Source organism: Actinomadura rubteroloni (genome assembly GCF_002911665.1).
Classification (GTDB): Bacteria; Actinomycetota; Actinomycetes; order Streptosporangiales; family Streptosporangiaceae; genus Spirillospora; species Spirillospora rubteroloni.
The window spans coordinates 1,022,912-1,080,447 of the sequence record NZ_MTBP01000002.1 but is presented as its reverse complement, the minus strand read 5'-3'; the positions used below and the strand labels follow the sequence as shown (position 1 = coordinate 1,080,447).

The 57,536-nt window shown below is 74.0% G+C and carries 48 protein-coding genes (2 of these 48 running past the window's edge); 37 read left to right on the top strand and 11 right to left on the bottom strand.

The window, feature by feature from the left end:
- Nucleotides 1-419, bottom strand: the 5' portion of a protein-coding gene (locus tag BTM25_RS16490) for a DoxX family protein (RefSeq protein ID WP_103563758.1). The gene continues 10 nt to the left of window position 1, outside the view; the window shows 419 of its 429 coding nt (coding positions 1-419); its start codon is at nt 417-419; its stop codon lies beyond the left edge, outside the window.
- 135 nt (nt 420-554) lie between these two features.
- Between BTM25_RS16490 and BTM25_RS16485 the strand changes: the two genes are divergently transcribed.
- Nucleotides 555-1,442: an NUDIX hydrolase gene (locus tag BTM25_RS16485; protein WP_103563757.1), complete on the top strand. Its 888-nt coding sequence runs from the start codon at nt 555-557 to the stop codon at nt 1,440-1,442.
- 43 nt (nt 1,443-1,485) lie between these two features.
- Here BTM25_RS16485 and BTM25_RS16480 read toward each other — a convergent pair whose 3' ends face one another.
- Nucleotides 1,486-1,866: an ACT domain-containing protein gene (locus BTM25_RS16480; protein ID WP_103563756.1), complete on the bottom strand. Its 381-nt coding sequence runs from the start codon at nt 1,864-1,866 to the stop codon at nt 1,486-1,488.
- Nucleotides 1,867-2,124: 258 nt separating this feature from the next.
- On the bottom strand, nt 2,125-2,325 hold the full coding sequence (locus tag BTM25_RS16475) for a hypothetical protein (RefSeq protein ID WP_103563755.1): 201 nt from the start codon (nt 2,323-2,325) through the stop codon (nt 2,125-2,127).
- Between the two features lie 159 nt (nt 2,326-2,484).
- On the opposite strand from BTM25_RS16475, the gene BTM25_RS16470 reads away from it, so the two are divergent.
- From BTM25_RS16470 to BTM25_RS16450, 5 genes are all read left to right on the top strand, one after another.
- A complete protein-coding gene (locus tag BTM25_RS16470) occupies nt 2,485-3,255 on the top strand; it encodes a GntR family transcriptional regulator (RefSeq protein ID WP_168212128.1) in 771 nt (256 codons plus the stop codon).
- A gap of 256 nt (nt 3,256-3,511) precedes the next feature.
- Nucleotides 3,512-4,078 (top strand): nucleotide exchange factor GrpE, encoded by a 567-nt coding sequence (locus BTM25_RS16465; protein WP_103563753.1) that lies wholly within the window; start codon nt 3,512-3,514, stop codon nt 4,076-4,078.
- Nucleotides 4,075-6,567: an Hsp70 family protein gene (locus BTM25_RS16460; RefSeq protein WP_103563752.1), complete on the top strand. Its 2,493-nt coding sequence runs from the start codon at nt 4,075-4,077 to the stop codon at nt 6,565-6,567. Before BTM25_RS16465 ends, BTM25_RS16460 begins: the two co-directional genes overlap by 4 nt.
- Entirely contained in the window at nt 6,564-7,439 is an 876-nt protein-coding gene (locus BTM25_RS16455; RefSeq protein ID WP_103563751.1) for an OmpA family protein, read from the top strand. The genes BTM25_RS16460 and BTM25_RS16455 overlap by 4 nt, the downstream gene beginning before the upstream one ends.
- Entirely contained in the window at nt 7,436-8,980 is a 1,545-nt protein-coding gene (locus BTM25_RS16450; RefSeq protein ID WP_103563750.1) for a hypothetical protein, read from the top strand. Before BTM25_RS16455 ends, BTM25_RS16450 begins: the two co-directional genes overlap by 4 nt.
- A 1-nt stretch (nt 8,981) precedes the next feature.
- On the opposite strand, the gene BTM25_RS16445 is transcribed toward BTM25_RS16450, so the two are convergent.
- Nucleotides 8,982-9,659 carry an SWIM zinc finger family protein gene (locus tag BTM25_RS16445; RefSeq protein WP_103563749.1) on the bottom strand — a complete coding sequence of 226 codons (678 nt, stop codon included), beginning with the start codon at nt 9,657-9,659 and terminating at the stop codon, nt 8,982-8,984.
- Nucleotides 9,659-12,625, bottom strand: coding sequence for a DEAD/DEAH box helicase (locus tag BTM25_RS16440; protein ID WP_103563748.1), 2,967 nt, complete (start codon nt 12,623-12,625; stop codon nt 9,659-9,661). The genes BTM25_RS16445 and BTM25_RS16440 overlap by 1 nt, the downstream gene beginning before the upstream one ends.
- A 127-nt stretch (nt 12,626-12,752) precedes the next feature.
- Between BTM25_RS16440 and BTM25_RS16435 the strand changes: the two genes are divergently transcribed.
- The 7 genes from BTM25_RS16435 to BTM25_RS16405 all read left to right on the top strand — a co-directional run bounded on the left by BTM25_RS16435 (nt 12,753) and on the right by BTM25_RS16405 (nt 21,006).
- A complete protein-coding gene (locus tag BTM25_RS16435; protein WP_103564673.1) occupies nt 12,753-13,529 on the top strand; it encodes an enoyl-CoA hydratase/isomerase family protein in 777 nt (258 codons plus the stop codon).
- A gap of 138 nt (nt 13,530-13,667) precedes the next feature.
- Nucleotides 13,668-14,447 (top strand): SDR family NAD(P)-dependent oxidoreductase, encoded by a 780-nt coding sequence (locus BTM25_RS16430; protein ID WP_103563747.1) that lies wholly within the window; start codon nt 13,668-13,670, stop codon nt 14,445-14,447.
- A 218-nt stretch (nt 14,448-14,665) separates the two neighbouring features.
- Nucleotides 14,666-15,613, top strand: a complete 948-nt coding sequence (locus tag BTM25_RS16425; protein WP_103563746.1) for an acyl-ACP desaturase — start codon at nt 14,666-14,668, stop codon at nt 15,611-15,613.
- Between the two features lie 179 nt (nt 15,614-15,792).
- Nucleotides 15,793-17,640 carry a serine/threonine-protein kinase gene (locus tag BTM25_RS16420; RefSeq protein WP_168212127.1) on the top strand — a complete coding sequence of 616 codons (1,848 nt, stop codon included), beginning with the start codon at nt 15,793-15,795 and terminating at the stop codon, nt 17,638-17,640.
- Between the two features lie 38 nt (nt 17,641-17,678).
- Entirely contained in the window at nt 17,679-18,953 is a 1,275-nt protein-coding gene (locus BTM25_RS16415; RefSeq protein WP_103563744.1) for a hypothetical protein, read from the top strand.
- A 299-nt stretch (nt 18,954-19,252) separates the two neighbouring features.
- On the top strand, nt 19,253-20,032 hold the full coding sequence (locus BTM25_RS16410) for an electron transfer flavoprotein subunit beta/FixA family protein (RefSeq protein WP_103563743.1): 780 nt from the start codon (nt 19,253-19,255) through the stop codon (nt 20,030-20,032).
- Between the two features lie 23 nt (nt 20,033-20,055).
- Nucleotides 20,056-21,006, top strand: a complete 951-nt coding sequence (locus BTM25_RS16405; protein ID WP_103563742.1) for an electron transfer flavoprotein subunit alpha/FixB family protein — start codon at nt 20,056-20,058, stop codon at nt 21,004-21,006.
- Between the two features lie 55 nt (nt 21,007-21,061).
- Here BTM25_RS16405 and BTM25_RS16400 read toward each other — a convergent pair whose 3' ends face one another.
- The 3 genes from BTM25_RS16400 to BTM25_RS16390 all read right to left on the bottom strand — a co-directional run bounded on the left by BTM25_RS16400 (nt 21,062) and on the right by BTM25_RS16390 (nt 24,650).
- The gene (locus BTM25_RS16400) at nt 21,062-22,780 is read right to left on the bottom strand and encodes a serine/threonine-protein kinase (RefSeq protein ID WP_103563741.1); all 1,719 of its coding nucleotides are present in this window, start codon (nt 22,778-22,780) and stop codon (nt 21,062-21,064) included.
- A 60-nt stretch (nt 22,781-22,840) separates the two neighbouring features.
- Nucleotides 22,841-24,037 carry an MFS transporter gene (locus BTM25_RS16395; RefSeq protein ID WP_103563740.1) on the bottom strand — a complete coding sequence of 399 codons (1,197 nt, stop codon included), beginning with the start codon at nt 24,035-24,037 and terminating at the stop codon, nt 22,841-22,843.
- A gap of 91 nt (nt 24,038-24,128) precedes the next feature.
- Nucleotides 24,129-24,650 (bottom strand): TetR/AcrR family transcriptional regulator, encoded by a 522-nt coding sequence (locus tag BTM25_RS16390; protein WP_103563739.1) that lies wholly within the window; start codon nt 24,648-24,650, stop codon nt 24,129-24,131.
- Between the two features lie 108 nt (nt 24,651-24,758).
- On the opposite strand from BTM25_RS16390, the gene BTM25_RS16385 reads away from it, so the two are divergent.
- Complete coding sequence (locus BTM25_RS16385) at nt 24,759-25,934, top strand: cysteine desulfurase family protein (protein ID WP_103564672.1); 1,176 nt, start codon at nt 24,759-24,761, stop codon at nt 25,932-25,934.
- A 61-nt stretch (nt 25,935-25,995) separates the two neighbouring features.
- Nucleotides 25,996-26,835, top strand: a complete 840-nt coding sequence (locus BTM25_RS16380) for a DUF1206 domain-containing protein (RefSeq protein WP_103563738.1) — start codon at nt 25,996-25,998, stop codon at nt 26,833-26,835.
- 4 nt (nt 26,836-26,839) lie between these two features.
- Here the strand turns inward: BTM25_RS16380 and BTM25_RS16375 are convergent, their stop codons facing one another.
- On the bottom strand, nt 26,840-27,901 hold the full coding sequence (locus BTM25_RS16375) for a DUF695 domain-containing protein (RefSeq protein WP_235828444.1): 1,062 nt from the start codon (nt 27,899-27,901) through the stop codon (nt 26,840-26,842).
- A gap of 77 nt (nt 27,902-27,978) precedes the next feature.
- Here BTM25_RS16375 and mnmA point away from each other — a divergent pair, with 77 nt between their 5' ends.
- The 4 genes from mnmA (at nt 27,979) to BTM25_RS16355 (ending at nt 34,543) form a co-directional block, all read left to right on the top strand.
- Nucleotides 27,979-29,049 (top strand): tRNA 2-thiouridine(34) synthase MnmA, encoded by a 1,071-nt coding sequence (gene mnmA, locus BTM25_RS16370; RefSeq protein ID WP_103563736.1) that lies wholly within the window; start codon nt 27,979-27,981, stop codon nt 29,047-29,049.
- Nucleotides 29,046-30,050, top strand: coding sequence for a methionine synthase (locus BTM25_RS16365; protein ID WP_103563735.1), 1,005 nt, complete (start codon nt 29,046-29,048; stop codon nt 30,048-30,050). Before mnmA ends, BTM25_RS16365 begins: the two co-directional genes overlap by 4 nt.
- A 52-nt stretch (nt 30,051-30,102) precedes the next feature.
- The gene (gene ligA, locus BTM25_RS16360; protein ID WP_103563734.1) at nt 30,103-32,271 is read left to right on the top strand and encodes an NAD-dependent DNA ligase LigA; all 2,169 of its coding nucleotides are present in this window, start codon (nt 30,103-30,105) and stop codon (nt 32,269-32,271) included.
- A gap of 172 nt (nt 32,272-32,443) precedes the next feature.
- Entirely contained in the window at nt 32,444-34,543 is a 2,100-nt protein-coding gene (locus BTM25_RS16355; protein ID WP_103563733.1) for a putative bifunctional diguanylate cyclase/phosphodiesterase, read from the top strand.
- A gap of 17 nt (nt 34,544-34,560) precedes the next feature.
- Here BTM25_RS16355 and BTM25_RS16350 read toward each other — a convergent pair whose 3' ends face one another.
- On the bottom strand, nt 34,561-34,812 hold the full coding sequence (locus BTM25_RS16350; RefSeq protein WP_103563732.1) for a DUF6458 family protein: 252 nt from the start codon (nt 34,810-34,812) through the stop codon (nt 34,561-34,563).
- Nucleotides 34,813-35,016: 204 nt separating this feature from the next.
- Here BTM25_RS16350 and gatC point away from each other — a divergent pair, with 204 nt between their 5' ends.
- The 16 genes from gatC to BTM25_RS16270 all read left to right on the top strand — a co-directional run bounded on the left by gatC (nt 35,017) and on the right by BTM25_RS16270 (nt 55,803).
- Nucleotides 35,017-35,316 carry an Asp-tRNA(Asn)/Glu-tRNA(Gln) amidotransferase subunit GatC gene (gene gatC / locus BTM25_RS16345; RefSeq protein ID WP_103563731.1) on the top strand — a complete coding sequence of 100 codons (300 nt, stop codon included), beginning with the start codon at nt 35,017-35,019 and terminating at the stop codon, nt 35,314-35,316.
- On the top strand, nt 35,313-36,824 hold the full coding sequence (gene gatA / locus BTM25_RS16340; RefSeq protein ID WP_103563730.1) for an Asp-tRNA(Asn)/Glu-tRNA(Gln) amidotransferase subunit GatA: 1,512 nt from the start codon (nt 35,313-35,315) through the stop codon (nt 36,822-36,824). Before gatC ends, gatA begins: the two co-directional genes overlap by 4 nt.
- The gene (gene gatB / locus BTM25_RS16335; RefSeq protein WP_103563729.1) at nt 36,821-38,323 is read left to right on the top strand and encodes an Asp-tRNA(Asn)/Glu-tRNA(Gln) amidotransferase subunit GatB; all 1,503 of its coding nucleotides are present in this window, start codon (nt 36,821-36,823) and stop codon (nt 38,321-38,323) included. Before gatA ends, gatB begins: the two co-directional genes overlap by 4 nt.
- A gap of 91 nt (nt 38,324-38,414) precedes the next feature.
- Nucleotides 38,415-39,185: a DUF4253 domain-containing protein gene (locus BTM25_RS16330; protein ID WP_103563728.1), complete on the top strand. Its 771-nt coding sequence runs from the start codon at nt 38,415-38,417 to the stop codon at nt 39,183-39,185.
- A gap of 398 nt (nt 39,186-39,583) precedes the next feature.
- A complete protein-coding gene (locus BTM25_RS16325) occupies nt 39,584-42,613 on the top strand; it encodes a putative bifunctional diguanylate cyclase/phosphodiesterase (RefSeq protein WP_103563727.1) in 3,030 nt (1,009 codons plus the stop codon).
- A gap of 51 nt (nt 42,614-42,664) precedes the next feature.
- Nucleotides 42,665-44,644 carry an acetolactate synthase large subunit gene (locus BTM25_RS16320; RefSeq protein ID WP_328589658.1) on the top strand — a complete coding sequence of 660 codons (1,980 nt, stop codon included), beginning with the start codon at nt 42,665-42,667 and terminating at the stop codon, nt 44,642-44,644.
- A gap of 5 nt (nt 44,645-44,649) precedes the next feature.
- The gene (gene ilvN / locus BTM25_RS16315; RefSeq protein ID WP_103563725.1) at nt 44,650-45,174 is read left to right on the top strand and encodes an acetolactate synthase small subunit; all 525 of its coding nucleotides are present in this window, start codon (nt 44,650-44,652) and stop codon (nt 45,172-45,174) included.
- A 68-nt stretch (nt 45,175-45,242) separates the two neighbouring features.
- Complete coding sequence (ilvC, locus tag BTM25_RS16310) at nt 45,243-46,226, top strand: ketol-acid reductoisomerase (protein ID WP_103563724.1); 984 nt, start codon at nt 45,243-45,245, stop codon at nt 46,224-46,226.
- A gap of 131 nt (nt 46,227-46,357) precedes the next feature.
- Nucleotides 46,358-46,909 (top strand): PadR family transcriptional regulator, encoded by a 552-nt coding sequence (locus BTM25_RS16305; RefSeq protein WP_103563723.1) that lies wholly within the window; start codon nt 46,358-46,360, stop codon nt 46,907-46,909.
- 52 nt (nt 46,910-46,961) lie between these two features.
- The gene (locus BTM25_RS16300) at nt 46,962-48,491 is read left to right on the top strand and encodes a DUF2079 domain-containing protein (protein ID WP_168212126.1); all 1,530 of its coding nucleotides are present in this window, start codon (nt 46,962-46,964) and stop codon (nt 48,489-48,491) included.
- A 124-nt stretch (nt 48,492-48,615) separates the two neighbouring features.
- Nucleotides 48,616-49,227 (top strand): thymidylate synthase family protein, encoded by a 612-nt coding sequence (locus BTM25_RS16295; protein WP_235828443.1) that lies wholly within the window; start codon nt 48,616-48,618, stop codon nt 49,225-49,227.
- A 167-nt stretch (nt 49,228-49,394) separates the two neighbouring features.
- The gene (gene serA, locus BTM25_RS16290) at nt 49,395-50,984 is read left to right on the top strand and encodes a phosphoglycerate dehydrogenase (protein WP_103563721.1); all 1,590 of its coding nucleotides are present in this window, start codon (nt 49,395-49,397) and stop codon (nt 50,982-50,984) included.
- 381 nt (nt 50,985-51,365) lie between these two features.
- Nucleotides 51,366-52,421, top strand: a complete 1,056-nt coding sequence (locus BTM25_RS16285; RefSeq protein WP_103563720.1) for a 3-isopropylmalate dehydrogenase — start codon at nt 51,366-51,368, stop codon at nt 52,419-52,421.
- A gap of 168 nt (nt 52,422-52,589) precedes the next feature.
- Complete coding sequence (locus BTM25_RS16280; RefSeq protein ID WP_103563719.1) at nt 52,590-53,690, top strand: branched-chain amino acid aminotransferase; 1,101 nt, start codon at nt 52,590-52,592, stop codon at nt 53,688-53,690.
- Nucleotides 53,691-53,923: 233 nt separating this feature from the next.
- Nucleotides 53,924-55,501, top strand: a complete 1,578-nt coding sequence (gene cimA, locus BTM25_RS16275; protein WP_103563718.1) for a citramalate synthase — start codon at nt 53,924-53,926, stop codon at nt 55,499-55,501.
- A gap of 20 nt (nt 55,502-55,521) precedes the next feature.
- Nucleotides 55,522-55,803, top strand: coding sequence for a GNAT family N-acetyltransferase (locus BTM25_RS16270; protein ID WP_103563717.1), 282 nt, complete (start codon nt 55,522-55,524; stop codon nt 55,801-55,803).
- Nucleotides 55,804-55,806: 3 nt separating this feature from the next.
- Here the strand turns inward: BTM25_RS16270 and BTM25_RS16265 are convergent, their stop codons facing one another.
- Complete coding sequence (locus tag BTM25_RS16265; RefSeq protein ID WP_103563716.1) at nt 55,807-56,148, bottom strand: antibiotic biosynthesis monooxygenase family protein; 342 nt, start codon at nt 56,146-56,148, stop codon at nt 55,807-55,809.
- Nucleotides 56,149-56,366: 218 nt separating this feature from the next.
- On the opposite strand from BTM25_RS16265, the gene BTM25_RS16260 reads away from it, so the two are divergent.
- Nucleotides 56,367-56,753, top strand: coding sequence for a hypothetical protein (locus BTM25_RS16260; protein WP_103564670.1), 387 nt, complete (start codon nt 56,367-56,369; stop codon nt 56,751-56,753).
- Between the two features lie 66 nt (nt 56,754-56,819).
- Nucleotides 56,820-57,536 carry the 5' portion of a cellulose binding domain-containing protein gene (locus BTM25_RS16255; RefSeq protein WP_103563715.1) on the top strand. It continues 342 nt past the right edge of the window, so only the first 717 of its 1,059 coding nucleotides appear in the window; its start codon is at nt 56,820-56,822; the stop codon falls past the right edge of the window.

Genomic DNA, 57,536 nt, shown 5'->3' with positions numbered 1-57,536 from the left:
GCGGGGGCCGGCTGCGGGACGCGCCGGGCCAGCAGCCCGTCCAGCGCGAACGCCCCGGGGCCGGTGAAGACGAGCAGGAACAGCGTCCAGCAGAACATCGCGGCGGGCTCGCCGTGGTTCTGGATCGGCCAGAACGCGTCGGGCTGGTGGACCTTGAAGTAGGCGTAGGCCATCGAGCCCGAGGCGACGAGCGCGGCGGGGCGCGTCCCGAGGCCGAGCAGGACGAGGCCGCCGCCGACGAGCTGGATCACGGCGGCGTACCAGCCGGGCCACGTCCAGGCGTCGATGCTGCCGCCGCCCTGGGCGCCGCCGAGGACGCCGAACAGCGACGCGGCGCCGTGGCAGGCGAACAGCAGCCCGACGACGATGCGGAACAGGCCGAGAACATAAGGCTGGGCTTGGTTGAGACGTGCGTTCATGGTGGGGGGAACTCCTTCGGTCGGCAATCCGTCGGCGGAAGTGAGCGCCCTAAGATTAGGTAGACCTAATCATTGTTGAAAAGTACATGGACATGTGACCCCGGTCTCCCTGACTCGGATGGTTAGGGTCGGGGCATGGCGGACGGCGACGGGGACGGATGGTCCCGATGCGGGCAGGGGCACACCCACTGGGGACGGTTCGGGGCCTCGGGCCTGCTCGTCTTCCACCGGGACGGCGACGGCGTCGTCCGCGTCCTGCTCCAGCAGCGCGCCTGGTGGGGGATCGGCGGCGGCACCTGGGGCATGTTCGGCGGCGCGCTGCACAGCCATGAGGACCCGGTGGCCGGCGCGCTGCGCGAGACGTCCGAGGAGTGCACGCTGGATGTCGCGTCGGTGCGGCTGCACGGCGCGTCCGCCGAGGACCACGGCGGCTGGTCGTTCACGTCGGTGATCGGGTCCGTCGCCGAGCGCGGGGACGTGCGGGCCGCGTCGCGCGAGACGCGGCGCGCCAAGTGGATCCGCGCGGACGCCGTGGACGGCCACCGGCTGTTCCCGCCGTTCCGCCGCTCCTGGCCGCCGTTCCGGGACGCGCTCGTCCGCGTCGAACTCGTCGTGGACGCCGCCAACGTCGTCGGCGCCCGCGCGGACGGCTGGTGGAAGGACCGCGCCGGGGCCAACGCGCGGCTCCGCGACGACCTCGCCGCGCTGGCCTCCGGGGTGCGCGGGCTGCCCGCCGGGCTCGTCCCTTACACGACCGTCATGCCGGACGTGGTGCTCGTCGTGGAGGGTCAGGCGCGGACGGTCGCGGGCGAGCCGTCCCCCGGCGTCCACGTGACGGCCGCGCCGGGCAGCGGCGACGACCACATCGTGGATCTGGTCTCGTCCCCGGACCCGGGCGCACGCCGCGTCGTCGTGACCGCCGACCGCGAGCTGCGGGCGCGCTGCGAGGCGGCGGGCGCGGCCGTCGTCGGCCCGCGCTGGCTCATCGACCGCCTCCCGCACCGCACCCGCCCCGCCCGCTGACCGCGCCGGGCGGGCGTCCGGCGGTGTCGGGCTGGCCGGACGGTCAGGCGGGGCGGACGACCAGGCGGTGGCCGGCGTCGGCGAGGACGCGCGCGGCCTCGTCGGCGCGGTGCTCGGGGACCAGTACCAGGTCGGCGTGGTAGGTGGACGCGACGAACACCGGGACGGCCGCGGCGGCGAGCGGGCCGACCAGCGCGGCGAGCATGCCCGGCACGTCCGTCCCGTGCGGGGAGTCGCCGTAGAAGCCCGTCCAGTGCTCGGCCTCCGACCACGGCGGCGCCTCCCGGACGACCGTCAGGCCCTCCGGGGCGCGCACCAGCGCGATCCACTCGTCGTCCTCGGGCAGCGTCACGTGCGCCAGGTGCTCGACCACGAACCGGCCGGGAACGCGGTGCAGGCGCTGCGCGGAGACGTCGGGGACCATGCCGCGCAGCCTAGTGCGCGGCGGCCGGCCGGGTGCGACCGCACGGACCCTCCCACGCGGGGGTCGCGCCGATGCGGGGTCCGTGCGGTCACGTTCTCCTGTCCCGCGCGGTGAGGACCACCCCGCCGACCGGGACTCCACTCCTTGCTCACCGGGACGCCAGACGTCGCTGCCGTCCCGGCCGACCGCGCCGGGGCGCGGTCCGGTCCGGTCCGCCCCCGCTCGCGGACCGGGCCGGCCGCCGTCCACCCCCACCGGTCAGCCTTCCTCGGCGGCGAGCCGGGACCGCAGGCCCGCCGCGTCGTCGGCGGACAGCGTGGTCGCGGCGCCGGACCGCAACCGCTCCTCGGTGAGATCCCCGCCGCGCGTGGCGTACCAGCGCCCGGCGTCGCTGCGCCAGACGAGCCAGCCGGGGAACTCGCGTTCGATGGCCGCCTTCTGTTCCGCGAAGTCGCCCATCAAGGCCGTCCTTTCCCCGAGGAGGTTCTTCTGTATACAAAAGTCGTACTCGGTCAAAGGAGTGTCAAGCTATCCGTAAGCGGACCGTCTCCCTCGGGATAGCGCCCGGAGCGCTCGCGCCCGCGGGGCGTGCCTGCCGGGACGAAGGAGGTGACGCCGGTGGCAGAGCGTCCGGCCTACCAACGCATTGCCGACACGCTGCGCGAGGGGATCCGCGACGGCCTGCATCCGCCCGGCGCGCGGCTGCCGACGCTGGCGCAGCTCGTCGCGCTGCACGGCGTGTCGGAGATCGTCGTCCGGCAGGCCGTCGCGCTGCTGCGCGGCGAGGGCCTGGTGGAGACGCGGCGCGGCGGCGGGACGGTCGTGCGGGCGGCGCCGCCCGTCCGGCGCGTCGCGATGGACCGGTACCGGCGGTTCGCCGGCGCCGCGCCCGAACCCGCCCCCGAGCCCGCGACGACGTTCACCCACGACCAGCGCATCGCGTGGAACGAGTACCGGCTCGACCGCGAGTTCACGCGCGTCCGCGCCGAGCCCGACCTCGCCGCGCTGTTCGAGCTGCCGGTGCGGACGGAGCTGCTGCGGCGCCGGTTCGTGTTCTATTCGCGCGGCAGGCCGCACCAGATCTCGGTGAACTACCTGCCGTGGTCGCTCGTCGGCGGGACGCCCGTCGCCGACCCCGCGCGCGAGCCCTGGCCCGGCGGGACGCTCGCCCAGCTCGGCTTCCTCGGCCGCGCGGTCACCCGCGTCGAGGAGTCGGTCGGCGCGCGGATGCCGACGCCGGAGGAGGCCGAGACCCTGCGCATGGCCGCCGGGACGCCGGTCGTCACGATCACGCGGCGGCTGATCTCCGAGGGACACGTCATGGAGGTGTGCCGGGACATCGTCATCCCCGCCGACCGCGTCGTGCTGGACTACGCGATCGACCTGTGACGGGCCGCCGGGCAGAGTGCACCTCCCTTTTGATCGCGGCGGGAGCGCGGAAAGTTCGCGTCACCGGGGGAACTGGCCGAGTCCGGTCGTTTCCCCTCGGTGCGTCGGGGCCGACGCCTAGGCTTTCGGCGTTGGCCGCCCCGCCATGCAGAGAACGGCCACCCGTGGTGACAGGGGAACGTCGCTCGGGCGTCCCCGTGGTGGACGGCGGCGTCGACCCCCCTTTCATCACCGGCGATCAGGAGGACCGGGCGCCATGCGGACCGGACCGGGGCGGCTGAGGGCCGCCGCGCGGCAGTGGGCGCGACCGCGGGAGTTCCGCATCAGGCCCGCGCCGTGGCCCGACGACGCGCTCGCGGTCCTCGCCGACCTCGTCCGCGCGATCGAGGCCGAGGCGGCGGCGCAGCGGACGGCGGTGGACGCGCCCGAACCCGCCCCCGACACCGCGCCGACCGGGGACGGCCTGACCGGCTCCTCGGCCGCCGACCTCGCGACGAGCGTGTGGCGGCTGCGGGCGAAGCTGGCGGCCACCCCCGACCCGCCCCGCGCGCTCGTCCGCCATGTGGACACCGCCTGGGACACGCTCGCCGACGCCGGGATCGTGATCAGGGACCACCTGCACGAGCCCTTCGACCCCGGACTGTCGATCTCCGTCGCCGCCTACGAGGCCACGCCGGGGCTGCGCCGGGAGGAGGTCATCGAGACCCTCCGCCCGAGCGTGTTCCTGCACGGGCGGACCCTCCAGATGGGCGAGGTGATCGTGGGGACGCCGGAGAAGTCCGAGGAGCAGGCAGCCGGAGCGGAGGAAACGCACACCCGATGACCAGGACCACGATCGACTTCGGTATCGATCTCGGCACCACCAACAGCGCCATCGCCAAGATCCAGGGCGTCGGCGCCGAGATCATCAAGAACAACGCGGGCTCGGACACGACGCCGTCGGCCGTCATGGTCGACCGGCGCGGACGGCTGTCGGTCGGCCGCGCCGCCAAGGAGCGCAGCGAGGTCGACACCGAGAACACCTGTGTCGAGTTCAAGCTGCGGATGGGCACGACCGGCCAGCCCAAGCTGTTCAGCGCCGCCAACCGGACGATGGAGCCGGAGGAGCTGTCGGCGGAGGTGCTGAAGTCGCTGCGCCGCGACGTGGCGATGGCCACCGGCGAGGACATCACCTCGGCCGTGATCACCGTGCCCGCCGCGTTCGAGCTGAGCGCCTGCGACGCCACGCGCCGCGCCGCCGAACTCGCCGGGCTCACCTACGCGCCGCTGCTCCAGGAGCCGACGGCCGCCGCGCTCGCCTACGGGTTCCAGTCCGAGGAGGACGCGTTCTGGCTCGTCTACGACTTCGGCGGCGGGACGTTCGACGCCGCCGTGGTCAACGTGCGCGACGGCGAGTTCACGGTCGTCAACCACCGGGGCGACAACTTCCTCGGCGGCAAGCTCATCGACTGGGCGATCGTGGAGAAGCTGCTGATCCCGGCGCTGACCCAGGACCACCGCGTCGGCGACCTGCGGCGCGGCAACGAGCGCCGCACCGGCATGATCGCCAAGCTGAAGGGCGCGGCCGAGTCCGCCAAGATCGAGCTGTCGCGCGCCGAGTCCGCCGCGATCGTCCTGGAGGACCTCCTGGACGACGCGGGCCGCGAGTTCGACTTCGAGTACGACCTGCGCCGCGCCGACGTGGAGCGGCTGATCGAGCCGTTCATCGTCCGGTCGGTGAACCTGTGCCGCAAGGCGCTCACCGAGAGCCGTCTCGGGCCCGGCGACCTCCAGAAGGTGCTGCTGGTCGGCGGCCCGACGCTCACCCCGTACCTGCGCGAGCGCCTCGCCGACCCCAAGGACGGCCTCGGCATCCCGCTCGACCACAGCCAGGACCCGATGACGGTCGTGGCGCGCGGCGCGGCGATCTTCGCGGCGGGCCAGCGGCTGGACGCGGCGGCGTCGTCGGCGCCGCCCGTCCCGATCGCGCCCGGCGCGTACGCGGTCGAGCTGGAGTACAAGCCGATGGGGCCCGACACCGAGCCGTTCGTCGGCGGGAAGGTGACCGGCGGGCCGGTGGCGGGCTGCGCCGTCGAGTTCGTCAGCGACGCGCTCCCGCCGTGGCGCAGCGGCCGGATCCCGCTGACCGGCGACGGCGCGTTCACCACGACGCTGTGGGCCGAGCGGGGCCGCGCGAACACGTTCACGATCGAGTTCTCCGACGCGACCGGCGGGCTGCGCGACATCACGCCGAACACGCTGACCTACACCGTCGGCGTCGTGGACACCCAGCCGCCGCTGACCCACTCGATCGGCGTCGGCCTCGCGGGCAACGAGGTCGAGTGGCTGATCCGGCGCGGCACGCCGCTGCCCGCGCGCCGCCGCGTCCTGCTGCGCACGGCGGTCGGGCTCAGCCGGGGCGCGTCGGAGGGCATGATCCGGATCCCGGTGCTGGAGGGCGAGCACCACCGCGCCGACCGCAACCGGCGCATCGGACGGCTGGAGGTCGACCCGCAGCAGGTCCGCCGGGACGTCCCCGAGGGCAGCGAGGTCGACCTGACGCTCGTCATCGACGAGTCGCGGCTCGTCGTCGCCCGCGCGTACGTGCCGATCCTGGACGAGGAGTTCGAGCACGCGATCAACCTCCAGACCGAGAGCGTCCCGACTCACGAGGAACTGGCGCGCGACGCGGCGGCCGAGAAGCAGCGGCTCGCGGCGGTCCGGCGGCAGGCCGACGAGTACCGCGACGAGCGGGCCCGCGAGGTCCTCGCCCGGATCGACGCCGAGAACATCGTCGCCGACATCGACGCGATGGTGGACGCCGCCCGCGTCGACCCCGACGCCGCCACGACCTGTGGGAAGCGGCTGCTCGACCTCAAGGCCGCCATCGACGAGGCCGAGGACGAGCTGGAGTGGCCGCGCCTGGTCCAGGAGGTCCGCGAGATCACCGAGGCCGTCCGGCAGGTCGTCCGCAACAGCGGCGGGCCGAACCACGCGCGGATGCTCGCGTCCGCCGAGGAGGCCGTCGAGGCGGCGATCACCGCGCACGACGCCGACCTGCTGCGCCAGCGCGCCGAGGAGATGCGGCAGCTCGCGCTGCGGGTCATGGACGAGACCGGCGAGCTGGCGCTGCTGGCGTTCGACGAACTCCAGTCCCTCACCGGCGAGATGAACGACCCGCAGGAGGCGCAGCAGCTCGTGGAGACCGGACGGCGCGCCGCCGCCGGCCGCGACATCGCGACGCTGCGGCACGTCAACGCGATGCTCAGCCGCCAGCTCCCGACGCCGCCGCCCGCGCCCGACCCGTTCAGCACCGTGCGGCGGGGCCGATGACCGAAATCTCCGAGCTGCACGCGACCGCCCGGCTCGCCGCCCGGGAGGTCGCGCTCGCGCAGGCGACGCGGCTCGCGCGGGCCGGCCGGCTCGCCGAGGCGCGCGACCTGCTGGAGCAGGCGTTCCCCGACGGCGAGCGGACGGCGCCGGTGCTGGACCTGCTCGCCCGCGTCCGCGCCCAGCAGGGCGACCTGGACGCGGCCGACCGGCACTGGGCCGAGGCCGAGCGCCTCGCCCCCGGCGACCCGGACGTCATCGCGGCCCGCGCCCGCGTCGCGGCGCTGCGCGGCCGGCGCGTCTCCCGGTTCGGGTGGCCGGCGGCCGTGGCGGCGATCGTGGTGGCGCTCGTCGCGGGCGGCGGGGCGTTCGCCGTCACCCGCGCGTCCGACTCCGACCCGGTCGCGGTGGCGCCCGCCGCGCCGCCGCCTCCGCCCTCGCTCGCCGGGCCCGCTCCCGCCGCGCCGCTGGACGGCCTGGACCTGCGCGTTCCCGGCGTCCGCGTCGTCCGGCAGGCCGGGGAACTGTCGGTCACGTTCCGGCGCGGGTTGTTCGATGAGGGCGCGACGCTGTCGCCGCGCGGCCGGGCCGTGCTCGCCGCGCTCGGCCGGCGGCTGCGCCCGCAGGCCGACCGGCTGCGCGTCACGATCATCGGGCACACCGACGGCGCGGGCGGCGACTACACCGCCAACGCCGAACTCGGGTCCGTCCGGGCCGCCGTCGTCCGGGAGGCGCTGCGGACGTCGGCGGGCATCCCGACCGGCCGGTTCGCCGTCTCCTCGCTCGGCGGCGAACTGCGGCCCTTCAAGGGAGCGGCCGGCGACGCCCGCAACCGGACGGTCACCCTGCGGATCTCGGCGACGGGAGGATCGTGAGCACCGACACCGACGCCGGGATGTTCTTCGCCGACGCGGGCCCCGACCTCTACGCGCAGAACCCGTTCCGCGTCACCGGCCTCGCGGTGACCGCGACGGCCCGCGACATCCGCAAGCACTCCGAGCAGCAGCGCGTCCAGGCCCGGCTCGGCACCGCGTCCGGCTCGGGCTCGCCGCTGCTGCCGCTGCCCGAGCCGCCCGACCAGAACGCCGTCGAGGAGGCGCTCCAGCGGCTCCGCGACCCCGTCCGGCGGCTGGAGGACGAGTTCTTCTGGTTCTGGCCGATGGACCGCAGCGGACGCGACGACGCCCTCGACGCGCTCCGGCGCGGGGACTTCGCCGCCGCCGAGGCGGCGTGGCGCGCGGCCGACGGGGGACGGGCGGCGGCCGTCGCCGTCCACAACATCGCCGTCCTCGCCCACGCCCGCGCCCTGGACGCCCGGCGCGGCGGGCCGTTCGACGACGCGCAGGGACGGCTTTGGACCGCCGCCTACGCGTCCTGGAACCAGCTCCTGGCCGAGACCACGTTCTGGTCCCTGCTGGACGCCCGGATCGCCGACCTCAACGACCCGCGCCTGGCGAACGTCACGTCCGCCGACCTGCGCCGCGACCTGCCCGGCGCGCTGCTGTCGATCAGCGCCCGGCTCGCCGCCGAGAGCGCCCGCGACGGGCAGCGCCGCACCGCCGCCGCCCACATCGGCATCGCGCGGCGCAGCGGGTTCGACGGCGCTGTGCTGGACGACGCCGTCCGCGCCGCCGTCACGCCGGACACCGCGCTCGTCCGCAGCCTCGCCGACAACGCGCTGAAGGCCGCGCAGGCCGACGTGTCCCGGGGCGCGGACGAGGCGCGGCGTCTCCTGGACCAGGCCGAACCCGTCCTGCATGGGCTCGTGGAACTGCTGCCCGCCGACCACCCCCTGCTCCAGGGCGCCCGCGACGACGTCGCCGGGAGCGCGATGCGGTGCGTGGTCATGCACGTCAACGACACCAAGGACTACGGGACGGCCGTCGCGCTGCTCGAACGGGCGCGGGCCGGCGCCGCCACGGTCGCGACGCGGACGCGCATCGAGGAGAACCTGACGACCGTCCGCAACAACCTCACGTACTCGCTCTGCTACTTCTGCAAGGAACGCCCCTTCGACGAGCCGAGCACGTTCAAGCAGGGGATGCACTCCAACGTCCAGCGGCAGTACGTGCCGGGCGGCACCCGCACGACCTGGCAGAAGAAGACGCTGGAGGTCCCGCGCTGCACCGCGTGCAAGGCGCGGCACGACAACAACAAGCGGACGTCGCTCGGCTTCGGCTGCGGCGGCGCGGTCGTGCTCATCGGGCTGGCCGTCGCGTTCTTCGCGGCGGGCGTCCCGGTCGGCGGCCTGCTCATGATCGCGGTCGCGGTCGCGTCCGGGTTCCTCGGCACGCACTTCTCCGGGAAGTACGGGATCCCGACCGAGGAGCACAAGACGATCGGCGAGTTCGAGCCGGTCCGCGAGCACATCAAGGCGGGCTGGAAGTACGGCGAGAAGCCGCCCGGCGTGAGCTGAGCTAGTCGTCCCCGGCGAGCGCGTCGTAGGCCGGGGCGAGGACGTCCGCGAGGTCGCGGCGGCGCACCTTCACCGGAGGCGGCGCCGCGACCCGCAGGACCAGGCCGGGCGGCGCCGGGGGCGCGGGCGGCGCGTCGCGCAGCGCGGCCAGGCCGAGCGGCGCCGTCCAGAACGTTCCCGCGTCGAGGGGCTCGCCGGGCTCGTCCCGCTCAGGTGCGGCGGGAAGGCGGCGCAGCGCGGTCAGCAGGTCGTCCCGGGCGCGTCCGTTCCACTCCAGGATGAGGAACGGGTCGGCGTCGAACGCGTCCGCGAGCGCCCGCAGCGCCGCCCCCGCGTGCGCGCACGACCCGTCGCCCCAGTCGTCGCAGCCGCACATGACGTGCAGCGCCTCCGCGTGCATCGGGAACAGCGGACGGCCCGCCTCGGCGAACACCAGCTCGATCTCCGGCGGGACGTCCCCCTCCAGCAGCCGCGCCCGCACGACCGGATGCCCGGCCAGCGCCGCGTCCACCGCCGCCCAGCCCGCCGGGTCGACCGCGTCGATGCCGAGCGCGACGTCGTGGCCGTCCACCCGCGCGGTCACCTCGCAGGGCGCGACGCGCAGGTTCCGCACCTCGCCGTCACCGTCGGCGTCCACCAGGCTCAGGAACCTGCGCGACCACCACCGGTCGGGCGCCATCAGCCGCTCACCGCGTCGGGGGACAGGCGCAGGACGTCGCGCAGCTCCGCGACGGACAGGTCGGCGAGCCAGTCCTCCCCGGTGCCGACGATCGCCTCGGCCAGCGACTTCTTGCGCTCGATCATCTCGTCCACGCGCTCCTCCAGCGTCCCCGCGCACACGAACTTGCGGACCTGCACGTCGCGCGTCTGCCCGATGCGGAACGCGCGGTCGGTGGCCTGGTCCTCCACGGCCGGGTTCCACCAGCGGTCCACATGGACGACGTGGTTCGCGGCCGTCAGCGTCAGGCCCGTCCCGGCGGCCTTCAGCGACAGCAGGAAGATCGCGGGCTCGTCGTCCTCCTGGAAGTGCCGGACGAGGTCGTCGCGCGCCTGCCGGGACGTCCCGCCGTGCAGCCACAGCACCGGCCGCTCCAGCCGCGCCGCCAGATACGGCCGCAGCATCGACCCGAACTCGGCGTACTGGGTGAACACCAGCGCCTTCTCGCCCTGCGCCAGCACCTCCGCGCAGATCTCCTCCAGCCGCTCCAGCTTCCCCGACCGTCCGGGCAGCCGCGACCCGTCCTTGAGCAACTGCGCCGGATGGTTGCAGACCTGCTTGAGCTTCGCCATCGTCGCGAGGACGAGCCCGCGCCGCTGCTTGGCGTCCGCCTCGGCAATCTGGAGCAACATGTCCTCCAGCGTCGCCTGGTACAGCGACGCCTGCTCGGCCGTCAGGTTGCAGTAGACCTTCATCTCCTGCTTCTCCGGCAGGTCCGAGATGATCGCCGGATCGGTCTTCAGCCGCCGCAGCACGAACGGCTGCGTGATCCTGCGCAGCGCGCGGGCGGCCTGCTCGTCGCCGTCCTTCTCGATCGGCACCGCGAACCGCTCCCGGAACGCCGCGCGCGGCCCGAGCAGCCCCGGATTGGCGAACTCCATGATCGACCACAGCTCGGTCAGATGGTTCTCGACGGGCGTCCCGGTCAGCGCGAGCCGCGTCCGCGCCGGAATGCCCCGCACCGCCCTGGCCTGCCGCGTCCCGCTGTTCTTGAGCGCCTGCGCCTCATCGCACACGACCCGCCGCCACGCGACCCCCGCCAGCGCCTCGGCGTCCCGCGCGGCCGTCCCGTACGTCGTCAGCACCAGATCGACGTCCCGCACGGCCTCGGCCAGCCCGTCCCCGCGCCGCCGCCCACCCCCGTGATGCACGTACACCCGCAACTTCGGCGTGAACCGCGCCGCCTCCCGCTGCCAGTTCCCCACCAGCGACATCGGCAGGACCGCGAGCGTGGGCGGGACGGCGCCGTCCGTCCGCTCGCGGGACAAAAGAGACAAGACCGAAATCGTCTTCCCCAGTCCCATGTCGTCGGCGAGGAGCGCGCCGAGACCGAGCCGGTCCATGAAGGCCAGCCAGGCGAGGCCGCGCCGCTGGTAGGGCCGCAGCTCCGCCTCGACGTCGGGCGGGGTGGGGAGCGGGGTCAAGCGGTGGTCGGCGGTGCCGGAGAGGAGGTCGCCGAAGGGGCCGTCGGCGTCGACGGCGTGCAGGGGGAGGGACGGGTCGCCGGCGTGGACGGCTGCGCGCAGGGCTGCCGCGACGGGCATCCGGGTGGTGCGGGGGCGGCGGAGGAAGTCGAGGGCGGCTTCGAGTTGTTCTTCGTCCAGTTCGACCCAGCGGCCCCGCAGGCGGACGAGCGGGGCTTTCAGGCGGGCCAGTTCGGCTAGTTCGTCCTCGTCGATCGTCGCGTCGCCGAGGGCGAGGTCCCAGCGGACGTCGACCATGTCCTGGAGGCCGAAGCCCGAGGAGGTCGCCGCGCCCGGTTCGGGGTCGGCGCGGGCGGTGAGCTTGAGGCCGAGGCGGGTGCGGCCCGCCCAGGTGGGGAGCAGGACGGCGAAGCTGGCCGCCTGGAGGACGGGTGCGGTCTGGCGCAGGAAGCGGAACGCGCCGGCTGTCGTGAGGGGGAGTTCGGTGGGTGTCGGGGTGTCGAGGGCCGGGGCGAGGTCGGGGAACAGGCGCAGGGCGCGGGCCAGGCCGGTCAGGAGGGCGTCGTCGGCGCCGGCCAGGGTCGGGGCCTCGCCCGCCCAGACCAGGGACGCGGGGACGTAGAGGCTCGGGTCGTTCGCGCTGCGCAGCGCGAACTCGACGCGCCAGGCGTCGGTGTTCTCGGCGCCCGGCTCGGCCAGCCGGAAGCACACGCCGAGCGGGCCGGACGGGCGTCGCGTCGCCGTCGCCCAGGCGTCGAGTTCGGCGATGAGGTCGGCGGGGTCGTCGCCGGGTTCGCGGGCGACGGCCGGGTAGGGGCCGGTGAGCGCGGCGATCCAGCGTTCGGCCAGGGGCACCCGGTCGGGCTCGCGGCCGCGGCGCGCGGGCAGCAGGGGGTGCGGCACGACGCCCCGGACGGCCGTGTCGGTCAGGCCGTCGAGGGCTTCGCGCAGGACGTCGGCGGCGGGGCGTCCGCCGTCGGCCGCGCGGCACGCGCCGGGCATGGCGCGGACGAGGTCGCGCAGCCGGGCGGCGTCGTCCAGGACGGGCCGCCAGCGCGCGGCGAGGTCGCCGTCCTCGCGGACGAGCGCGGGCAGCACCCGGCCGCGCGCGGCGAGCCGGCCGGCCTCGGCGGCGAGCAGGCACAGGTAGCGCAGGTCCGAGCCGGGGACGACGTCGCCCGCGTCCTCGGCGGCGTGCAGCAGCGCGGTCGCGGCGAACGGGTCGAGGACGAGCGCGGGGACGCGCCACGCCGCGAGCCCCGGATCGCCCGCGTGCGGGCGCGGCCCGAGTTCGGGGGAGGGGAGCGGCAGGCCGTCCAGGGTCGGCAGGGTCAGCGTGAGCGTGACGCGCGGCGCCCCGGCCACCAGCGGCTCGTAGGACGTCCCCCGGAACGTGCGGGTGGCGAACGGGTGCGCGCCGTCGCCGCCGTCGTCCGGGGGGCCGGTGCGCTCGGCCCACAGGCACAGCGCACCCCCGTGCCAGGCGGCGTGCGCGACGAGCATGATCGGCGGTTCCCGGAGGTCGAGGGGTCGTGTCGCACGAGCCTGCCACAGGCGTCCGACAGAACGCTCGTTAAGCTCGCCGCGACGGTGACCGTGACGATGACCGAGCGTGCGGGAAGGGGCGGACGTGGGCGAGTTCGTGCGGGTGGAGATCGAGGACGGCGTCGCGACGATCCGGCTGGACCGGCCGAAGATGAACGCCCTGAACGCGCAGATGCAGGCCGAGTTGACCGAGGCGGCGGCGCGGGTGGGCGACGACGACGCGGTGGCGGCGGTCGTCCTGTACGGCGGGGAGCGGGTGTTCGCGGCGGGCGCGGACATCAAGGAGATGGCGGCGCTGTCGGCGGCCGACATGGCGGGCGCCCGGTCGCGGCGGCTCCAGGAGTTCACGACGGCCCTCGCCGCGATCCCGAAGCCCGTGATCGCCGCGATCACCGGCTACGCGCTCGGCGGCGGCCTGGAGGTCGCGCTGACGGCCGACTTCCGGGTGGCGGGCGAGGGCGCGAAGGTGGGGCAGCCGGAGATCCAGCTCGGCATCATCCCCGGCGCGGGCGGGACGCAGCGGCTCGCCCGGCTCGTCGGGCCGTCGCGCGCCAAGGACCTGGTCTTCTCGGGACGGCACGTGCAGGCCGACGAGGCCCTGTCGCTCGGCCTGGTGGACCGGGTCGTCCCCGACGACCGCGTGTACGCCGAGGCGGTCGCCTGGGCGCGGACGTTCGTCGGCGGGCCCGCGGCGGCGCTGCGGGCGGCCAAGGAGGCGATCGACACGGGCCTGGAGGTCGATCTGGCGACCGGGCTGGAGATCGAGCGCGTCCAGTTCGCCGCGCTGTTCGCCACCGAGGACCGGGCGATCGGGATGACGGCGTTCCTGGAGAAGGGCAAGGCCGAGTTCACCGGCCGCTGACGAGAGAAGCCGGGGCCGTCCGAGATGTACCGCAAACATCCCGGACGACCCCGGCGTCCAGAGCCCTCAACCCTCGCGTTCGGGGTTACCCGCTACTTTCCCGGTCAAACCTGTCCCCGGTCGGTAGCATCAGCCGCCATGCGACAGGCGTACCGATCGGCGCTCGTGACGGGCGCGTCCAGCGGCATCGGCGAGAGCTTCGCGCGGCTCCTCGCCCGGCGCGGCACAAGCCTCGTGATCGTCGCGCGGCGCGGCGACCTCCTGGACGCGCTCGCCCGCGACCTGGTCGAGCGGTACCGCGTCGCGGTCGAGGTCGTCGCCGCCGACCTCACCGATCCCGGGCAGCGCGCGGCCGTGGAGGACCGGCTGCGCGCCGACCCCGTGGACCTGCTGGTCAACAACGCGGGCTTCGGCGCGTTCGGCGCGTTCGCCGACACCGGCCTGGACGACCAGCTCCGCCAGATCGAGCTGAACGTGACGGCGCTCGTCCGGCTCACCCACGCCGCTTTGCCGGGAATGCTGGAACGTGGCAGGGGCGGCGTCCTGAACGTCGCGTCGATGGCCGGTTACACGCCGTCACCGGGCAGCGCGACGTACGGCGCGACGAAGGCGTACGTCACGGCGTTCTCCGAGAGCCTGCACGCGGAGGTGGCGGGACGGGGCGTCCACGTGACGGCTCTGTGCCCCGGCTTCACCCGCACCGACGAGGAGACGCCGCCGAACCTGCTCTGGCTGCGCCGCGAGGATGTCGCGCACGCGGGCCTGGCGGCCGTCGAGGCGGGCCGCGCGCAGTGCGTGCCGGGCGCGCAGTACAAGGCGGCGCTGCCCGCGCTGCGGCTGATGCCGCGCCCGCTGCTGCGCGCGGCGGCGAACCGGATGTGGCGGCAGGCCGCCGCGACCCAGTCCGGAAGCGCGTAGACGCGCACTCGGCGACGGGTCGGGCGCCGTCTGTTTGCCGGTGGGCTACAAGAAAACCGCGATTCGCTTGTGGTCGGGGAGCTTGACGGGAATCGGCACTCCTGGCCACCATCGAACCTACGCTTTAGTAGGTTGCGCGGCCGGGTCCCCTCCGACGGCGCGGCGCCGTCCGGAAGCGGGAGCCCCGCCCCCCGCCGTCCACCCAGCGAAGGAACAGCATGTCCGTCACCCCCGAGGAGAAGTTCCAGACCGGCCTGATGCTCGAACTGGAGCAGGTGGCCGAGCAGGAGCTGAACCGGCACCTGTCCACCGCGGACGAGTGGTTCCCCCACCAGTACGTCCCGTGGTCGCGCGGCCGTGACTACGACGGCCTCCTCGACGGCGACGGCTGGACCCCCGAGGACTCCACGCTCAGCGACGTGGCGCGCGAGTCGCTGATCGTCAACCTGCTCACCGAGGACAACCTGCCCGGCTACCACCGGGCCATCGCCAACGTCTTCGGCGCCGACGGCCCGTGGGGCACCTGGGTGAACCGGTGGACGGCCGAGGAGAACCGGCACGGCATCGTCATCCGCGACTACCTGACGGTCACCCGCGCCGTCGACCCGGTCGCGTTGGAACGCGCCCGCATGAAGCACATGCAGCTCGGCTACGAGGCCGCGCACGGCACCGCGTTCCTGCACGGCAACGCCTATGTCTCGTTCCAGGAGCTGGCCACGCGCGTCGCGCACCGCAACACCGGCAAGGCGTCCGGCGACCCGGTCTGCGAGCAGATGCTCACGCGCGTCGCCAAGGACGAGAACCTGCACATGATCTTCTACCGGAACCTCATGGCGGCGGCGCTGGAGGTCGCGCCGAACGAGACGATGCGGGCGATCACCGAGGTCGTCAAGGACTTCCAGATGCCCGGCCACGGCATCGACGGCTTCCTGCGCAAGTCCGTGATGATCGCCAACGCGGGCATCTACGATCTGCGGCTGCACCACGACGACGTCCTCACCCCGTGCCTGCGCAAGTGGGGCGTGTTCGAACGGACGTTCACCGGCGACGGCGCCAAGGCCCGCGACGAGCTGGCCGAGTTCATGGAGCAGCTCGACGCGGCGGCCACCAAGTTCGAGACGCGCCGCGAGGAGCGCCGCGCCCGCGTCGCCGCGCGGGCGAGCTAGCCCCGGGGAAACCCTTCTCTCACCCCGCGCCGGAACGCATCGGGCTTCCGGGACGTCCAACAGTCCATGGGGACACGGGGGCATCGTGACCGCGCCGCGGACGCGGCGGACGCCCGGCGCCGGGGGGCGCCGGGTGGAGACCGCCGCGCGCGATGCGCGAGGGTAGGGTTTCGGAAACGATGAAGGGGGCTGTCACGTCCGGGGAGATGATCGGCGAGTACCGCGTTCTCCAGACCCTCGGAGAAGGCGGCATGGGCGTCGTCCACCTCGGCGCCGACCCCGTCGGGCGGAACGTGGCGATCAAGGTCCTGCGGCCGGCGGTCGCGGGGGACGCGACGGCGCGGCGGCGGCTCGCCCGCGAGGTCGACTCGATGCGGCGCGTCCACAGCCCGCACGTCGCGGAGATCCTGGACGCCGACGTCACCGCCGAGCGGCCCTACATCGTCACCCAGTACGTCCCGGGCCGGACGCTGGAGGAGATCGTCGAGGAGCGCGGCCCGATCGACCCGGCCGGGCTGCAACGGCTCGCGCTCGGGCTGGCGTCGGCGCTGTCGGCGATCCACGGGGCGGGCATCGTCCACCGCGACATGAAGCCCGGCAACGTCATGCTGGTGGACGGCGAGCCCGTCGTCATCGACTTCGGCATCGCCCAGGGCGCCGACGCGACCCGGCTCACCGCGACCGGCATGGTCATCGGCACGCCCGGCTACCTCGCCCCGGAGATCATCGAGGGGGAGGACGCGGGGCCGCCCTCCGACGTCCACGCCTGGGCCGGGACGGTCGCCTACGCCGCGACCGGACGGCCCCCGTTCGGCTCCGGCACCTTCGAGTCGATCTTCTACAAGATCATGTCGGGGACGCCGGACCTGGACGGCGTGCCCGCCGCCCTGCTGCCCATGCTGCGGTCGGCGATGGCGCGGCACCCGGCCGAGCGGCCGACCGCCGTCGACCTCGTCCAGATCGCGCGGCGCATCCACATCGACTCCACGATCACCGACGGCACCCGGATCGACGACCACTACCCGGCGCGCAACACCGCCGGCCCGGCCGAGACGATCGTGGAGACCGGCAACGACCGGCCCGAGGCGTTCGCCGCCCCGGCGCCCGTGCCGGCGCCGGCGCCGACGCTCCAGCCGAAGGACTTCCGGGGGCTGCTGCCGCCCGTGGCGCCGCCGCCCGTCCCGCCGCCCGGCCCCGCGCCCCACGAGACGGGACGGCAGTTCGGCCCGTCCGGCACGAACCCGTTCGAGAACCCCTACGACCGGTCGGGCTACCCGCCCGCGACGGCGCCGACCCCGCCGCCTCAGGCGCCCGCCCCCTACGACCCGTACCGTCCGCCGCAGCAGCCTCCGCCGCAGCCGCCGCCGCACCAGCAGCGGCCGGCCCCGCACGCCGGCCCCGAGCCCGAGCGGCGCAAGCCGTTCGCGCTGTACCGGGTGATGAGCGGGCTCGTCCTCGTCGCGCTGCTCGGCTTCGCCCGGATGACGCCGGTGCTGGCCGTGCTGGTGACGGTGACGGGCGTCCTCGTGCTGCGCGCCGCCGACAAGGCCGCCAAGGGCATGGAGGACCGCCGCACCCGGCGCGGGCCCCGGACGGGCGACGCCGTCGGCGCGGCCATCCGCTCGCCGCTGCACCTGCCCGGCGCCGTCCTGACGACCGCGCTGCTGTCGGGGCTCAGCCTGTTCGCGGGGCTGGTGCTGCTCGTCGCGCTCATGTTCGTCAAACCGGACATGGGCGCGTCCACCGCGACCGCGTACGCGGCGATGCTGGTCATCCTGCTGCTGTCGCTCGCGCCGGGCAGCGGGGCGCCGCGCCGCCAGCTCGCCCGCGTGTGGGGGGCGCTGCTGCCGCGCTCGGAGGTCGCGCTCGGCGGGACGGTCGTGCTCGGCGTGTTCGCGGCCGTGCTCGTCGTGCTGTCGCAGGGCCGTCCGCCCGACACCACGCCCGTCGACGGCATGAGCCGGAGCCTGGACGACCTGCGCGGCAGCGTCCGCGACCTCGTCGACGGCGGCATCCCGTTCGTGTGACGCCGCGGGCGCGCCGCTATCAGTAAAGTGGCGGACCCATGAGCGGGGAGACACGGGAACGACTCGGCGAGTACCGGCTGCTGCGGCCCCTGTCCGACGGCGCGCACGGCGGCTACCGCGCGGCCGGGCCGGACGGACGCGACGTGGCCATCCGCTTCCTGCGCCCGGAGGAGCCGCCGCCGGACGTCGCGCGCCTCGCCGCGATCCGCAGCCCCTACGCCGCCGACGTGCTGGACGGGGGAACGGACGCGGGCACGGCCTACCTGGTGTTCCGGTTCGTCCCGGGCCGCCCGCTGACCGCCGAACTCGCCGAACAGGGCGCCGTCCGGGGCGGCGCGCTGCGGACCCTCGCGCTCGGCCTGGCCAAGGCGCTCGCGGCGATCCACGCGGAGGGCCTCGCGCACGGCGCCCTCGGCCCGGACACGATCCTGGTCGTGGACGGCGCGCCGGTCGTGATCGACGTCGGGCTCGTCCCCGGCGACCCTGCCGCCGACCTGGCCGCCTGGGCGCGCACGGTGACGGCCGCCGCCGGGGAACCGCCCGCCCCGCTGGCCCGCGTGCTGCGGACCGCCGCCGAGCCCGGCGCGACGGCCGCCGACCTGGTCACCGAGGTCGCCGCGCTCGACCTCGGCACGACGCCCGTCCCGTCCCCGCGCCCCGCCGAACCGTCCGCCCGCCCCGCGGCCGCCCCGCCCGCGCACGACGAGAGCCCGGTGCGGGCAGAGGGCGGGGTGCCGGTCCGGGGGGTGGACGACGCGCGGGCGCGGCACGAGCTGGCGGTCGCGCACGGGTGGGCGCGGCTGCTGGCCGTGCTGGTCGTGGTGATCGCCGCGGGGGTGAGCGTGCTCGCGCCCGTCCCCGGGACGGTCCTGTCGCTCGGCGCCGTGACGGTGCTGCGCGCGACGGGCGTCCGGCCGCGCGCCTGGGGAGCGGTCGCGGCGGTCGGGCGGACGGTCGGCGCGCTGCCCTACGCCGCCGCCGTCGCGGTCGCCGGGACGCTCGCCCTGATCGGGCTGGCCGTCGGCGGCGCGGAGATCGAGCCGCTGGACGCCGCCGCGCTCGGCGCGGGCGCCGGCACGGTCGCGCTGTGGACGGCCCCCGGCGCGTCCCTGCCCCGCAAGCGGCTGGAGCGGGCGTTCCTGCGGACGGCCCGCGTCCCGCACCGCATCGCGGCGGCGGGGATCGTCCTCGGCCTCGCGGCGTTCGTCGTCCTGGCGGCGGCGCTGTCGCTCCAGCCCAGCTTCGCCCCGCTCTACGGGACCCAGAGTTCGCTGGAGGCGTCGCTCGCGCGGCTCCAGGCGAGGATCGGATGACTGTCCCCGCGGACATTTCCGCGCGCCCGTTGGCATGAAGTGAGCTGTCCGGGGGACGGTTTTCGCACAACGGAACAGTCGTCGTGGAGCGTGGGTAAGGTCTCACCGACCTGGATTTGCCACCAGGCTACCGATCGGTAACATCAGGATCGCACGGTCGAAACGAGGACCCGCCGTCCGAAGCGCGTTCGGGTCTTTGGCAGGCTGTGTTGCGACTCACGCGTCGACCCGCCCCGGGCGGCGCACCTCAGTCCGCTCCTCGGGCGGCCAATGGAGTGCAGGGAGGTCGGCCACCGGCCATGAACATCGTCGTCCTGGTGAAGCAGGTTCCCGATACGGAGAGCCCGCGCAAGCTGAAGTCCGAAGACAGCACGCTCGACCGCGCTGCCGCGGACGGTGTGATCAACGAACTCGATGAGTACGCCATCGAGGAGGGGCTGCGCATCAAGGAGGCCCAGGGCGGAGAGGTGACCGTCGTCACCCTTGGTCCCGGCAAGGCCACCGAGTCCATCCGCAAGGCGCTGGCGATGGGTGCGGACAAGGCCGTCCACGTGCTGGACGACGCGCTCGCCGGGTCCGACGCCCTGCAGACCTCCTACGCCATCGCGCAGGTCCTCGGCCGCACCGGCTTCGACCTCGTGATCCTCGGCTCGGAGTCGACCGACGCGCGCACCGGCGTGCTCGCCGCCATGCTCGCCGAGCGGCTGGGCGTCCCGCAGGTCTCGCTGGCCAACAAGGTCGAGATCGAGGGCTCCTCCATCAAGGCCCAGCGGATCACCGACTACGGCTTCGACCGCGTCGAGGCGACCCTGCCCGCGGTCGTCAGCGTCGTCGAGAAGATCAACGAGCCGCGCTACCCCTCCTTCAAGGGGATCATGGCGGCCAAGAAGAAGCCGGTCGAGACGCTCGGCGTCGCCGACGCCGGGATCGACGCCGGCCAGGTCGGGCTCGCCAACGCGGCGACCGCCGTGGTCGACTTCGCCGAGGCCCCGCCGCGCGCGCAGGGTCAGATCGTCAGCGACGAGGGTGACGGCGGCACGAAGATCGCCGACTTCCTCGCCTCGAAGAAGTTCGTCTGAGCGCGGAAGGGGAGTCAGGGAACATGGCAGAGATTCTCGTTCTCGTCGATCATGTCGACGGCGAGGTCAAGAAGGTCACGCTGGAGCTGCTGACGCTGGCCAACCGGCTCGGCGAGGCTTCGGCCGTATGGGTCGGCGCCGGCTACGACGGCGCGAAGGACAAGCTGGCCGAGTACGGCGCGCAGAAGGTCTACGTCGGCGCGGACGAGGAGCTGGCCTCCTACGTCGTCGCCCCGAAGGCCGCGCTGCTCGCGCAGCTCGTCCAGGAGAAGTCCCCGGCGGCCGTGCTGGTCGCCGCGACCGGTGAGGGCAAGGAGGTCGCCGGGCGGCTCGCCGTCAAGATCGGCTCCGGTGTGCTCACCGACGTCGTGGACGTGGCCGACGGCTTCGTCGCCGAGCACTCGATCTTCGGCGGCGGCACCATCGCGCACGCCAAGGTCACCACGGGCACGCCCGTCATCGCGGTGCGCCCGAACGCCGTCGCCGCCGAGGCCGCCCCCGCGACCCCGGCCGAGGAGCAGGTGACCGTGGCCCTGTCGGACACCGACAAGGGCACCAAGATCGTGGAGAAGGTCGTCCAGGAGAAGGGCGAGCGCCCGGACCTGACCGAGGCCGCGATCGTCGTCTCCGGCGGCCGCGGTGTCGGCAACGCCGAGAACTTCAAGATCATCGAGGGCCTGGCCGACTCGCTCGGCGCGGCCGTCGGCGCCTCCCGGGCCGCGACGGACGCGGGCTGGTACCCGCACCAGTTCCAGGTCGGCCAGACCGGCAAGACGGTGTCGCCGCAGCTCTACATCGCGGTCGGCATCTCCGGGGCGATCCAGCACCGGGCCGGGATGCAGACCTCGAAGACGATCATCGCGATCAACAAGGACTCCGAGGCTCCGATCTTCGAGCTGGTCGACTTCGGCGTCGTGGGCGACCTGTTCCAGGTGGCCCCGCAGCTCACCGAGGAGATCACCAAGCGCAAGTGACGGTGGCTCAGCCTGACGCCCCGGCGACGTTCCCGTCGCCGGGGCTTCGGCGTTCTCAGGACCGCTTCGGCGTCGGCGCGGCGGTGACCTGCGGGTTCACCAGGCCCGTCAGCTCGCTGTAGGGGACGCGCAGGTCGTCCTGCCCGCACGCGGTGATGCCGCCGAGCGCGACGAGGTCCACCATGACGTGCAGATCGTCGGGTTCCAGGGCGAGCTGGACGGCGCCGTCCCGCCCTTCGAGCTGCTCGCGCGTCAGGACGGCGGGCGCGGTCTCCTCCAGGCAGGCGAAGTTGGAGTCCGGCCGGACGCGCAGGCGTTCCACGAACGTTCGCAGGCCGGACGCGGTGAGCCCGGCGGGCAGGAAGATCGCCGCCACGGGGACGGCCCGTCCGGTCGCGAGGTCCACGGTGACGGTCCGCGCCCGCGCCCACGTCGAGTGCGTCAGCCGCTCGCCCTGCTGCGTGATCTCGTACTTGACCGACAGGTAGCGCGGCCCGCGCATCAGGTACGCGGGCTTGACGATCATCTTGGTCGGGCTCGGGCCGAACTGCGCGAGGCCCTTGCGGTAGTCGGCGGCGCGGGCGTCCACGGGTGCGCGCAGCGCCGCGTTGATCTTCTGGGCCAGGCCCGCGCGCCCGCCGGTGACGCGGGGGAGCGTCCCGGTGAGCGTCAGCGGATCGCCCGGCTCGTTCAGCGCGGCCGTCGTGTAGGCGAGGGCGGGCGGCTTGGCCTCGTCGCGCGTCGCCACGTAGACGGCGCCGCCGCCCGCCGCGGCGACGGCGACCGCCGCCCCGGCCGCGAGCGCCGCGCCCTTCGCGCCGCCGATCCCGGCCAGCGCCGCGCCCTGCCCCGCCGCGCCCGCGCCGGCCCCCGCGCTCGCCGCGCTTCCGGCCGGGGCCAGCCCGAGCGCCGCCAGCGGGAACGCCGCCGCGACCGTCGCGGCGGCCCCGGCGAGCGCGCGGGCGCCCCGGTGCTCCCAGTCCGGCCCGTACGCGGCGCCCGCGGCGGCGGCCAGTTCGGCGGCGAACGCGGCGGCGCCCGCCGGACGGCTCCACGGGTCCTTGGCGAGCCCCCGCTCCACCAGCGGCCGGACGCCCGGCGGCAGCCCGTCCAGCGGCACCGGCGCGCCGAGGTGCGCGTTCATCAGCGTGGCGCGGTTCGGCGCCGAGAACGGCTTGTGCCCCGTCACGCACTCGTAGAAGACGGCCGTCGCGGCGTACACGTCCGTGGCCGGCGACGCGGGCTCGCCCCGCCACTGCTCGGGCGCCATGTAGGCGGGGGTGCCGGAGCGGTCGGCGGCCCCGGCGTCGGCGGCGATGCCGAAGTCGATGAGCTTGCTCAGCCCGTCCGCCCGGACGATCACGTTGGCGGGCTTGTAGTCGCGGTGGACGATCCCGAGCGCGTGCGCCGCCGCCAGCCCCCGCAGCGACCCGCTGAGGACGGCCAGCGCCGCCTCCGGGGCCAGCGGGGCGCGTTCGTCCAGGACGGTGCGCAGCGGTACGCCGTCCACGGCCTCCATGACGATCGCGGCGCCGTCGCCCGCCTCGACCAGCCCGTACAGCCGCGTGACGTGCGGATGGTCGAGACGGCTCAGCAGGCCCGCCTCGTCCCGGAGCCGGTCGCGGAACGTCGCGTCGGCGGCCAGGTCCGGGGCCAGGTACTTGATCGCGGCGGTGCGGCCGGTGGCGTCGTGCCGGGCGAGGACGACCCGTCCCTGGCCGCCCCGCCCGAGTTCGCCCAGCTCGCTGTATCCCGGAACCCGCCAGTCCGTCATCGCGCCCTCTTCCCGTGATCGACGTCCGTTTCTATCGGATGCCGGTCACGAAAGGACGGTTCAGGCGGCGACGGTTCCCGCCTCCGGCTCGGGGACGGGCAGCGGCGCGCGGGCCGCGACGTCGCGGCGTCCGCCGAGCGGGACGTACCGCGCCCCGAACCCGACGACCAGCGCCAGCAGCACCGCGACGCCCACGCCGAACCGCAGCGACGTGGCCTGCGACAGGAACCCGATCACGACCGGGCCGAGCAGCAGCCCGCCGTAGCCCATCGCGCCGACCTGGGCGACGGCCGCCGCCGGGGCGTCCGGCGCGGCGGACCCGGCCAGCGAGATCGTCGTCGGGACGACCGTGCAGATCACGAGCCCGGTGACGAAGAACCCGCCGATCGCGACCGGCGCGGACGGGGCGGTGACCACGACCGTCATCGCGGCGGCCGTGCCGAACCCGGCCCACGCCAGCAGGCGGCGGGTGCCGAGCCGCATGCGCAGCCGGTCCCCGACGAGCCGTCCGAACAGCATGGCCAGCTCGAACATCGGGTAGCCGAGCGCGGCGACGGCCTGCGTGGTGCCGAGCTCGTCGTGCAGGAACAGGCCGCTCCAGTCGGCGATCGAGCCCTCGGTCATGAACGCGATGAACGCGAGGCCGCCGATGATGTAGACGGCGAGCGGCATCCGCGTCCGGCGTCCGGCCGCCGCGCGGGACCGGGCGCGGTCGGGCAGGTAGGTCGGGCCGAGCGCGATCCCGGCGGGCAGCGCGGCCAGCGCGGCCATGAGCACGGTCGGGGTGAACCCGAGCCCGGCGGCGGCGGTCGCGACGCCGAGCAGGCCGCCGCTCATCGCGCCGACGCACCAGCCGGCGTGCATGCCGCTCATCACCGACCGGCCGTAGGCCTGCTCCACGACGCTGCCCTGCGCGTTCATCGAGACGTCGGTGACCCCGAACGCCATCCCGAACACGCCGACGGCGACGAGCAGCGCCGCGTAGTCCGGCGCGAACGCGACGCCGAGGTAGGACAGCGCGGTCAGCGGCAGCGACACCCGCAGGACGGCGCGGCTGCCGAAGCGCGCGAGGACCGCGCGCAAGCCCTGCATGGCGGCCAGCGCCCCGAGCCCCCAGACGAGGACGACGACGCCGACGGCGCCCTCGTCCGCGTGGAACTTCGCCGCCAGCGCGGGCATCCGGGCCGTCCAGACCCCGCAGAGCAGCCCGGCCAGCAGGAAGGTCAGGAACGTTCCAGCGCGGGCACGGCGCAGCATGGCTCACCTCTTTCTCTGATCGGCCGGGACTCGCCCGGAGACGTGCGGACGCCCGGCCTACCCGAGGCCGGGCGAGTTCAAGGACGGAAGGTCAGCGGTCCAGCAGCGCGAGCATCCGGCGCTCCAGCGCGGCGAGCTGCTCGTCGTCGTAGAGGCCCGGGGCGTGGCTGACCACTTCCCACAGCCCCTCGGCCGCCAGCCGCACGATCGCCGACGCCGCCGGATCCGGATCGGACGGGTCGGGATGCCCGTGCCAGCGGCGCATCGCGGCGTTCAGCGGCGCGGCCAGCTCGGGGTCCGTCGCCGCCGCCATGATCGCCGACCAGCGCCGGTACGCGCGGGCCTCGCCGGTGAGGATCTCGAACGTCGCCCGGACGTAGGCGCGCGTGTACGCCCCCGGAGTGTCGTCGATGTACGACCCGATGAGGTCGTCGAAATCCTCGATGACGCGGCCGACCAGTGCCTGGACCAGCGCTTCCTTGGTGGGGAAGTGGTAGAGGAGCCCGCCCTTGCTGACGCCCGCGCGGTCGGCGACGGCGGCGAGCGTGAGCGCCTGGGTCCCCTGCTCGGACAGCAGGGACTCGGCGGCATCGAGCAGGGCGTTCTTCCTCATGGCGGACTCCACTGTACCGACCGGACGGTACAGTCGCCAACACGCCCGGCCCCACGGTCATTCCCGGCGGAAGGGAACCGCCGCCGCGCGGCTACTGTTGGTGCTGTGGTGACCTACCTCGACCATGCCGCGACGACCCCGATGCTCCCGGCGGCCGTCGCCGCGATGACCGCCGAGCTGAGCGGCCTCGGCAACGCGTCGTCGCTGCACGCGGCGGGCCGCCGTGCCCGGCGCGCCGTCGAGGAGGCCCGCGAGATCGTCGCCGAGGCGTTCGACGCCCGGCCGAGCGAGGTCGTGTTCACCTCCGGTGGCACCGAGGCCGACAACCTGGCCGTCAAGGGGATCTACTGGTCGCGGCGGGCCGCCGACCCGCGCCGCCGCCGGATCCTCGCGGGCGCCGTCGAGCACCACGCGGTGCTGGACGCCGTCCAGTGGCTCGCCGAGCACGAGGGGGCCGTCGTGGAGTGGCTGCCCTGCGACGAGCACGGCCGGATCGCCCCCGAGACCCTGCGGGACGCGCTCGGCGACGGGACCGACGTCGCCCTCGCCACCGTCATGTGGGCCAACAGCGAGGTCGGGACCGTCCAGCCCGTCGCCGAACTGGCCGCCGTCGCCGCCGAGCACGGGGTGCCGTTCCACACCGACGCCGTCCAGGCCGCGCCGCACCTGCCCGTCGCGTTCGGGGCGTCCGGCGCCGCCGCGCTCACGCTGAGCGGCCACAAGCTCGGCGGCCCGCTCGGCGTCGGCGCGCTGCTGCTCGCCAAGCCCGGCCCCCGCCTGGACGCCGATCCGGTGCCCGTCCTGCACGGCGGCGGGCAGGAGCGCGACGTCCGGTCCGGGACGCTCAACACGCCCGCCATCGCCGGGTTCGCCGCCGCCGTCCAGGAGTCCGTCGCCCGCCGGGACGCCGAGGCCGCGCGCCTGGCGGTGCTGCGGGACGCGCTGATCGGCGCCGTCCGCGCGGCCGTGCCCGACGCCGTCCTCAACGGCCACCCCGCCGACCGGCTGCCCGGCAACGCCCACTTCTCCTTCCCCGGCTGCGAGGGCGACGCGCTGCTCATGCTCCTGGACGCGCGCGGCATCGCCTGCTCCACCGGCTCGGCGTGCTCGGCGGGCGTCGCGCAGCCGAGCCACGTCCTGCTGGCGATGGGCGCCGACCCGGCGCGGGCGCGCGGCTCGCTGCGGTTCACGCTCGGGCACACCTCCACCGAGGCCGACGTCGCCGCGCTCGCCGCCGCCATCGCGCCCGTCGTGGAGCGGGCCCGCCGCGCCGGCCTCACCTGACCGGGCGTTTGCCGCCCCGCCAGGCGGGCACCCTGCCGCCGACGTGGGAGGAGAACGACTGATGACGTCGACGCAGCAGGTCACGACGGCGGCCGGGGACGGGTTCCGCCGGGCCGCCGGGCATCCCTGGTTCCACCGGCTGTCGCGCGCAGGGCTGGCGGCGCGCGGCGCCATCTACCTGCTCATCGGCTGGCTGGCCGTGCAGATCGGCCTCGGCGACGGCGGCGAGCAGGCGGACAAGAAGGGCGCGCTCCAACTCGTCGGCGAGAAGCCGGGCGGGACGGTCGTGCTGTGGGCGCTGACGCTCGGCTTCCTCGGTCTCGCCCTGTGGCGGTTCTCCGAGGCCGCCTACGGGCAGCCGCAGGCCGACGGCCGCAAGCCCGTGAAACGGCTCGCGTCCTTCGGCCGGGGCGTCTTCTACACCGCCGCGTTCGCCGGGATGCTCGGGTTCGTCCTCGGGCAGGGCGGGCAGTCCAGCGACCAGCAGTCCCACTCCTACACGGCGCGGGCGATGGAGCACCCGGGCGGACGGTGGCTCGTCCTCGCCGTCGGGCTCGGCTTCGTGGCCTGGGGCATCGGGAACATCGTCGGGGCCGTCCGGCGGACGTTCCTGAAGAAGCTCCGCCCGATGGGCCCCACCGCCGCGCCGGTCGTCAAGACGCTCGGGATCGTCGGACGCAGCGCGCGCGGCCTGGTCTTCGGCGGCGTCGGCGTCTTCCTGGCCCGCGCGGCGATCGCCTTCGACCCGAACCAGGCGCGCGGCCTGGACGGCACCCTCCGCGAGTTCGCCGGCACGCCCGCCGGGCCGTGGCTGCTCGTCGCCGTCGCGCTCGGCCTCGTCGTGTTCGGCGCCTACTCGCTGTGCGAGGCGCGCTGGCGCAAGGTCGAGGCCGCGCGCTGAGCGGTCAGGGACGGTAGGGGGCCAGGGCGCTCCACGCCGGGTCCGGCGCGGACGCGACCTTGGCCTTGCCCTCGTCCCAGCCCGCCGCGACCTGGTCCAGCTCGGCCAGCGCCGACGACCCCGGATCGGCGTACAGGTGGAAGACGCGCAGGCCGTCGCCCGTCTCGATCGCCGCGAGCACCGCCTGGTCGCCGAGCGACCCGAACCGCTTCTCGAACTTGCGCAGCGCGCCCGACGACGGCTCCACCGGCAGCCGGTCGGGGTTGGCGTGCCGGTAGGGGACGGTCACCGTCACGTGCAGGTCGCACAGCGGATGGTCCTGCCGGTGCAGCGGGAACCGGACCATGACCCGGGACGGGTGCCCGCGCGGCGTCCGGCCCTCGCCGGTCAGCCACGCCTGGTCGGCGAACGGCTCGGCGACCTGCTCCACGACCGCCGCGAGCAGCGCGGGCGGCAGCGCGTCGATCGGCGCCTCCTCGGCGGTGGTGACGCGGCCGATCCAGCGGGCCGCGTCGTCCTCGCCGAGCGCCCAGTCCAGCAGGTGCCGCGCCACCTGGAGCCGCTGCTCCTCCGACACGAAGAGGAAGTCGGGGTGGTAGGCGGTGATGTCCACGCGGGCGCGGGCCTGGTCGGCGCGCATCCCGAACCGCGCGTACTCCAGGTCGAACTCGTGGTCGCCGAGGACGAGCCGCTGCGCCAGCATCTCCGGGTCGGGCTGGCGCGCGGGGTAGTACCGCCAGTGCGCGCCCGCCGACCGGGGAACGGCCCGGTGCCAGCGCTCGGCCAGCCCGCGCAGCGCCGGGTCGCCGCCGCCGGTGACGGTCAGCGCGGGGCCGCGCCCGTCCGACCCGCCGATCTCCCACTCCAGGTCGGGGTGGATCCGCCCGACGCGGTGCGACAGTTCCTCGACCAGCTCGGTCGGGAGGCCGTCGACGTCGTCGTCGTCCTGCTGCCGCTCCAGCGCGGACTCGATGGACGGGCGGGCCTGCGCCCACCACTCCCAGAACTCGCTGATGGCCGCGGGGGCGGCGGCGGACATGTCGCGGGGGCGGCGAAAGATTCCCATGGCGCGTCACATCGTACGCGGGCCGCGCGTTATTCCGTGGCCGCGTCACCAAGGTCACCGCCTACCCTGGAGGGGCTATGACTCTGCGCGTACTGGCCGCCATGTCCGGCGGCGTCGACTCCGCGGTGGCGGCCGCCCGCGCCGCCGAGGCGGGGCACGACGTCACCGGCGTCCACATGGCCCTGTCCAGCAATCCCCAGTCCTACCGCTCCGGAGCGCGCGGGTGCTGCACCCTGGAGGACGCCAGGGACGCGCGCCGCGCCGCCGACGCCATCGGCATCCCGTTCTACGTCTGGGACCTCGCCGAGCGCTTCCACCGCGACGTCGTCGAGGACTTCGTCAGCGAGTACGCGGCGGGCCGCACCCCCAACCCGTGCCTGCGCTGCAACGAGAAGATCAAGTTCGCGGCGCTGCTGGACCGGGCGCTCGCGCTCGGGTTCGACGCCGTCTGCACCGGGCACTACGCCCGCTCGGACGGGACGGTCCTGCGCCGCGGCGTCGATCCCGGCAAGGACCAGTCCTACGTCCTCGCCGTCTGCACGCCCGAGCAGCTCAGGCACGCGCTGTTCCCGCTCGGCGACACGACCAAGGCCGAGATCCGGCGCGAGGCCGACCGGCGCGGCATCCAGGTCGCGGCCAAGCCCGACAGCCACGACGTCTGCTTCATCGCCGACGGCGACACGCGCGGCTTCCTCGCCGAGCGGCTCGGGACCGCGCCCGGCCCGATCGTGGACGCCGGCGGCACCCGCGTCGGCGACCACGACGGCGCCTACGCCTACACGATCGGGCAGCGGCGCGGCCTGCGCATCGGGACGCCCGCGCCCGACGGCAGGCCGCGCTACGTCCTGGACATCTCCCCGGCGACGAACACGGTCACGGTCGGCCCGCGCGAGGCCCTGGACGTCACCGAGATCACGACCGGCCCGCCGGTGTGGCTCGCGCCCGCGCCCGCCGGGCCGTTCGGGTGCGCCGTCCAGCTCCGCGCGCACGGCGAGGTCCACCCGTGCACGGTCGAGCCCGCCGCCGACGGCCTGCGGCTGCTGCTCGCCGCCCCCGCGCGCGGCGTCGCCCCCGGCCAGACGGCCGCGCTCTACGACGGCGACCGCGTCCTCGGCTCGGCGACGATCACCACTACTCTGCGCCCGTGACGACTTTTCCGTGGGGGCCCGGGACGGCCACCGGCGTCGGTTCGTATCCGGGCGAGGACGGCGCCGAGGCGCTGCGCGTCGTCCTCGGCGAGCTGCCCGAACTGCCGCATCTGCCGGAACTGCCGGGACGCGGGGTCGGCGCGGACCTGATCGGCCGCACGGCCGGGCTGCTGGTGGACCTCGCGGTGCGGGTCGAGCCGTCCGGCTGGCGGTTCGGGGACCGGCCGGGACGCGACACGCGCCGCTCCCTCGACCACCTGCACCGCGACCTCGACGTCCTGGAGGAGACCGCGGGCGCGCACGACGGCCCGTTCAAGATCCAGGTGTGCGGGCCGTGGACGCTGGCCGCCGCGATCGAGCTGCGCACCGGCGACCGCGCGCTGAAGGACCCCGGCGCCGTCCGGGACCTCACCGCGTCGCTGGCCGAGGGCGTCGCCCGGCACGTCGCCGACGTGCGGCGCCGCCTGCCCGGCGCGACCGTGCTGCTCCAGATCGACGAGCCGTCGCTGCCGGCCGTCCTCGCCGGGACGGTCCCGACCGCGAGCGGCCTGTCCCGGCTGCGGCCGGTGGAGGCGCCCGTCGCGCAGGAGGCGTTGCGCGCGGTGCGCGAGCAGGCGGGCGACGTGTTCACGATCGCGCACTGCTGCGCCCGGCGCGTCCCGTACGGGCTGCTGCGCGGGGCCGGGTTCGACGCGCTCTCGATCGACCTCGCGCTGATCCCCGAGCGCGACGACGACCCGGTCGGCGAGGCGATCGACGCGGGCGTCGGGCTGTTCCTCGGCGCCGTCCCCGCGACGGACACGGCGCTGCCGCCGCTCGCGGCGACCGCGCGGCCCGTCCGCGAACTGTGGCGGCGGCTCGGCTTCGCGCCCGCCCGGCTGGCCGAGCAGGTCGTGATCACTCCGGCGTGCGGGATGGCGGGCGCGTCGCCCCGGTACGTCCGGACGGCCCTGAAACGCTGCCGCGACACCGCCCGGATGCTGCACGAGGCGGCCGACTGAGCCCGGCCCGGCGCAGTCGAGAATTGTCAGTGGGTCCGGGGAGAATAGGGCCATGACCTTGAGCGATGGACATCCCGACGGCGCTGCGGCGCGGCACGCCGAGCTGACCGAGCGGATCGACGAGGCCAACTACCGCTACTACGTCCTCGACCGGCCGACGCTGAGCGACGCCGAGTACGACGACCTGATGCGGGAGATCCAGGCGCTGGAGGCCGCGCATCCCGAACTCGTCACGCCGGACTCGCCGACGCAGCGGGTGGGCGCGCCGTTCGTCACCGAGTTCGCGGCGGTCGAGCACCTGGAGCGGATGCAGAGCCTGGCCAACGCGCGCAACGCCGACGAACTGCTCTCCTGGGACGAGCGCGTCCTGAAGGAGGTCGGCGAGGTCGCGGCGTACCTGTGCGAGCTGAAGATCGACGGGCTGGCCATCGCCCTGGTCTACGAGAACGGACGGCTCGTGCGCGGCGTGACGCGCGGCGACGGGCGCACCGGCGAGGACGTCACGAACAACGTCCGCACGATCGACGCGATCCCCGACCGGCTGACCGGGGAGGGCTGGCCGGAGCTGCTGGAGGTGCGCGGCGAGGTCTTCCTGCCCGTCGAGGGGTTCCAGCAGGTCAACGAGTTGCAGGTCGAGGCGGGCCAGCCGCCGTTCGCCAACCCGCGCAACGCGGCGGCGGGGTCGCTGCGGCAGAAGGACCCGCGCGTCACGGCGCAGCGCCCGCTGGAGATGCTGGTCCACGGGTTCGGCCGGTGGGAGGGCGGCGACCACCCCGACAGCCAGGCCGAGGCGTACGAGATGATGCGCGGCTGGGGCCTGCCGGTCAGCGACCGGTACAAGGTGCTGCCGGATCTGGACGCCGTCCGCGAGTACATCGCCCATTACGGCGAGAACCGGCACGAACCGTCCTACGAGATCGACGGCGTCGTCGTGAAGGTGGACCAGTTCCCGCTCCAGCGGCGCCTCGGGTCCACCTCGCGCGCCCCGCGCTGGGCGATCGCGTGGAAGTTCCCGCCGGACGAGGTCAACACCAGGCTGCTCGACATCAAGGTCGGGGTCGGCCGCACCGGGCGGGTCACCCCCTACGGCGTGATGGAGCCGATCAAGGTCGCCGGGTCGGTGGTCGCGTACGCGACGCTGCACAACGGCAGCGAGGTGAAGCGCAAGGGCGTCCGCATCGGCGACACCGTCGTGCTGCGCAAGGCGGGCGACGTGATCCCCGAGATCGTCGCGCCCGTCGCGGACCTGCGGGACGGCTCCGAACGCGAGTTCGCCATGCCCGAGACGTGCCCCGAGTGCGACACGACGCTCGCCTACCAGAAAGAGGGCGACGTCGACATCCGCTGCCCGAACGCGCAGTACTGCCCGGCGCAGCTCCGCGAGCGGCTGTTCTTCGTCGCCAGCCGCAACGCCCTGGACATCGAGGCGCTCGGGTACGTCGCGGCGACCGCGCTGACGCAGCCGCTGGAGCCGGCCGAGCCGCCGGTCCGCAACGAGGGCGACCTGTTCCATCTGACGGTCGACGACCTGCTCCCGATCCGGTCCGTCGTCCGGGAGCAGCGGACGGGCCTGCCCCGCATCGACGACAAGACCGGCGACCAGAAGATCGTCACGTTCTTCGCCACCAAGGAGGGCGAGCCGAAGAAGACGGTCGAGAAGCTCTTCGAGGAGTTGGAGAAGGCCAAGCAGCAGCCGCTGTGGCGGGTGCTCGTCGCGCTGTCGATCCGGCACGTCGGGCCGCGCGCCGCGCAGGACCTGGCCCGTTCGCTGCGGTCGATGGACGCGATCCGCGCCGCCACCGAGGAGGAACTGGCGACGGTCGAGGGCGTCGGCCCGACGATCGCGGCGTCCATCAAGCGGTGGTTCGAGGTGGACTGGCACCAGGAGATCGTCCGCAAGTGGGCCGAGGCGGGCGTGCGGATGGCCGACGAGGGCTCGGCCGGGCCGCGCCCGCTGGAGGGCGTCAGCGTGGTGATCACCGGGTCGCTGGAGGAGTTCAGCCGCGACTCGGCGACCGAGGCCGTCCAGGACCGCGGCGGCAAGGTCACCGGCTCGGTCTCGAAGAAGACCGGATTCGTCGTCGTCGGCGACAGTCCGGGGTCGAAATATGACAAGGCGGTCAAGCTCGGAGTGCCCGTCCTGGACGAAACCGGGTTCCGGATCCTTCTCGGCCAGGGGCCGGAAGCGGCCACGAACGCCGCGATCACGCCGGAGGAATGACGCCTCGCGCCCCGGCCGGTCCTACCAGCGTAAAGTTACCCAAGCGTACCGCTGGCCGGGCTTTTCGGGGCGCATCACCAGGAAACGGCATAACGGAACGTGCGCAATCGGTTTCGCGAGGTTGGTTCCAGGTCGTACCCTCCCTGTCATCAAGGTTCCCGAACCCCCCGAGATGGTGATGAAGGACCCGAACAACACGCGGAACACGCCGCCGCGCCGGGGCTCCCCGCTGTGGATCTACCTCACGACCGTCACCGTGCTCGGCTTCGCCGTGTGCGCGGCGGCGTTCGCCGGGCTCGGCGGCGGCGCGCGGGACGCGCTCGCGACGAGCCCCGTGTTCGGGATCCTCGCCTGCCTGGTCCTGGTCGGCGAACTGCGTCCGATCGTCACGCCGGGCTCGACCGAGGACAGCGGCGCCAGCACCGCGACCACCTTCTCGTTCGCCGCCCTGCTGTACGCGGGACTGCCCGCCGCGCTCGCGCTGCGGGCGGTCTCGCTGATCGTGTGCGGCGGGCTCTGGCGCCGCGCCCCGCACCGCATCGGCTTCAACGTCGCCCAGTACGCGCTGAGCCTGGCCGCCGGGCAGCTCGTCCTGACGGCGTTCGGGACGGGCGGCACCCCGCTCCACCCCTGGGTCCCCGACGGCGACGACCTCGCCGCCATCGCGCTCGCCGGGGCCGCCTACTTCGCCTGCAACGACGCGCTGGTCGCGGGCGCCGTCGCGCTGCACGAGCGGATCTCCCTGCTGCGCGCGGTGCGCGGCGACCTGGCCTACCAGGTGCTCGTGCATCTGGCGCTGCTCGGGCTGGCGCCGCTCGTCGTCACCGCGATGGACCGTTCGGCCGCGTTCCTGCCGCTGATCGTCCTGCCGTTCATCGCCGTCTACCTCAACGCGTCCGCGTCGGTGCGGCGCGAGCACCAGGCGCTGCACGACGGCCTCACCGGCCTGCCGAACCGCAAGCTGCTCACGCTGCGGACCGAAGAGGCCCTGGCGCACGTCCGCACCGCCGACCGGCGCGCCGTCCGGGCCGTCGCGGGACGCCGCCGCGACGGCGAGCGCGCCCGCGCGGCGCTGTTCCTGCTCGACCTGGACCGTTTCAAGGAGGTCAACGACACGCTCGGGCACCTCACCGGGGACCGGCTGCTCCAACTCGTCGCGCACCGCCTCACCCACGCCGTCCGGCCCGGCGACCTGGTCGCGCGGCTCGGCGGGGACGAGTTCGCGGTGCTGCTGCCGTCGGTCCGCGACGAGGCCGCCGCCCGCGAGGTCGCCGCCCGGCTGCGCGCCGCGCTGAGCGAGCCCGTCCGGCTGGACGGCATGACGTTCGACCTGGACGGCAGCGTCGGCATCGCGCTGTGCCCCGACCACGCGCAGGACTTCGAGACCCTGCTGAAGCGCGCGGACGTCGCGATGTACCACGCCAAGCAGACGCGCAGCGGCGTCGAGGTCTACGCGCCCGCGCAGGACCGCAACTCCCCGGCCCGGCTGCGGATGCTCGGCGACCTGCGCCGCGCCGTGGACCGTGGCGAACTGGAGCTGTTCTACCAGCCGAAGGTCGCGCTGCGGGACGGCAAGCTCGTCGGCATGGAGGCCCTGCTGCGCTGGCGCCACCCCGACGAGGGCCTGATCGGGCCGGAGCGGTTCCTGTCGGTCGCCGAGCAGACGTACCTGATGCGGTCGATCACCGGCTACGTCGTGAACGCCGCGCTGGCGCAGACCGCCGCGTGGTGGCGCGAGAACCTGACCGTCCAGGTCGCGGTGAACGCCTCGGGCCGCGACCTGTTCGACGCGGGCCTCACCGAGGTCGTCGAGGACGGCCTGGCCCGGCACGGCCTGCCCGCCGCCGCGCTCCAACTGGAGATCACCGAGCGGATCCTCATGAACGAGTCGGCGTACGCGTCCGAGACGGTCGGCAAGCTCGCCCGGCTCGGCATCCCGCTCAGCCTGGACGACTTCGGCACCGGCTACTCCTCGCTGGTGCGGCTGCGGCGGCTGCCCGTCGAGGAGATCAAGATCGACGCGTCGTTCGTGCGGCGGCTGACCCGGTCGCCCGACGACGCGGTGATCGTCCGGTCGATCATCGACCTCGTCCGCACCCTCGGGCTGCGCTCGGTCGCCGAGGGCGTCGAGGACCCCGGCACCGCCGGCGCGCTGCGCGAACTCGGCTGCGACGCCGCGCAGGGCTACCACTTCGGCCGCCCGATGGACGCCGCGACCGCCACCGACTGGCTCCGCCGCCGGATGGAGCGGGCCCCCGAGCCCGCCGCCTGACCCGGCGCCCCGCCCGCTCAGTACCGGCGGTCCGGCGGGGCGTCCTCGTACTCCTGGTAGTACCGGCGCTCGCGCACGTCCACCGGCCGCTCCACGACCCGCCGCCGGGCGCTAGCCATCCGGACCACGCCGAAGACCAGGCCGATCAGCCCGCCGAGGATCAGGATGTAGCCGACCACCTTGATGTCGAGTCCGCTGATGTCGTAGTTCACCGCGTAGGCCAGGATCGCCCCGATGATGATCAATGCGATGCTGCCGCCGATCGTCACGGCGACCTCCCTCCGTCGTCCACAGACGTACGGGGGACCCGTTCCCTCAGCACGGCTTCGAAACGGCGTCCGCGCCGTTACCGGAAGGCGCCGACGCCGTCCGGCGCCCTAGGATGGACGGAACAGCACACTTCACATTCGGGCCATGAGGCGCGCCATGATGCCTCCGGCCCGGGGAAACTCCATCCAGGAAACGGTTCGCACATGTCCGCGATCACCCGTGCCGAGGTCGCGCACCTCGCCCGGCTGTCCCGGCTGGCGCTCGGCGACGACGAGCTCGATCGTCTCGCCGCCCAGCTCGACCAGATCATCTCCGCGGTCGCGCGGGTGCAGGAGGTCGCCGCGGAGGACATCCCGCCGACCTCGCACGCCCTGCCGCTGACCAACGTCTACCGGCCCGACGAGGTCCGCCCGTCGCTGGCGCCGGAGCAGGCGCTCGCGGGCGCGCCCGCCGTGGAGGAGCAGCGGTTCCGGGTCCCGCGGATCCTGGACGAGGAGGCGTGAGCGTGAACGAACTGGTCGGCAGGACCGCCGCCGAACTCGGCGCGCTGATCGCGGCGGGGGAGACCTCGGCCGCCGAGGTCGCCGACGCCCACCTGGACCGCATCGCGGCCGTGGACGGCGCGGTCGGCGCGTTCCTGCACGTCGATCCGGAGAACGTCCGCGCGCAGGCCCGCGCGGTGGACGAGCGGCGCGCGGCGGGCGAGGAACTGGGCCCGCTCGCGGGCGTCCCGATCGCCCACAAGGACGTCTTCACCACCACGGACATGCCCACGACCGCCGGGTCGAAGATCCTGGAGGGGTGGCGCCCGCCCTACGACGCGACGATCACCGAGCGGCTGCGCGCGGCGGGCCTGGTGATCATCGGCAAGACGAACATGGACGAGTTCGCGATGGGCTCGTCCACCGAGAACAGCGCCTACCGGGTGACCCGCAACCCGTGGGACCTGTCGCGGATCCCGGGCGGCTCGTCCGGCGGGTCGTCGGCGGCGGTCGCGGCTTATGAGGCGCCGCTCGCGACGGGCACCGACACGGGCGGCTCGATCCGCCAGCCCGCCGCCGTCACCGGCATCGTGGGCATGAAGCCGACCTACGGCGGGTCGTCCCGCTACGGCGTGATCGCGTTCGCGTCGTCGCTGGACACCCCCGGCCCGTTCGCCCGCAACGTCCTGGACGCGGCGCTGCTGCACGAGACGATGAGCGGCCACGACCCGCGCGACTCGACGTCGATCGACCGGCCCGTCCCGCCGGTGGCCGAGGCGGCGCGGCGCGCGGACGTCGCGGGCCTCACGGTCGGCGTCGTCAAGGAGTTCGCCGGGTCCGGCGGCGACGACGGCGTCACGGCCCGGTTCACCGAGGCCGTCGCGCTGCTGGAGTCGCTCGGCGCGAAGGTCGTCGAGGTGTCGTGCCCGCACTTCACCTACGCGCTGCCCGCCTACTACATCATCGCGCCGTCGGAGGTGTCGTCCAACCTCGCCCGCTTCGACGCGATGCGCTACGGCCTGCGCGTCGGCGACGACGGCTCCCGCAGCGCCGAGGAGGTCATGGCGCTGACCCGCGCGGAGGGCTTCGGCCCCGAGGTCAAGCGCCGGATCATGCTCGGCACCTACGCGCTGTCGTCGGGCTACTACGACGCCTACTACGGCAAGGCGCAGCAGGTCCGGACGCTCGTCAACCGCGACTTCGACGCCGCGTTCGAGCGCGTGGACGTCCTGGTCTCGCCGACGACGCCGTCCACCGCCTTCCCGATCGGCGAGCGCGCCGACGACCCGATGGCCATGTACCTGGCCGACCTGTGGACGATCCCGTCCGACCTGGCGGGCAACGCGGCGATCTCCGTCCCGTGCGGCCTCGCCGACGACGGCCTGCCCGTCGGCCTGCAGATCATGGCGCCCGTCCTCGGCGACGACCGCGCGTACCGCGTCGGCGCCGCCGTGGAGCGGGCCCTCGAAGACCGCTGGGGCGGCCCCCTGCTGGCCAAGGCCCCCGACCTCGCGGAGGCTGCCCGATGAGCGCGCCCACGGTGACGACGTACGACGCGGCGCTGGCCAAGTACGAGCCGGTGCTCGGCCTGGAGACCCACATCGAGCTGGGCACGGCGTCGAAGATGTTCTGCGGCTGCCGGACGGAGTTCGGCGCCGACCCGAACACCCAGGTCTGCCCGGTGTGCCTCGGGCTGCCCGGGTCGCTGCCGGTCACCAACCGCGCGGCGATCGAGGGCATCATCAAGATCGGCCTGGCGCTGAACTGCGACATCGTGGAGTGGTGCCGGTTCGCCCGGAAGAACTACTTCTATCCGGACATGCCGAAGGACTACCAGATCTCCCAGTACGACGAGCCGCTGTGCGTCGACGGGTACCTGGAGGTCGAGGTCGAGGGCGACACGTACCGCGTCGAGATCGAGCGCGTCCACATGGAGGAGGACACCGGCAAGTCGCTGCACGTCGGCGGCTCCACCGGCCGCATCCACGGCGCCGACTACTCGCTGGTGGACTACAACCGCGCCGGGATCCCGCTCGTCGAGATCGTCACCCGGCCGATCCCCGCGACCGGCGACAAGGCCCCGCTCGTCGCCCGCGCCTACGTGACCGAGCTGCGCGAGCTGGTCCGCGCGCTCGGCGTCTCCGACGTCCGGATGGAGCAGGGCTCGCTGCGCTGCGACGTCAACGTGTCGCTGATGCCGCGCGGCGCCGCCGAGTGGGGGACGCGCACCGAGACCAAGAACGTCAACTCGCTGCGGTCGGTGGAGCGGGCCGTCCGGTCGGAGATCGAGCGGCAGGCGGGCGTGCTGGACGCGGGCGGGAAGATCGTCCAGGAGACCCGGCACTTCCACGAGGACACCGGCACCACCACGTCCGGGCGCAGCAAGGAAGAGGCGCAGGACTACCGGTACTTCCCCGAGCCCGACCTCGTCCCGATGGCGCCGTCGCGGGAGTGGGTGGACGAGCTGCGCGCGGCGCTGCCCGAGCTGCCCGCCGCGCGCCGCCGCCGGGTGCAGGGCGAGTGGGGCCTGTCGGACCTGGAGTTGCGCGACGTCGTCAACGCCGGGGCCCTCGACCTCATCGAGGAGACGATCGCGGCGGGCGCGGACGCGGGCGCGGCGCGCAAGTGGTGGATGAACGAGCTGTCGCGGCGCGCCACCGCGCTCGGCGTGGAGCTGGCCGAGCTGCCGATCACGCCGGTGCAGGTCGCGCGCGTCCAGGCGATGGTCGCGGCGGGCGAGCTGAACGACAAGCTGGCCCGGCAGGCGTTCGAGGGCGTCCTCGCGGGCGAGGGCGAGCCGGACGACGTCGTCGCCGCGCGCGGCCTGAAGGTCGTGTCCGACGACGGGGCGCTCGGCGCGATCGTGGACCAGGTCATCGCCGACAACGCGGCCGTGGCCGACAAAGTGCGCGGCGGGAAGGTCGCCGCTGCGGGCGCTCTCGTCGGCGCGGTGATGAAGGCCAGCCGGGGCCAGGCCGACGCGGGCCGCGCCCGCGCGCTGATCCTGGAGAAGCTCGGCGTGTCCTGACCGGCGCGTACCGCGAGGAGTCCCGTGGCGGTCGCCGGACCGCCACGGGATTTCCGCCCGGACTGTCGGGGGCGGCGGCTACGGTTCCCGCATGGCAGTCATTCACCCCCCGTTCCCGTCCGTCCCGGACGGGCTCCCCGCGGGCGTCGTCGTCCACGCCTGCGACGGATTCACCGAGCCGCGCTGGGCCGGCCGCCCGATCCTGTGGCTCACCGCCGACGAGCTTCCGGACGCGTCCGGTCTCTGGACGCGGCTCTACGGCGAACGCGAGAAGACCGGCCTCTACCCGCTGCTGCTGAGCGGCCTCAGCGGCGACTCGGCGCGGCCGTGGCTGGCGGAGGAGCTGGGGTTCGTCCCGGTCGACGACGTGGACGAGGTCGACCCGGCCGAGGCGCTCGCCGAGCTGTGGGCGGAGTACCTGGAGGACGACGGCCCGGCCGGCGCGTGGCCGGGGCTCGCGGCGCCCGGCGCGATGGCGGGCGACCCCGACGAGGAGGCCCGCGAGCTGGCCCTGTTCCTCGGCGAGAAGCGGCGCGTCGGCCTGGTCCCGGTGGACCGGGGCGCCGACGCGCTGGCCATGTCCGGCTGGGACGGCCCGTGCAACCACACCAACGCCATCGGCGACCTCGCGGCCGTCGTCCGCTCCTGGGAGGACCGGTTCGGCGCGCGGGTCGTGGAGGTCGGCTTCGACACGCTGAACCTGTCGGTCGCGGCGCCGCCCGCGACGGTCGAGCATGCCCGCGCGGTCGCCGCCGAGCACTACGCGTTCTGCCCGGACAACATCGACCAGAGCGGCCTCGGCCTGGACGAGTACGCCGACGCGCTCGTCGGCACCCGCTGCTGGACGTTCTGGTGGGATTGACCGACAAAAGGGCGTGATGTCCGTCGCTGTGCGGTTCGATGGGCCTGGCGGATCGGCACGGTCCACCGCCGCGCTCTCTGGCCCATGATCAGGGGGTTTGCCCACCCGCGGGCGGTTCCGCGCCGCCCTTTGTCGCCGGGTGGAGGCTGAGCCTCAATCGCACCGTGACCTACGGAACGTACGGTGAACATCACGGTGATCCCGCACCGCAGCAACGGCGCTGGACCGGCCTCGCGCGGTCGGGACCGAGCGACCGCGCCACCGCGCCGGGCACGTCCACGCGGCTCCGGACGTTCGTCCGGGCGCCGGACACACATCACCGACAAATCCACCACCAGTCCCGCAAGGCAACCGTGGGACGCCCCTTCCCCGAGGGGCAGGAAGGGACACGAGGCGCGATGAGCGGCGGCTTTCCCCGGCGGGCACCGCGCGGCGCGGTGCCCGTCGCCCTGGTCGCCGCCGCGGCCGTCGTGTACGCCCTCGGCTCGATGCTGGAGTGGGGCGGCGTCGCGTTCCTCGCCTGGACCGAGGCCGTCGCGGCGGGCGCCGCCGCCGCGTCCCTGCTGCTGGCCTCGCGGCGCCGTCCCGGGCCGCCGTCCGACGACCCCGAGCCCGCGCCGCCGCCCGCGCCGGTCAAGGCCGTCGCGCAGCCCGGCCCGGTCGGGGTGTTCCGGCGGGGCCTGCGCGCCGGGATCCCGCGCTTCGGCGGCGACCGGGCGCCGGGGGACCCCGAGCCCGCCGCGCCGCACCCGCGCCGCACGTCCTGGCGCTGGTTCGGGCTCGGCGCGGCGGCGTGGTGCGCGGGCGCGATCGGGTCGGCGATCTCCGCGACCGTCCAGTCCCGCAGCGCGCTGTCGCTGTCGGCGCCCGACCTGTTCTACCTCGGCGCGGTCATCGCGCTGGTCGCGGGGCTGATCGCGCCGATCCGGCCGGCGCGCGACGCCGGGACGTGGGTCCGCTACGTCGCCGACACCTACGTCTGCGGCAGCGCCCTGTTCGTCCTCGGCTGGGTCGTGCTGTTCGGGGACCTCTACCACCGGTCGGGCGAGTCGGCGTCGTCGTTCCTGCTGGAACTGCTGTACCCGCTGATCGACATCGTGCTCGTCTGCGGGGCGCTGCCGTTCGTGCTCGGCGCCGCGCGCGGCGGGCGCCGCTCGGCGTGGATGGGCTACGGGGCGCTCGGCGCGTTCGCCGTCGCCGACATCGTGACGACCGTCGTCCGGCTGCGCGGTGGGGACCCGGCGGACGACCCGTCCGACATCCTGCGCATCGCGGGCCTGGCGCTGCTGCTGCTCGTCCCGTGGACGGGCCGCGCCGCCGAGCCCGGCGACCCCGGCGCCCCCGCCGAGCCGCCCGGCCGCATGGTCGGTCCGGGCGTCGGCGTCGCGGCGGTGGCCGCCGCGGCGACGCTGTTCGTGGCGGGCCGCTCGCTGACCGCCGGCCACGGCATGGAACCGGTCGTGTCCGTCGTCGCGGGCCTGGCGACGCTCGTGCTGCTGGCCCGGCTCGCGGCGCTGCTGCGCGAGAACGACGCGCTGCGCCGCACGGTCGCGGCGGGCGACGACGACTTCCGCGCCCTGTCGGAGAGCATCAACGACGCCGTCGTCATCTGCGACACCGACGGCGTCGTCCAGTTCGCGAGCGGCGGCGCGCTGCGGACCTACCGGTACACGCCCGACGAGCTGGTCGGCCGGTCGCTGCACGAGGTCGTCCACCCCGAGGACCTGCCGCGCGTCCGGGCCGCGTTCCTCTCCTTCGTCGGCGCCGACCCCGACGCCGACGCCCCCGAGGACGAGGACGCCGGGCCCGGGTTCGTCCCGCCCGGCTCGATGCGGGTCGCGTGCCGCGTCCGGGCCGCGGACGGCACCTGGCTGCCGACCGAGTCCACGATCTCCCGCTACGGCGGCCTCGGCGCGCCCAGCCTGCTGATCACGACCCGCGACCTCAGCGAGCAGGCCGCCCTCCAGCGCCAGGTCGCGCACCTGACCTTCCACGACGGCCTCACCGGCCTGCCGAACCGCGCCTACTTCGAGGAGCGCACCCGCGAGGTCCTGTCCCGTCCGGACGAGGGGCGCGTCGCCGTGCTGTTCGTCGACATCGACGGGTTCACCGCCGTCAACGACTCGGCCGGGCACGCGGCGGGCGACCAGGTCCTCGCCCAGGCCGCGCGGCGGCTGCGCGGCACGGTGCAGGCCGACGACACGGTCGCGCGATGGGGCGGGGACGAGTTCGCGGTGCTCGTCCAGCTCCCCGCCGACGGGCCGGGCGGCACGGACTCGCAGGCGGCCGTCGAGCTGGCCGAGCGGATGCTGCGGCTGCTGTCGGCCGAGCCGTACCGGGTGGGCGGCAAGGACATCGCGCTGTCGGCGAGCATCGGCATCGCGTTCGCGGGCGACGTCGGCGTCGGCGACGTGAGCGCGGGCGGCGCCGACACCGCCCGGGGGGACGCGGGCCGCAGGCTCCGCCGGGACGCCGCCGACCTCATCCGCAACGGCGACCTCGCGATGGCCCGTGCCAAGGAGCTGGGCGGCGCCCGCGTCGAGGTGTACGCGCCGCACATGCACACCGACGTCGTCCGCCGCCTCGAACTCGGCAGCGACCTGCAGCGCGCCCTCGCCGACGAGCAGTTCACCGTCGAGTTCCAGCCGGTGGTGGAGTTGGCGACGTCCCGCGTGACCGGCGTCGAGGCGCTGGTGCGCTGGTGGCGGGCCGGGGAGTCGGTGCCGCCGGAGGAGTTCATCGCGCCCGCCGAGGAGTCCGGGCTGATGATCCCGCTCGGCGACTGGGTGCTGCGCCGCGCGTGCCGCGAGGTCGCGCGGTGGCGGGAGGAGTCGTTCGAGGTCGGCCTGTCGGTGAACTTCACCGCCCGGCAGATCGCCGCGCCGCGCTTCGTGGAATCGGTCGCCGGGGCGCTGGCCGAGACGGGGCTGCCGCCGCAGGCGCTGACGGTCGAGGTCCGCGAGGAGGTCCTGGTCGAGGACGGCGGGCAGAACGTCCGGCGGCTGTCGGCGCTGCGCGACCTCGGCGTCCGGCTGGCGATCGACGACTTCGGCACCGGGTACGCGTCGCTGGCCTACCTCGGGCAGCTCCCGGTCGACATCATCAAGATCGACCCGTCGTTCGTGGCGGGCCTCGGCTCGGACGAGACGCTGACGCTGCTGACCGAGACGATCGTCCGGCTCGGCCGCGACCTCGGGCTGACGGTCGTCGCCGAGGGCATCGAGCGGCCCGAGCAACTGGACCGGCTGCGCGCGATGGGCTGCCCGCGCGGGCAGGGGTTCCTGGTGGCCCGTCCGATGACGGTCGGCCGGGTCGAGCCGCTGGTGCGCACCAACCTGCGTCCGAGCCGCCCGCTCGGCGCGGACGGCCTCACCGACGCGGGGGAGCAGGCGGACTCGGCGGCCGGCTCGGCGCTGTCACCCGGCTGACCGGGGGTTTTCGCCCGGAACCGGCCCCCGGCGGGATGTCCGTCTCACGAGCTGAGATATTGTGTCCACGGATTTGACCGTGGCGGCGAAGTCGGCGAGAGTGGCCTACGTGCAGAGCAGTCTCAACCTCATCGTAGTACTTGGTCGGCGCGCAGGCTGATCAAGTCTTCACCCCTGCGCGCGCCCCTCGACCGCCATCCGGCGGCGGGGGTTTTTTGTTGGCCGTGCTGCCTCTCCAGCCCTCGTGTTCGGAAGGCCCACCCCTCCCCAAGGAAACCCAAGGACATGACGACCGAACAGATGACGGGAGCCCAGGCGCTGGTCCGCGCTCTGGAGAACGTCGGCGTCGACACCGTGTTCGGCATTCCCGGCGGCGCCATCCTCCCGGCCTACGACCCGCTCTACGACTCGGTGAAGCTGCGGCACATCCTCGTCCGGCACGAGCAGGGCGCGGGGCACGCGGCGCAGGGCTATGCGATGGTGACCGGGAAGGTCGGCGTCTGCATGGCGACGAGCGGCCCGGGCGCGACGAACCTCGTGACCCCGATCTCGGACGCCTACATGGACTCCGTCCCGATCGTCGCGATCACCGGGCAGGTGGCGACCTCGCTGATCGGCACCGACGGCTTCCAGGAGGCCGACATCGCCGGGATCACGATGCCGATCACCAAGCACAACTTCCTCGTCACCGACGCCAAGGACATCGCCCGGACGATCGTGGAGGCGTTCCACATCGCCTCCACGGGCCGTCCGGGACCGGTCCTGGTGGACATCGCCAAGGACGCGCTCCAGGCCACGTTCGACTTCGAGTGGCCCGTCCAGATGCACCTGCCGGGGTACCGTCCGGTGACCCGTCCGCACTCCAAGCAGGTGCGGGAGGCGGCGCGGCTGATCACCGGGGCCGAGCGGCCGGTGCTCTACGTCGGCGGCGGCGTCCTGAAGGCGGGCGCGTCGGCGGAGCTGAAGGTCCTCGCGGAGCTGACGGGCGTCCCCGTCGTCACCACGCTGATGGCCAAGGGCGCATTCCCCGACAGCCACCCCCAGCACATGGGGATGCCGGGCATGCACGGCGCGGTCGGCGCGGTCGGCGCGCTCCAGCGCTCGGACCTGCTCGTCGCGATCGGCGCCCGGTTCGACGACCGCGTCACCGGGATGCTGGACAGCTTCGCGCCGGACGCGAGGATCGTCCACGCCGACATCGACCCGGCGGAGATCTCCAAGAACCGGCACGCGGACGTCCCGATCGTCGGCGACGCCCGCGAGGTCATCGCCGACCTGATCGTCGCGGTGCAGGCCGAGCACGACGCGGGCCGCACCGGCGACTACGCGGCCTGGTGGCGGCAGCTCAACGCCTGGCGCGACACCTACCCGCTCGGCTACGACCTGCCCGAGGACGGCTCGCTGTCCCCGCAGCAGGTCATCGAGCGGATCGGCACGCTGGTCGGCCCGGACGCCTACTACGTCGCGGGCGTCGGCCAGCACCAGATGTGGGCCGCGCAGTTCATCAAGTACGAGCGTCCGGGCGCGTTCCTGAACTCCGGCGGCGCGGGGACGATGGGCTACGCCGTCCCGGCCGCGATGGGCGCCAAGGTCGGCGCGCCCGACACCCAGGTCTGGGCGATCGACGGCGACGGCTGCTTCCAGATGACCAACCAGGAGCTGGCGACCTGCGTCCTGGAGGGCATCCCGGTCAAGATCGCCGTCATCAACAACGGCAACCTCGGCATGGTCCGCCAGTGGCAGACCCTGTTCTACGACGGCCGCTACTCCAACACCAAACTGCACACCAACCGGGTCCCCGACTTCGTGAAGCTCGCGGAGGCGTACGGTTGCGTCGGGCTCCGGTGCGAGCGGCCCGAGGACGTCGACGCCGTCATCGCCAAGGCGATGGAGATCAACGACACCCCGGTCGTGATCGACTTCGTCGTCCACCCGGACGCGATGGTCTGGCCGATGGTCGCGGCCGGCACCTCCAACGACGACATCAAGATCGCTCGGGACCTGGCCCCCGAGTGGGAGAACGGAGACTGACCGCGATGACGCAGCACACCCTGTCGGTGCTGGTGGAGAACACCCCCGGCATCCTCACGCGCGTCGCGGCCCTGTTCGCCCGCCGCGGGTTCAACATCGAGTCGCTGGCCGTCGGCACCACCGAGCACCCGGAGATCTCCCGGATGACGATCGTGGTGAACGTCGAGGGCCTGCCGCTGGAGCAGGTCACCAAGCAGCTCAACAAGCTGGTGAACGTCCTGAAGATCGTCGAGCTGGACGCGGGCAGCTCGGTGCAGCGCGAGCTGGTCCTCATCAAGGTCCGCGCGGACGCCGAGACCCGCTCGCAGGTGCTGGAGACCGTCCAGCTCTTCCGCGCGAAGGTCGTGGACGTCGCGCCGGACGCGGTGACCGTCGAGGCGACCGGCAACCGCGACAAACTGGACGCGCTGATCCGCATCCTCGAACCGTTCGGCATCAAGGAGCTGGTCCAGTCGGGCATGGTGGCCATCGGCCGCGGGGCCCGCTCCATCACCGACCGGTCGCTGCGCGCGATCGAGCGCAGCGCCTGACCGCACGGACCCGGCCGGCGGCCGCGTGAACCGCACACAACGAAAGGCAGAACAGCACAGTGGCTGAGATGTTCTATGACGACGACGCGGACCTGAGCGTCATCCAGGGCCGGCACGTCGCGGTCATCGGGTACGGCAGCCAGGGGCACGCGCACGCGCTGTCCCTGCGGGACTCGGGGGTGGACGTCCGCATCGGCCTCCCCGAGGGCTCCAAGAGCCGGGAGAAGGCCGAGGCCGAGGGCCTGCGCGTCCTCACCCCGGCCGAGGCCGCCGAGGAGGCCGACCTGATCATGATCCTCGCGCCGGACCACCTCCAGCGCGGGATCTACGAGAAGGACATCAAGCCGGCGCTGGTCGAGGGCGACGCGCTGTTCTTCGGCCACGGCCTGAACATCCGCTACGGGCTGATCGAGCCCCCGGCGGGCGTGGACGTCTGCATGGTCGCGCCGAAGGGCCCCGGCCACCTCGTGCGCCGCCAGTTCACCGCCGGGCGCGGCGTGCCGGTGATCGTGGCCGTCGAGTCCGACGCGTCCGGGAACGCCTGGCCGCTGGCGCTGTCCTACGCCAAGGGCATCGGCGGCCTGCGCGCGGGCGGCATCCGCACCACGTTCACCGAGGAGACCGAGACCGACCTGTTCGGCGAGCAGGCCGTGCTGTGCGGCGGCGTGTCCGAGCTGATCAAGACCGGGTTCGAGGTGCTGATCGAGGCCGGCTACCAGCCCGAGGTCGCCTACTTCGAGTGCCTGCACGAGATGAAGCTCATCGTGGACCTGATCTACGAGGGCGGGCTGTCGAAGATGTACTGGTCGGTGTCGGACACCGCCGAGTTCGGCGGCTACACGCGCGGCCCGCGCGTCGTGACGGCCGAGACCAAGGCCGAGATGAAGCGGATCCTCGCCGAGATCCAGTCCGGCGAGTTCGCCAAGGAGCTGATGGCCGAGTTCGAGGGCGGCCAGGTGCAGTTCGGCAAGTTCCGCCAGGAGCTGGCCGAGCACCCGATCGAGAAGACGGGCGCGTCCCTGCGCCCGATGATGAGCTGGCTGAACGACTGACCGTCGGCCGCCGCACCGGGTCCGCCGTCCCCGCTTCCGGGGGCGGCGGACCCGCTGTTTTCGGGACGACACGCACCGTTCTGCATACGCGGTATTGCCCGCCGGATACCCGGTATGCATACTTGGCTGGCATGTCGATCCGTCACGGCCTGCTCGCGCTCCTGGCCCGCGGCCCCCGCTACGGCTACCAGCTCCGCGCCGACTTCGAGTCCTCCACGGGGGCGTCCTGGCCCCTGAACATCGGGCAGGTCTACTCCACGCTCGCGCGGCTCGAACGCGACGCCCTCATCACCCGCGTCGGCGCCGACCGCGAGGGCCGCTTCGTGTACCGCATCACCCCGGCCGGGCACGACGACGTCCGGGGCTGGTTCGCCACCCCGCTGGCGCGCGCCGACCGGCCCCGCGACGAGCTGGCGATCAAGCTCGCGATGGCCGTGACGACCCCGGGCGTGGACGTCGCCGACGTCGTCCGCGTCCAGCGCGCCGCCACCCTGCGCACGCTGCGCGACCTCACCCGCGCCCGCGCCGACGCCGACCGCGCCCCCGCCGACCGGGAGGCCCGCGCGTGGGGGCTGGTGCTGGACTCGATGATCTTCCAGGCGGAGGCCGAGGTGCGCTGGCTCGACCACTGCGAGGCCGTCGCCGCGCCGCAGCCCGCGGGCACCCCCGAACCCGGCCGCTGAGGGCCGGGACCGGCCGCGCGCACGGCGCGGTCTCCTGGTAGCGTCCGGGCACGTGGCCGAGGCGTTCACGGTGGGGGAGCGGAGGGCCGCGCGGTCCGGCCGGACGCCTCGCATCCCCCGGCGGCGTCCCGCGCTCGTCGCGCTCGTCGTCGCGACGGCCGCCGTCTACACGGTCTACGCGCTGCTGCGCCTGCGGACGTTCCGCACCACCACCTACGACCTGGTGATCTTCGACCAGGCCGTCCGGTCCTACAGCAGGCTCGGGGCGCCGGTCGCGCCGGTGAAGGGCGTCCACAACGGCTTCGGGCCGGGCTTCTCGATCCTCGGCGACCACTTCTCGCCGCTGCTGGCCGTCCTCGCGCCCCTCTACCGGCTGCACGACGGGCCCGCGACGCTGCTCGCCGCGCAGGCCGTGCTGTTCGCGCTGGCCGTCGTGCCGGTGTTCCGGTTCGCGGCGCGGCGCGTCGGCGAGCGCGCCGCTTACGCCGTCGCCGCCGCGTACGCGCTGTCGTGGCCGGTCGCCGAGGCGCTGACGTTCGACTTCCACGAGGTCGCGTTCGTCCCGCCGCTGTCGGCGCTCATGATCGAGCGCTGGGACGCCGGACGGCGCGGGCAGGCCGTCCTCGCCGCCGCCGCGCTGCTGCTCGCCAAGGAGGACATGGGGCTGCTCGTCGCCGGGTTCGGGCTCGTCCTGCTGACCCGGCGCGGGGAGCGGCGCGCGGGCGCCCTGTTCGCCGCCTGCGGGCTCGCGGCGACGTGGGCGGCGTCCCAGGTGCTCATCGCCGAGTTCGGCGGCGACAACCGCTACTACTGGGCCTACGGCGGGCTCGGGGACGATCTGCCGGGCGTCGCGCGGCACGCCGTCACCCGGCCCTGGGACCTGGTGCTCGCGCTCGGCGCCCCGCCGGAGAAGCTCGCGACGATGGCGCTGCTCGTCCTGCCGTTCCTGCTGCTGCCGCTGCTGTCCCCGCTGACGCTCGCGGTCGTGCCGCTGCTCGCCGAGCGGATGCTCGCCGACCGGTTCGAGAACTGGTGGGCGCCGCACTACCACTACAACGCGTTCCTGGTCGCGGTGCTGGCGCTCGCCGCCGCCGACGGCGCCGCCCGGCTGCGCGACCGCGCCGGCCCGCGCTGGAACGGCAGGGCGGTCTTCGGCGGGATCCTCGTCGTGACCTGCGCGCTCGTCCCCGTCTTCGGGTTCAAGAAGCTGGCCGAGCCGAGCCTGTACGTCCGGGACGCGCGGGGCGCCGCCGCCGCGCGGGCCGTCGCGCACGTCCCCGACGGCGTGGAGGTCGAGGCCGCCAACCACCTCGGCCCCGCCCTCACCGGCCGCACCCGCGTCCTGCTCTGGGACCAGGTGCCGCGCGGGGCCGAGTGGGTCGCCGCCGACGTCGGGGCGCACGAGTTCCCGTTCGTCTCGGTGGAGCGGCAGCGCGACCGCGTCCGGCTCCTGCGGGACGCCGGTTACCGGGAGGTCTACCGCGACGGGGGCTTCGTGATCCTCCACGGCGACGCCGCCGCGCGAAAGCGGATGGCTCCGTGGAAAGAAATCCCTACCCATTTCGCGTTCTCTGACCGATAATTACAACAGAAGTCGTGAGGGCCGCGGCGCGTCTCGCAGCGCAGCAGCGTCACTCCCGTAGCCCGCGTCCCGAGCGGCGGTTGGGGCGAGGCTGGTGACTGATCGCGGAGGCCGGGAACGCGCGGTGGAGTTCGGAGTCCACCGCTACGAGACCTGCGGCGGAGCCTGGATCGGACTCCTCCGGCACGTATGGGCGGCGGGCGAGGCCGGGATGGACGATCCCGGACCCGTCATCGAAGGGCCGCCGATCATGTTCGAGATCGCCTCCCTGAGCTGGGAGGACCCCGTCCTGCGCGAGTACGGGGACCGGCGGCTGATCGCGCGGGCGCGCGACCAGGCCCCGGCCCCGCTGCCCGCCGGGACGGGCGGCGCGCACGGCGCGGGGCAGCTCCGCTGGGTGGTGGAGCTGCTGCGGGCGCGGCCGTGGACGACGAGCGCGTGGATCTCGCTGACCGTCCCGGGCCCGCCGGGCGACGCGATGCCGTGCGTGACGGCGCTGTCGTTCCGTATCCGGGGCTACCGGCTGGTCATGACGGCCATGTTCCGGACCCTGAACGTGAACCTGGCGTACCTGACGTGCATCCCGCTGCACGCGGTCGGGGTGCGGGTGGCGGCCGAGCTGGGGCTGCCGCCGGGGCCGCTGCGGATCTTCGCGGACGTCCCGCACGTCGAGATCGGCGACATCGACCGGGTGGCGACGGTTCTGGCGGCACAGCCCGAACCCCATGCCGCGTGATTCCGGGAATACCGGATTTTCACGGCATATAGGGTGTTCGGGTGTGTGTCACCGCGATCGCGAACGGGTGCGCGCCCGGGGGATAGACTCGCTGGAGGCGAGCGCACGACGAGGTGGACTCGCGGCATCACAGCACCCCACAAGCCCACGTGTGTAAGGACTCTTCCTTGAGCAAGCCCGTCGTCCTCGTCGCAGAAGAACTCTCCCCGGCCGGCATCGCCGTCCTCGAATCGGACTTCGAGGTCCGGCACGTCGACGGCGCCGACCGCGGCCTGCTGCTCCCCGCCGTCGCCGACGTCGACGCCCTGATCGTCCGCAGCGCCACCAAGGTCAACGCCGAGGTGTTCGCCGCCGCCCGCAGGCTGCGGGTCGTGGCGCGCGCGGGCGTCGGCCTCGACAACGTCGACGTCGAGGCCGCCACCAAGGCCGGCGTCATGGTCGTCAACGCGCCCACGTCCAACATCGTCACCGCCGCCGAGCACGCCATCGCGCTGCTCCTGGCCACTGCCCGGAACGTGCCACAGGGCCACGCCGCCCTCAAGCAGGGCGAGTGGAAGCGCTCCAAGTACACCGGCGTCGAGCTGGCGGGCAAGACCGTCGGCGTCCTCGGCCTCGGCCGCATCGGCGTCCTCGTCGCCCAGCGCCTCGCCGCGTTCGAGATGAACGTCGTCGCCTACGACCCGTACGTGCAGGCCGCCCGCGCGGCGCAGCTCGGCGTCAAGCTCGTCACGCTGGACGAGCTGCTGCGCGATAGCGACTTCATCACCGTCCACCTGCCGAAGACGCCCGAGACCCTCGGCCTCATCGGCGACCGCGAGCTGCACCAGGTCAAGCCGTCGGTCCGCATCGTGAACGCCGCGCGCGGCGGGATCGTGGACGAGGCCGCGCTGGAGCTGGCGATCAAGGACGGCCGGGTCGCGGGCGCGGGCATCGACGTGTTCAGCACCGAGCCCTGCACCGACAGCCCCCTGTTCCACCACGACAACGTGGTCGTCACCCCGCACCTCGGCGCGAGCACCCACGAGGCGCAGGAGAAGGCGGGCACGCAGGTCGCGCGCTCGGTCAAGCTGGCGCTGTCGGGCGAGTTCGTGCCGGACGCCGTGAACGTCCAGGGCGGCGCCGTCGCCGAGGACGTCAAGCCCGGCCTCCCGCTCGCCGAGAAGCTCGGCCGCATCTTCACCGCGCTCGCCGGGGGCGTCCCGGTCCGGCTCGACGTCGTGGTGCGCGGCGAGATCACCGCGCACGACGTCAAGGTGCTGGAGCTGGCCGCGCTGAAGGGCGTCTTCCTGGACGTCACCGAGGAGTCGGTCACGTTCGTCAACGCGCCGCTGCTCGCCCGCGACCGGGGCGTCGAGGTCACGCTGACCACCAGCGAGGACAGCCCCGACTGGCGCAACGTCGTCCAGGTGCGCGGCACGATGGCCGACGGCGAGGTCGTGTCGGTGTCGGGCACGCTGACCGGCCCCCGGCACGCCGAGCGGATCATCGAGATCAACGGGTACGCGATGGAGCTGGTGCCCACCGCGCACATGGCGTTCTTCTCCTACACCGACCGGCCCGGCATCGTCGGGGCGGTCGGCAAGCTGCTCGGCGACGCGGAGGTCAACATCGCCGGCATGCAGGTCGGCCGGGACGCCAAGGGCGGCAAGGCGCTGATCGCGCTGACCGTCGACTCGGCCGTCCAGACGCAGCTCGTGGACGCGATCTCGGCCGAGGTCGGCGCGGACATGGGCCGCCGGGTGGACCTCGAAGCCTGACCCTCCGGGTCGTGCGGCCCCCGCGTCCTCCGGGCGCGGGGGCCGTTCTCGTCTCGGCATGTGAGATGAACGGACGCCTGCTGGGACGTTCCGCCATGTCGGAGGTACCGTGGAAGGGACCCGCGGCGGCCCGCGACCACCGTCCGCAGCCCCGCCGGTCCCCGTCCGGAGCCAGGCCGTGCGATCCACGCAGCCGACCCGGCGCCTCCTTCAGACACCGTTCCGCCCGGATGGAGCACGCCATGAACGCCAGCGACCACGACACCGACCGCGACCTGCGCTCGGCCCTGCAGAAGTCCCTGGACCGGCGCGGCTGACGCAGCCGTCTCGGTCTGTGAGACCAATGACCAGTTCTTGAGACGTTTGCAGTAGAGTGCCGCCATGCCTTCCCGCAGCATCCGCCTCGCGGTCATCCCCGGTGACGGGATCGGCCCGGAAGTCGTCGCCGAGGGACTCAAGGTCCTCGCGGCGATCGGCCCCGCGTCCGGCCTGACGTTCGAGCAGACGCACTACGACCTCGGCGCCGCGCGCTGGCACCGGACGGGCGAGACCCTGCCCGACTCGGTGCTGGAGGAACTGCGCGGCCAGGACGTCATCCTGCTCGGCGCGGTCGGCGACCCGTCGGTCCCGAGCGGGGTGCTGGAGCGCGGGCTGCTGCTGCGCGCCCGGTTCGAGCTGGACCACTACGTCAACCTGCGCCCGGTGAAGCTGTTCCCGGGCGTGCGGACGCCGCTCGCGGACGTCGGCCCCGACGACATCGACATGATCGTCGTCCGGGAGGGCACCGAGGGGCCGTACACCGGCGTCGGCGGGGTCCTGCGCAAGGGCACGCCGCACGAGATCGCCACGCAGGAGAGCGTCAACACGGCGTTCGGCGTGGAGCGGGTCGTCCGGTACGCGTTCGAGAAGGCCGCCGCGCGGCCCCGCAAGAAGCTGACCTTGGTCCACAAGGACAACGTGCTCACCTTCGCCGGCGAGCTGTACCAGCGGGTCGTCAAGCAGGTCGGCGCGGAGTACCCGCAGGTCAGCGTGGACTACTGCCACGTCGACGCGGCCACCATGTTCTTCGTCAACCAGCCGCAGCGGTTCGACGTCGTCGTCACCGACAACCTGTTCGGCGACATCATCACCGACATCGGCGCGGCCATCGCGGGCGGCATCGGGCTCGCCGCGTCCGGCAACGTCAACCCCGGCGGCGCCGCGCCGTCGATGTTCGAGCCGGTCCACGGCAGCGCCCCCGACATCGCGGGCCAGGGCAAGGCCGACCCGACCGCGACGATCCTGTCCGTCGCGATGCTCCTCGACCACGTCGGCGCGGCGGACGCCGCGCGCCGCGTCGAGCGCGCCGTCTCCGACGACCTGAGCGAGCGGGCCGGGCTCGGCGCCCGGTCCACCGCGCAGATCGGCGACGCCATCGCCAAGCGAGTATCGGGCTAGCGGCGCGCCTCCCCGCCGGGTTCCGGCGGGACCGACCTCCGGGCGCGCCCCTGCGGCGCGCCCGGTTTTCGTCGTGCGCCGTGGCCGCGAGGAGTCGATTTGGCAGATGATGGACCATGCCGCGGCGGCGAGGAGGCCGGGCGGCGATCCGCGAGAGGACCCAACGCGATGAGCACCATCCCGGACTTCGACGTCACGCTGAACGAGCAGCCCGTCCCCGCCGCCGAGCGGGAGCGGATCCTGGCCGACCCCGGGTGGGGCCGCTACTTCACCGACCACATGGTCACGATCCAGTACGACGCCGAGCGCGGCTGGCACGACGCGCGGCTGCGGCCGTACGGACCGATCGCGCTGGACCCGGCGAGCCAGGTCCTGCACTACGCGCAGGAGCTGTTCGAGGGCCTGAAGGCCTACCGGCAGGACGACGGCTCGATCGTCACGTTCCGCCCGTTCATGAACGCGGCCCGGATGAACCGGTCCGCGCGGCGGATGGCGATGCCGGAGATCCCCGAGGAGCTGTTCGTCGCGGCGCTGGAGCAGCTCGTCCGGGTCGACCGCGACTGGGTGCCGACGGCCGACGGCTACAGCCTGTACCTGCGTCCGTTCATGTTCGCCACGACGCGGGCGCTCGGCGTGAACCAGCCCGCGCAGGAGTTCACGTTCGCGGTGATCGCGTCGCCGTCGGGGCTGTACTACAAGAACGGGATCAAGCCCGTCACGGTGTGGCTGTCGCAGGACTACACGCGCGCCGCCGCCGGCGGGACGGGCGAGGCCAAGACCGGCGGCAACTACGCGGCGTCGTTCGCGGGCCAGGCGCAGGCCGTCGCCAACGGCTGCGACCAGGTCGTCTGGCTCGACGCGGTGGAGCACCGCTGGGTCGAGGAGGTCGGGTCGATGAACCTCATGTTCGTCTACGGCTCGGGCGCGCAGGCCCGGCTGCTCACCCCGGCGCTCACCGGCACGCTGCTGCCCGGCGTCACCCGCGACTCCATGCTCAAGCTCGCGCCCGACCTCGGCATCCCCGCCGAGGAGGGCAAGATCAGCATCGAGGAGTGGCAGGCGGGCTGCGAGTCCGGCCAGATCAGCGAGGTGTTCGGCTGCGGCACCGCCGCGATCATCAGTCCGGTCGGCGCGGTGAAGTCCGCCGACCGCGAGTGGACGATCGGTGCCGAGCCCGGTCCGGTGTCGATGCGCCTGCGCGAGGAACTGGTCGGCATCCAGTACGGCACCCGCCCCGACCCGTACGGCTGGGTGCACAAGATCGTCTGACGTCGTCGCCGCGTGCCCGTCTCGCCGGCCGAGACGGGCATGTGACGGCGGTGTGATCGCTGTGGCACACTGGAACCATCATGCGTATCGGTCACCTCATTATCGGCCGGCGCGCCGGCACCTGACGGGACATCGCCGGCGCGCAGACCTCTCACGTCCGTGGGGGGTCTTTTTGTTTGCCTCCAGCGCCTCCGTCTCCCGCCGGGACCATCCCCGAAAGGTCACCACGACCCATGCAACGCGACGCCTTCCACCTCTACGACACCACCCTGCGCGACGGGTCCCAGCAGGAGGGCCTGAACCTCACCGTCGCCGACAAGCTCGCGATCGCGCGGCACCTCGACGGGCTCGGCGTGGGGTTCATCGAGGGCGGCTGGCCCGGTGCCAACCCCAAGGACACCGAGTTCTTCCGGCGGGCTCTGACCGAGCTCGACCTGAAGAACGCGCAGCTCACCGCGTTCGGCGCGACCCGCCGGGCCGGGACGCGCGCCGCCGACGACCCCCAGGTGGCCGCGCTGCGCGACTCGGGCGCCGCCGTCGTGACGCTCGTGGCCAAGAGCCACGACCGGCACGTCGAGCTGGCCCTGCGGACGACGCTGGAGGAGAACCTCGCGATGATCCGCGACACGGTCTCCCACCTGCGCGCGGAGGGCCGGCGGGTGTTCCTGGACGCCGAGCACTTCTTCGACGGGTACCGCGCCAACCGGGCGTACGCGCTGGAGGTCGTCCGGACGGCCGCGGAGGCGGGCGCGGACGTGGTCGCGCTCTGCGACACCAACGGCGGGATGCTGCCCGACGAGCTGGCCGACGTCGTCCACGACGTCGTCGGGACGGGCGCGCGCGTCGGCATCCACTGCCACGACGACTCCGGCTGCGCGGTCGCGAACTCGCTCGCGGCCGTCCGGGCGGGCGTCACCCACGTCCAGGGCTGCGCCAACGGGTACGGGGAGCGCAGCGGGAACGCCAACCTGTTCACGCTGGTCGGGAACCTCCAGCTCAAGCGCGGCATGGACCTGGTGTCGAACGAGCAGCTCACCCGGATGACGCGGATCGCGCACGCCGTCTCGGAGATCACGAACGTCGCGCCCAGCTCGCAGCAGCCCTACGTCGGGCTGTCGGCGTTCGCGCACAAGGCCGGGCTGCACGCGTCCGCCATCAAGGTGGACCCGAACCTGTACCAGCACATCGACCCGGCGGCCGTCGGCAACGACATGCGGATGCTCGTGTCCGGCATGGCCGGGCGCGCGTCGGTGGAGCTGAAGGGCCGCGAGCTGGGCTACGACCTGTCGGGCGAGAAGGCCAAGCGCGTCGTGGACCGGGTGAAGGAGCTGGAGGCCACCGGGCACACGTTCGAGGCCGCCGACGCGTCCTTCGAGCTGCTGCTGCGCGAGGAGCTGACCGGCGTCCGGCAGCGGCACTTCGAGGTCGAGTCGTGGCGGACGATCGTGGAGCGCCGCGCGGACGGCGTCATGGTGAGCGAGGCCACCGTCAAGCTCCACGCCAAGGGCGAGCGGATCATCGCGACCGGTGAGGGCAACGGGCCGGTCAACGCGCTGGACAACGCGCTGCGGATCGCGCTCGGCCGCCTCTACCCGGAGCTGGCGACGATGGAGCTGGTGGACTACAAGGTCCGCATCCTGGAGGGCTCGCACGGGACGAGCGCCCGGACCCGCGTCCTCATCGAGTCCAGCGACGGCACCCGCGAGTGGGGGACGGTGGGCGTCGAGGACAACGTCATCGCCGCGTCCTGGCAGGCGCTGGAGGAGGCCGTGAGCTACTGCCTGCTGAACGCGGGCTACGAGGCGGGCTGATCGCCGGGCACAATCGGGGCATGAACCGAACGATCACCGACAACGGCGCGGCGGGCCGGTACGAGATCCACCAGGACGGCGTCCTGGCCGGGTTCGCCGAGTACCGGACGCGGCCGGACGCCGTCGTCTTCACCCACACCGAGGTCGATCCCGCGTTCGAGGGGCAGGGCGTGGGCGGCGCCCTGGCCCGGGGAGCGCTGGACGACGTGCGCTCCCGCGGGCTCGGGGTCGTGCCGCTGTGCCCGTTCATCCGGGCGTGGATCGAGAAGCACCCCGACTATCAGGATTTGGTCGTCCGGTAGCGGTCAGGCGTTCTTCGGCGCGGCGGTCTCGATGATCTCGAAACTCCACTGCTCGGCGGCGGACGAGGCCGGGCCGCCGTGCCCATGGCCGTGCCCGCTCTCGGCGGCGGCGCGGGCGTGGCCGCGCTGGAACGCCTGGCTCTCGGTCCAGGCGCGGAAGTCGTCCTCGCTGCGCCAGCGGGTGTAGACGAGGTAGCGGTCGGTGCCGTCCACCGGGCGCAGCAGCTCGAACCCCTCGAAGCCGTCGGCCGACTCCACCAGGCCGGCCCGTCCGGCGAACCGGCGCTCCAGCTCGTCGCGCATGGCGGGGTCCACGGTCAGCACGTTGATCTTGACGACGGACATGATCTCCCCTTGGCTCGGCGGTCGGGACGACCATATCCGGCCGCGGCGGCGCGGCGTTCCGGGGTCGTGACCCGATGTGACCTCGGCGGATTGTTCGATTGGGATGAAAAATCCTGGGTGATTCGGGGGAAGTGCTGGCATTTTTGTGCTTCTGGCGCGACGATATGTGGCCCCGGCCACACCGAGCCGGAACCGAACCGCACCACGGAGTGATCGTCATGGACGTCCGATCCTGGAGCCCCGGCACGCCCGGGTCCGCCGCGGACGGACGCTACGCCGAGGCCGCCTTCCGCGTCGGCGAGGTCTGCGAACGCGCCGGAGACCTCTGGACGGCCGCCCAGTGGTTCCGCGAGGCCGCCGAGGCGGGCCGCCCCGGCGCGCGGCTGCGGCTCGGCGCCGTCCTCGGCCGGCTCGCCGACCACCTCGCCGACCGGCCCGGCGCCGGGACGCCCGACCCCGGCGTCCTGCTCGCCGAGGCCGCGCGCTGGCTCACCGGCTCGCCCGAGGCCGCCACGCCCGCCGGTATCGGGTTGATCACCGACATGCTCAACCGGCAGCAGCGGCAGGCCGCGCGGCGCGCGCTGGAGAACGCCGCGCCCCGGTGAACCTAATGCGCTCCGCCGTCGTCGGATGCAGGTGAGCGACCCGGCCGGAGCCTGGAGGATGACGAAGTGAGCGGCGAGGAATCCGGATACGTCCCCCCGGACCACAGGACCACCGCCGAGTTCGCCCTGCCCGGCGCTCCCGCGGCCGACGAGACGCTGACCGACGCGCCGCCCGCGACGCTCACCGACGCGCCGCTGACCGGCGCCACGGTCACCGACCTGCCCGAGGACGACCCGGAGCCGGACGAGGACGCGCCCGCGACGATCGTGGACCGTCCCGTGCCCGAACCCGGGCCCTGGACGGCCCAGTTCGGCGCCGAGGACGCCGCGGAGCCGCCCGCGCCGCCGCCGGTGCCCGTGGTGGCCGCCGGGGCCGCGCCGCCGCCTCCGCGCCCCGAGGTGCCCGGCCCGCCCGCCGCTCACGCCGCGCCGCTGCCTGTGCCGCCCGTCGGTCATGCGGCGCCGCCGCCCGACGCGACGCTCGCGCCCGGACTGGCGCCCGTGCCGCCGCCGGGGCCGTCCGGAGGCCGTCGCGGCCTGCTGATCGGCGGGGGAGCGGCGCTGGTCCTGCTGCTGCTCATCGTCGGGGGCGTGCTCGTGTTCGCCAACCGGTCCGGGGACGGGACGCCGAAGGGCGGCGCGTCCGTCGCGGCGCCGCCCGCGAGCCCGTCCGGCACGGCGTCCGAGGAGCCCGGCGCGCCGGTGGCCGAGCCGACCGGCACCCCGCCCGTCGTGACGCCGACCGTCGGGGAACCCGGCGTGGAGCCGACGCCCGGGGAGCCG

Excerpts from the sequence above, each read along its gene's own strand:
- BTM25_RS16485 (WP_103563757.1), top strand. The coding sequence starts at position 555 with ATGGCGGACGGCGACGGGGACGGATGGTCCCGATGCGGGCAGGGGCAC.
- BTM25_RS16480 (WP_103563756.1), bottom strand. The coding sequence starts at position 1,866 with ATGGTCCCCGACGTCTCCGCGCAGCGCCTGCACCGCGTTCCCGGCCGG.
- BTM25_RS16475 (WP_103563755.1), bottom strand. The coding sequence starts at position 2,325 with ATGGGCGACTTCGCGGAACAGAAGGCGGCCATCGAACGCGAGTTCCCC.
- BTM25_RS16465 (WP_103563753.1), top strand. The coding sequence starts at position 3,512 with ATGCGGACCGGACCGGGGCGGCTGAGGGCCGCCGCGCGGCAGTGGGCG.
- BTM25_RS16460 (WP_103563752.1), top strand. The coding sequence starts at position 4,075 with ATGACCAGGACCACGATCGACTTCGGTATCGATCTCGGCACCACCAAC.
- BTM25_RS16455 (WP_103563751.1), top strand. The coding sequence starts at position 6,564 with ATGACCGAAATCTCCGAGCTGCACGCGACCGCCCGGCTCGCCGCCCGG.
- BTM25_RS16445 (WP_103563749.1), bottom strand. The coding sequence starts at position 9,659 with ATGGCGCCCGACCGGTGGTGGTCGCGCAGGTTCCTGAGCCTGGTGGAC.
- BTM25_RS16440 (WP_103563748.1), bottom strand. The coding sequence starts at position 12,625 with ATGCTCGTCGCGCACGCCGCCTGGCACGGGGGTGCGCTGTGCCTGTGG.
- BTM25_RS16430 (WP_103563747.1), top strand. The coding sequence starts at position 13,668 with ATGCGACAGGCGTACCGATCGGCGCTCGTGACGGGCGCGTCCAGCGGC.
- BTM25_RS16425 (WP_103563746.1), top strand. The coding sequence starts at position 14,666 with ATGTCCGTCACCCCCGAGGAGAAGTTCCAGACCGGCCTGATGCTCGAA.
- BTM25_RS16420 (WP_168212127.1), top strand. The coding sequence starts at position 15,793 with ATGAAGGGGGCTGTCACGTCCGGGGAGATGATCGGCGAGTACCGCGTT.
- BTM25_RS16415 (WP_103563744.1), top strand. The coding sequence starts at position 17,679 with ATGAGCGGGGAGACACGGGAACGACTCGGCGAGTACCGGCTGCTGCGG.
- BTM25_RS16410 (WP_103563743.1), top strand. The coding sequence starts at position 19,253 with ATGAACATCGTCGTCCTGGTGAAGCAGGTTCCCGATACGGAGAGCCCG.
- BTM25_RS16405 (WP_103563742.1), top strand. The coding sequence starts at position 20,056 with ATGGCAGAGATTCTCGTTCTCGTCGATCATGTCGACGGCGAGGTCAAG.
- BTM25_RS16400 (WP_103563741.1), bottom strand. The coding sequence starts at position 22,780 with ATGACGGACTGGCGGGTTCCGGGATACAGCGAGCTGGGCGAACTCGGG.
- BTM25_RS16395 (WP_103563740.1), bottom strand. The coding sequence starts at position 24,037 with ATGCTGCGCCGTGCCCGCGCTGGAACGTTCCTGACCTTCCTGCTGGCC.
- BTM25_RS16390 (WP_103563739.1), bottom strand. The coding sequence starts at position 24,650 with ATGAGGAAGAACGCCCTGCTCGATGCCGCCGAGTCCCTGCTGTCCGAG.
- BTM25_RS16380 (WP_103563738.1), top strand. The coding sequence starts at position 25,996 with ATGACGTCGACGCAGCAGGTCACGACGGCGGCCGGGGACGGGTTCCGC.
- BTM25_RS16375 (WP_235828444.1), bottom strand. The coding sequence starts at position 27,901 with ATGGGAATCTTTCGCCGCCCCCGCGACATGTCCGCCGCCGCCCCCGCG.
- mnmA (WP_103563736.1), top strand. The coding sequence starts at position 27,979 with ATGACTCTGCGCGTACTGGCCGCCATGTCCGGCGGCGTCGACTCCGCG.
- ligA (WP_103563734.1), top strand. The coding sequence starts at position 30,103 with ATGACCTTGAGCGATGGACATCCCGACGGCGCTGCGGCGCGGCACGCC.
- BTM25_RS16355 (WP_103563733.1), top strand. The coding sequence starts at position 32,444 with ATGGTGATGAAGGACCCGAACAACACGCGGAACACGCCGCCGCGCCGG.
- gatC (WP_103563731.1), top strand. The coding sequence starts at position 35,017 with ATGTCCGCGATCACCCGTGCCGAGGTCGCGCACCTCGCCCGGCTGTCC.
- gatB (WP_103563729.1), top strand. The coding sequence starts at position 36,821 with ATGAGCGCGCCCACGGTGACGACGTACGACGCGGCGCTGGCCAAGTAC.
- BTM25_RS16330 (WP_103563728.1), top strand. The coding sequence starts at position 38,415 with ATGGCAGTCATTCACCCCCCGTTCCCGTCCGTCCCGGACGGGCTCCCC.
- BTM25_RS16325 (WP_103563727.1), top strand. The coding sequence starts at position 39,584 with ATGAGCGGCGGCTTTCCCCGGCGGGCACCGCGCGGCGCGGTGCCCGTC.
- ilvN (WP_103563725.1), top strand. The coding sequence starts at position 44,650 with ATGACGCAGCACACCCTGTCGGTGCTGGTGGAGAACACCCCCGGCATC.
- ilvC (WP_103563724.1), top strand. The coding sequence starts at position 45,243 with ATGTTCTATGACGACGACGCGGACCTGAGCGTCATCCAGGGCCGGCAC.
- BTM25_RS16305 (WP_103563723.1), top strand. The coding sequence starts at position 46,358 with ATGTCGATCCGTCACGGCCTGCTCGCGCTCCTGGCCCGCGGCCCCCGC.
- BTM25_RS16285 (WP_103563720.1), top strand. The coding sequence starts at position 51,366 with ATGCCTTCCCGCAGCATCCGCCTCGCGGTCATCCCCGGTGACGGGATC.
- BTM25_RS16280 (WP_103563719.1), top strand. The coding sequence starts at position 52,590 with ATGAGCACCATCCCGGACTTCGACGTCACGCTGAACGAGCAGCCCGTC.
- cimA (WP_103563718.1), top strand. The coding sequence starts at position 53,924 with ATGCAACGCGACGCCTTCCACCTCTACGACACCACCCTGCGCGACGGG.
- BTM25_RS16270 (WP_103563717.1), top strand. The coding sequence starts at position 55,522 with ATGAACCGAACGATCACCGACAACGGCGCGGCGGGCCGGTACGAGATC.
- BTM25_RS16265 (WP_103563716.1), bottom strand. The coding sequence starts at position 56,148 with ATGTCCGTCGTCAAGATCAACGTGCTGACCGTGGACCCCGCCATGCGC.
- BTM25_RS16260 (WP_103564670.1), top strand. The coding sequence starts at position 56,367 with ATGGACGTCCGATCCTGGAGCCCCGGCACGCCCGGGTCCGCCGCGGAC.